The organism is Pseudomonas sp. MYb118 (assembly GCF_040947875.1).
Taxonomy (GTDB): domain Bacteria; phylum Pseudomonadota; class Gammaproteobacteria; order Pseudomonadales; family Pseudomonadaceae; genus Aquipseudomonas.
In genome coordinates this window covers 2,448,085-2,505,755 of record NZ_JBFRXN010000002.1, presented here as the reverse complement: position 1 = coordinate 2,505,755, position 57,671 = coordinate 2,448,085, and the positions used below count along the sequence as shown (strand labels likewise).

Genomic DNA, 57,671 nt, shown 5'->3' with positions numbered 1-57,671 from the left:
GCGCCTCCTCGACTGCCGCCCGGTAATCGGCGAAGGTCGGGTAAACGAAGGCGGTGGCGCTGCCGAGCAGGTTCATCGGGTCCGGCGGGTCGCCCTTGAGGCTCACCGGCGAGGCGCTGATGCCGCAGTTGCCGACGATCACCGTGGTCACGCCCTGGCTGAGCTTGGGCAGCATCTGCGGCTGACGGATCACCACCGTGTCGTCGTGGGTGTGCACGTCGATGAAGCCCGGTGCCAGCACCCGGCCAGCGGCGTCGACTTCCTCATGGGCGCGGGCATCGGGCAAGTGGCCGATGCGCTCGATGCGGCCCTCGACAATCGCCACGTCGGCGGTGAACCCCGGCGCGTTGCTGCCGTCGATGACCAGGGCGTTGCGGATCAGCGTGTCGTACATCATGTCAGTCTCCCAGCGGCAAGTGATCGTCGCCGCCGCGGTAGTCGTCCAGGGCGAGCTTGATCCGCCGCAGACGCTCTTGGTTGTCTTCAGGATTGGCCAGCGCCAGCTCGGTGGCAAGCACGTCGATGGCCAGCAGCATGCCGTAGCGCGCCGCCGTGGGTTTGTAGATGAACGAGGTTTCCACCCCTTGCAGCGGCAGCAGCACATCGGCCAGTTGCGCCAGCGGCGAATCGGCACGGGTGATGGCCAGGACCCGCGCGCCATAGCTGCGCGCAAGCTCCACGGCTTCGAGCAGTTCGGGGGTGATGCCGGTCAGCGAACAGGCGATCACCACGTGCCCTTCATCCAGACCCGCAGCGGTGATGCGCATCATCACCGGGTCATGACACACCGCCACCGGGTAACCGAAGCGCACCAGGCGCACTTGCAGTTCATCGCTGCACAGGGTCGAGCAGCCGCCCATGCCAAAGGCGTGGATCATCCGCGCCTTGCCCAACAGCTTCACCGCATCGGCAAAGCGCGTTTCATCGAAGGCCGACAGGTGCTGATGCAGGGTCGACTCGATGTCGCCGACGATCTGCCGGTAAAACGCCGATTGTTCAGGCGTGCCGGCCGGGTCGAGAAAGCGGCTGCCAACGCCGCTGGCCTGGGCCAGTTGCAGGCGCAGATCGCGCAGGTCACGACAGCCCACCGTGCGAGCGAAACGCGACAGGGTCGCGGTGCTGACGTCCGCCCTCTGCGCCAGCTCGTCGAGGCTGGCGGCAGAAGCAAATCCTACGTCGTCGAGCATCAGGCGAGCGATTCGTCCTTCGCCTGCGCTGAAGGAATCCTGACGGGCGCGGATCTGGTAGAGGATGTCCATGGCAAGTGGCTCCGGTTAAATCAGGTAGGAAAGACCCACGGTCAGGCCGAAGGCGACCAGCGAAATGATGGTCTCCAGTACGGTCCAGGTCTTGAAGGTCTGGGCAACGCTCATGTTGAAGTATTCCTTGATCAACCAGAAGCCGCCGTCGTTGACGTGGGAAAAGATCACCGAGCCGGCACCGGTGGCCAGCACCAGCAGTTCCGGGTGTGGATAACCCAGGCCAATGGCCACCGGCGCGACCACGCCCGAGGCGGTGGTCATGGCCACGGTGGCGGAACCGGTGGCGATGCGCATCAAGGCGGCGAACAGCCAGCCCATGATCAACGGCGACAGGTGAAATTCGTGGGCCAGGCTGACGATCTGGTCGGTGACGCCGGCGTCCACCAGGATCCGGTTCAGGCCACCGCCGGCGCCGACCAGCAAGGTGATGCTGGCCGTTGGCGCCAGGCATTCGCTGGTGAACTTGAGGATCGACTCGCGGCTGAAGCCCTGAGCGATGCCCAGGGTCCAGAAGCTCAGCAAGGTGGCCACCAGCAGCGCGATCACCGAGTTGCCGATGAACAACAGGAACTGGTTGAAGCCGCTGCCCGGAGTGGACAACAGGTTGGCCCAGCCACCGATCAGCATCAGCACCACCGGCAACAGGATGGTGGCCATGGTGATGCCGAACCCTGGCAGCCGGGCGCGCGGTTCGCGGTCGAGGAACTGGCGCTCCAGCGGGTTCTCGGCGGGCAATTGAATGTGCGGCACGATGAACCGGGCATACACGGGGCCGGCGATGATCGCCGTGGGAATGCCGATGGCAATCGCGTAGAGCAGGGTCTGCCCCACCGACGCCTGATAGGCCTGCACCGCCAGCATCGCCGCCGGGTGTGGCGGCACCAGCGCATGCACCACCGACAACCCGGCGACCATCGGCAGGCCGACCATCAGGATCGACACACCGACCCGCCGCGCCACGGTGAAGGCAATCGGCACCAGCAAGACAAAACCGACCTCGAAGAACAGCGGCAAGCCGACCAGGAACGCGATGCACACCATCGCCCAATGCGCATTGCGCTCGCCGAAGCGCTCGATCAACGTGCGGGCCACCTGCTCGGCGCCGCCGGACTCGGCCATCATCTTGCCGAGCATCGTGCCCAGCGCCACCACCAGGGCGATGTGCCCCAGGGTCTTGCCCACACCAGCCTCGTAGGCGCCCACCACACCGGACGCCGGCATGCCCGCCACCAGCGCCAGGCCAATGGACACCAGGGTGATGACAATGAAGGGGTTGAGCCGATAACGGGCGATCAGCACGATCAGCGCAATGATGGCGACGGCGGCATACACCAGCAGCCAATAGCCGAAGGAAAGGGTCATGCGGTACTCCTCGAAAGGGTCACGTCGATTGTTTTGTGAAACTCTTAAAACATTTCGATTGGTGATTTTCAAACGAGGTGAAAGTAATTTACGTGCGCAGGTATGGGGTGTCGTGCAGGGATATGCGTAATCAAGGTTTATGAAAATCAGGTGGGCGTATTTTCATCGCCCCAACGCTGATCGTTCCCACGCTCTGCGTGGGAACGCAGCCCGGGACGCTCCGCGTCCCTTCAAAGCCGAACGCAGAGCGTCCGTAGAGGCATTCCCACGCGGAGCGTGGGAACGATCAGATGGAGAGAATCAGTCGTGAGTGACCCGCGCCCGCTTGAGCAGCTTCTTGCAGCGCTCCGACAAATGCAGCACCCGCAGGTGCTTGCCCGCCTTGGCATAGCGCTCGCGCAGGGTTTTCAGCGCGGCGATGGCCGAGTAGTCGACGAAGCTCAGGTGGCGGCAGTCGATCGTCACCACGGCCGGGTCATTGGCCGGGTCGAACTGGTTGAGAAACGGCGTGGTCGAGGCGAAGAACAGCGTGCCGTGCATCAGGTACAGCTTGCTGCCGTCGGCCTCAAGATGACTGTCGGCGTACAACTCGCGTGCCTGCTGCCAGGCGAAATTCAGCGCGGCGATGATGATCCCGCACAGCACCGCCGTGGCCAGGTCCGTGAACACGGTGATCACGGTCACCGCGATGATCACCAGCACGTCGTTCAACGGCACCTTGTTCACCACCCGCAACGAGGCCCAGGCGAAGGTCTGTTGCGACACCACGAACATCACCCCCACCAGTGCCGCCAATGGGATGCGCTCGATCAACGGCGACAGGAACAGGATGAACAACAGGATCAGCACGCCGGCCACCACGCCGGACAGGCGACCGCGGCCACCGGAGCTGAGGTTGATCACGGTCTGGCCGATCATCGCGCAGCCACCCATGCCGCCAAACACGCCGGAGACCATGTTCGCCGCACCGAGCGCCACGCACTCACGATCCGGGAAGCCGCGGGTCTCAGTGATTTCATCGGTGAGGTTCAAGGTCAGCAGGGTTTCCAGCAGGCCGACCAGCGCCATCAGGATCGCGTACGGGGCGATGATGCGCAGGGTCTCGAGCGTCCAGGGGATGTCCGGCAGCGCCAGCGTCGGCAGGCTGCCGGCGATGTGCGCCATGTCACCGAGGGTGCGCGTCGGCAGGCCCAGCAGGTACACCGCCAGCCCCACGCCGAGAATCGCCACCAGCGCCGGCGGCACGGCACGGGTCAGGCGCGGCAGCACGTAGACAATCGCCATGGTCAGCGCCACCAGCCCGACCATCAGGTACAGCGGTGAGCCGCTGAGCCACGCCTCACCGTTCTTGAAATGTTCGAGCTGGGCCAGGGCGATGATGATCGCCAAGCCATTGACGAAGCCGAGCATCACCGGGTGCGGCACCATCCGCACCAGTTTGCCCAGCCTCAACAAGCCGAACGCCAGCATGACCAGGCCACCGAGCAGCACGGTCGCCAGCAGGTATTGCACGCCGTGCTGCACCACCAGCGCGACGATCACCACCGCCATCGACCCGGCCGCACCGGAGACCATCCCCGGCCGGCCGCCGAACAGCGCGGTCAGGGTGCAGATGATGAAGGCGCCGTACAGGCCCATCAGCGGGTTGAGGTGGGCCACCAGCGCAAAGGCGATGCATTCGGGCAGCAAGGCAAAAGACGTGGTGAGCCCGGCCAGGACGTCGGCGCGGAGGTTTTTTGGTTTCATGGGGAGGGACCGCAGGGCAAGTGTCGCGAAAATAATGTGCGGATGTTACGGATTTGCGCCTGGCCCGGCCAGCTTTGGTGCCTTTGAGAAAGCCATCGCGGGCAAGCCCGCTCCCACATTAGAGCGAGTTCGTCTGAACAACGCGGTCAACTGTGGGAGCGGGCTTGCCCGCGATGAACGATAACTCGGTCTACAGCGAACTCAGACCATCTCCCCCCGAATCCACTCCACCACCGAAGTCCGCTTCGGCACCCACCCCAGCACTTCCCGCGCCTTCTTGCCCCGCACCCGGCTGTTGGAGCCCAGGCCATAGTTGGCCATTTCATAACCCCACTCGGCCTCGGCGTCCTTGAGTGGCCAGTCCTGCGGTTGCCCCAGGTTCAGCGCCTCGGCCATGGCCGTGGTCATGTCGATGAACGACGCTTCACCGCTTTCCACGAAGTAGAAGGTGCCCGGCACGTTCTTGGTGAGCGCCAGCAAGTACAGCGCCACCACGTCTTCGATGTGCACATTGGACCAGATGTTGCCGCCCGTACCGACATGGCGCACCACCCCGCTCTTGCGCGCCTGTTTCAGCAGACGTGGCAGCTGCACGCTGTCGCGGTTCACACCGAGGCTGTGGCCGTAGATCAGGGTGTTGCAGATCACCGCCGAATTCACCCCGTCCTTGGCGGCTGCAAGGATCAGGTTGTCGATGGCCACGCGTGCAGCCTTGTCGACGGTCGGCGCAGGCAGCGCGTCTTCGAAGTAGATGGCGTCACTGGCCAGGCCGCCCGACGCATCGCCGACGATGCTCGAACCACTGGTGTGCAGGAACACCTTGTTGGAGCCGCGCAAGGCATCGAGCAACACCTCGACCGCACCACGATGGTCGCTGCTGGCGGCGTTGATCACCGCGTCGGCCGCACGGGCCTGTTCGGCCAGGAGGGCAGTGTCGTCCAGGGTGCCGATCACCGGAGTGATGCCCAGCGCGCGCAACTCGCTGGCTTGTTCGTTGCTGCGCACCAGACCGGTAACGCTGTGGCCGGCGCGAACCAGGCCGGTGGCGATGGAGCCGCCGATAAAACCGGCAGCGCCGGTGACGAATACGTTCATGGGGAATCTCCCTGCGTGGGTAAGTGATGGGCTCAGTATCCAGCCGCCGTTACTGACGAAAAATACCCATCGACCCAATTCAATCTTGCGCAGGGGTCAAGAATCAGTCCTTGAAGTTTGAGCTCGCGTACAGCGCCAACTTGCCCTGGATGAAATCCAGGAAGCATTGAATACGCAGGGCCAGTTGCGAGTTGCGGTAGTACACCGCGTTGATCGGCTGGCGGTAACCGCTGTTGAAATCGGCCAGCAGCACCTTCAGGCGCCCGGCGCGAATGTCCTCGATGGTCATGTAGTGCGACAGGCTGGCGATGCCCTGGCCTTCGAGCGCCAGGTGGCGGATGGTCTCGCCGCTGGACGCACTGATCGACGCCTGGATCGGCCAGCGGTCACCGTGCACATAACGCAGCGGCCACTGGTTGAGGCCCTCGTTATGGGTAAAGCCGAGCAGCGCGTGCTGGCTCAGGTCCTCGACCACCATGGGGGTGCCGTGGCGTTCGAGATAGGCGGGGCTGGCGACGATGTGCAGCGGGCTGCAACCCAGGGAACGGGCATGCAGGGTCGAATCGGCAAGGGTGCCGATGCGGATGGCGATGTCGGTGCTTTGTTCCAGCAGATCAATAATCAGATCGTTGCTGTTGAGTTCCAGCTGGATGTCGGGATAGAGCCTGCGGAACTCATCGACGTACGGCACGATGGCGTGCAGCATGAACGGCGAGGCGGCGTTGATGCGCAAACGCCCCGACGGGGTCTGCTGACGCGAGGTCAGGCGCTCTTCGAGTTCATCCATCTGATCGAGGATCAGCTTGGCGTGTTCGAAGAAGTACTTGCCCTCCTCGGTCAGGTCCATGCGCCGCGTGGTGCGGTTGATCAGGGTGGTGTCGAGCTTGGCTTCCAGCCGCGACAAGGTACGGCTGACGGCCGACGGCGTCTGCCCGACCTGCTCGGCCGCCGCCGAAATCGACCCGCACTCGATCACGCAGACGAAAATCTGCAACTCATCGGATCTGGCTTTCACAAATGCCCCTCAAACGAAACTGGCTTGATAGTAGCTGGATAAGGGGCAAAAGGAACCTCAAGCCTTGAGACCGAACACCTCGGTCAAATGCTGCTCGTAGCGTGCGATATCGCCTTCGATGTTCGGGCGCTTCATCACGTCAACGGCGAGGAAGGTCGGCAAGCCGCTCATGCCCAGGAACTGGTTGGCCTTGTGGAAAGGGAAGTACACGGCGTCCACGCCTTTGCCTTCGAAGAAGTCGGTCGGGTCGTCGAAGGCTTGCTGCGGCGCGTTCCAGGTCAGCGACAACATGTATTGCTTGCCGTGGATCAGGCCACCGCTGCCGTACTTCTGCGAAGCGTCGGAACGGGTGCGGCCGTCACTGGCGTAGAGGCTGCCGTGGCCTTCGGTGAAGACTTCGTCGATGTACTTTTTCACGGTCCAGGGGGCGCCCATCCACCAGCCTGGCATCTGATAGATGACCACGTCGGCCCAGAGGAACTTGGCGACCTCTTCGGCGATGTCGTAACCCTCGTCGATGAAGGTGGTCTTCACATCCAGACCACCGCGGTCCAGTACGGCCAGCGCCGCTTCGTGCAGGGTGGTGTTGTAGCGGCCATCGGAGTGGGCGAACTTTTTGCCGCCATTGAGCAACAGGACTTTTTTCATGGGTGATCTCGCAAAGGGTCAGAAATTGGAATGGCGGCAGATTAACGATCCGCCTCGCGCGGAATAAGCCTTGGGCTCACAAAACTCATTTGACCTATACGCACGAATCAACCACGCATTGTTGCCATAGACTGGCGCCCATTCTGAACTTGAGGAGACGTTTGATGAGTGACATGCAAGGCTTCATCCTGCACGCCAAGACCCGTCCGGAAAAAGCCGACGCTTTCGAAGCATTCTTCCGGGGCTATGTGGAAGCCAGTCGCGCCGAACCTGGCTGCATCGAGTACCACATGCTGCGCGACAAGCAGGACCCGACGCTGTTCATCTTCTACGAGATCTGGCAGTCCCAGGCGCACCTCGACGTGCATTCCAACCTGCCGCACATGAAGGAATTTCTGGCCAAGCGCGAGGAATACCTGGAGCGCGATTTCGACATCCGCGCCATCGACATGCTCAGCCCGTCGTCCGCTACCCGCTGATCAGCAGGTGGCCACCGAGTACGCCCAGGCCGATGAAGAACACCCGCTTGAACAGTGGCGCGCTGATTCGCTGGCGCAGCCACTGCCCGAGCAACATGCCCAGCACCGCCGGGATCAGCGCCAGCACTGACGCCCCCAACTCGCCGCCGCCCAGCGCATCACGCCACAACAGGCCGGCGGCGAGGGCCAGGGTCGACACGGTGAACGACAGGCCCAGCGCCTGCACCAGTTCGTCCTTGTTCAAGCCTAACGCTTGCAGGTAGGGCACCGCCGGGATCACGAACACGCCGGTGGCCGAGGTGATCACGCCGGTGATGACCCCGCACAGCGGGCCGAGCCAGCGTTCGGTCGGACCGCCGACACGCAGGGTCGGCAGGAACAGTCCGCTCAACGCGTAGAGCAGCAACGCCGCGCCCAGCCCACGCACCACCCAATGCCCGCCCGCCATGCCGATCCACAGGGTGCCGACGCCGGTGCCGAGGAAGATCGCCAGCAGCATCGGCCACAACCGCTTGACCAGTGCCGGCAGATGCCCACCGAACGCCAGTTGCCAGACGTTGGTCAGCGTCGCCGGGATGATCAGCAGCGCCGCAGCCTGCGATGGCGCCATAGCCAGGCCGAGCAAGCCCATGGCGATGGTGGGCAGGCCGAGGCCGATGACGCCCTTGATCATGCCGGCCAGCAGGAAGGTGGCGATGACCATCAGGGACAGGGCCAGGCCGAGGTTCTGGTAGTACGCGAGGAGTGTGTTCATGGGGCTATCCTGAGCCTGGATTGGCTGGATGGAAATCTGCCATATACTGAGGGTGCCTCTTGTTTTGGTAGAGGCTCTGGAATTTCAGCGGTGCTGATTGCCTCATCGCGAGCAAGCTCGCTCCTACAGGGGCCGGTGGCGATCTCTGTGGGAGCGGGCTTGCCCGCGATGAGGCCCGCCCAAACAACACATCACCCCGGGCTACCCCCATGCACTTCGACCTAACCGACCTGCGCCTCTACCTGAACATCCTCGACACCGGCAACATCACCGCCGGCGCCGTGCGCAGTCATTTGTCGCTGGCCGCTGCCAGTGCGCGAATCCGCGCCATGGAATCCTCGCTGGGCATCGACTTCCTCGAACGCGGCCGCCGCGGTGTCACGCCGACGCCAGCGGGCAAGGCCCTGGCGCATCACGCCCGCCTGCTGCTGCAACACGCCGAACGCATGCAACAGGACCTGGCCGAATACGCCAAGGGCGTCAAAGGCCAGGTGCGCCTGTTGTGCAACACCGCGGCGATCACCGAACACCTGCCGGAAGTGCTGGCGGATTTTCTCTGCCACCACCCCAACCTCGACATCGACCTGCAGGAGATGCCCAGCCTGCGCATCATCCATGCCCTGCGCCAGGGCGCGGCGGACCTTGGCATCGTCTCCGACGCGGTCGACACCCATGGCCTGGACACCCTGGCGTTTCGCGATGACCCGCTGGTGCTGATCATGCCGCTGGACCATCCGCTGGCGCACGCCGCATCGCCCACCTTCAGCGACACCCTGCCCCACGATTACGTCGGCCTGAGCGCCAACAGCGCCTTGGCGGTGTACCTCGAAGAACAGGCGTTGCATGCCGGAGCGCGGCTGTCGCTGCGCATTCGCGCCGAAGGGTTTGACGGAGTGATGCGCATGGTCGCGCGCGGTGCGGGCCTGGCCATCGTGCCGCAGGTGGCCATCGAACGCCGAGGCATCGACCTGCCGTTCAAGCGTGTCGCCCTCAAGGAAGACTGGGCACAACGCAAACTGTTGCTCTGCGCCCGCTCGTTCGACGGCCTGCCCGGTTACGCCAAGGCCTTGCTCGAAGCATTGCGCAGCACAAACCTTGCACCCTGATCAGTATTACAAACAGGCTACGAGGGGTAATATCTGCGCTTTCAAATCAGGCCTGGCCACAACAACCAGAAGGGAACGCGATGGCGGATGAAATTTTGCAACAGGCAACGCTGAAGCGGGGGTTGAAGAATCGACACATTCAACTGATCGCATTGGGCGGTGCGATTGGCACGGGGCTGTTCCTGGGCTCTGCCGGCGTACTCAAGTCCGCCGGGCCGTCGATGATCCTCGGCTATGCGATTGCCGGTTTCATTGCGTTCCTGATCATGCGCCAACTGGGCGAAATGATCGTCGAAGAGCCAGTGGCCGGCTCGTTCAGCCACTTCGCCCACAACTACTGGGGCGGCTTTGCCGGCTTTCTGTCCGGCTGGAACTACTGGGTGCTGTACGTGCTGGTGGGCATGGCCGAGCTGACGGCTGTCGGCAAGTACGTGCAATTCTGGTGGCCGGAAGTGCCGACCTGGGTCAGCGCGGCGGTGTTCTTCGTGCTGGTCAACCTGATCAACTGCATGAACGTCAAAGTCTTCGGCGAGATGGAGTTCTGGTTCGCCATCATCAAGGTGGTGGCCATCATCGGCATGATCGCCCTGGGCTGCTACATGCTGTTCAGCGGCACCGGCGGCCCGCAAGCGTCGGTGAGCAACCTGTGGAGCCATGGCGGCTTCTTCCCCAACGGCACCAACGGTCTGTTGATGGCGATGGCCTTCATCATGTTCTCGTTCGGTGGCTTGGAGCTGGTCGGCATTACCGCCGCCGAGGCCAGCGAACCACGCAAAGTGATTCCCAAGGCGATCAACCAGGTGGTGTATCGGGTGCTGATCTTCTACGTCGGCGCCCTCACCGTGCTGCTGTCGCTGTACCCGTGGGACCAATTGCTGGAAACCCTGGGCGCCTCGGGCGATGCCTACAGCGGCAGCCCGTTCGTGCAGATCTTCGCCCTGATCGGCAGCGACACCGCCGCGCACATCCTCAACTTCGTGGTGCTCACCGCCGCGCTGTCGGTGTACAACAGCGGCGTGTACTGCAACAGCCGCATGCTCTACGGCCTGGCCGAACAGGGTGATGCGCCCAAAAAGCTGATGAAGCTGAACAAGCAAGGCGTGCCGCTGCTGGCGCTGGGCGTGTCGGCGCTGATCACCATGCTCGCCGTGCTGGTCAACTACGTGGCGCCCCATGAAGCGCTGGAACTGCTGTTCGCCCTGGTGGTTGCCTCGTTGATGATCAACTGGGCGCTGATCAGCCTGACGCACCTGAAATTCCGCAAGGCCATGACCCAGCGCGGCGTGGTCCCGGGCTTCAAGGCGTTCTGGTCGCCGTACACCAACTACCTGTGCCTGGCCTTCATGGCCGTGATCATCTGCGTCATCTGGATGATCCCGCCGGTACGTGCCTCGGTGTACGCGATCCCGGTGTGGGTGGGGCTGATCTACGTCTGCTACCGGTTGCGCATGGCGCGACACGTGCCTGTCGCCCAGTAACCCAACAGAAAATGGCCCCGGCATTCCCAGAATGCCGGGGCTTTTTTATGCATGCGCCCCCTGCGATTTCCTGTGGGAGCGAGCCTGCTCGCGATGATCGCCAACGATGACGCTGGACACCTGAAACCCCGCAGTGCCTGGGCCTCCATCGCGAGCAGGCTCGCTCCTACAGTTGCCCGCATTCCCCCCTGTAGGAGCGAGCTTGCTCGCGATGGTCGTCAACGATGACGCGGGACACCTGACATCCCGCGGCGCCTGGGCCTCCATCGCGAGCAAGCTCGCTCCTACAGTTGATCACACTCCCCTGTGGGATCATGCGCACGCGAGCGTTTCTGGACATTCCAATGTCGAGCACAGACAACTCGGCCCACGTCGGGCCCGGCAGGATGCGTCTTCAGCTCTGATCACCTGCCTGGAGTCATCATGACCGCAAACGCACCGATTACCGTTCTTCGCGACACCCACCCGCTGCCCGTGCTGGACGCCTGCAAATGGGAAAAACTCGAAGGCGACCCGCACACTGTCAACCTCAATGCCTACACCAGCGAAGACGGCAGCAAGATCATGGGCACCTGGATCTGCACACCCGGCAAGTGGTACGTGGAATACGTGAAGTGGGAATACTGCGACTTCCGCGAGGGTTACTGCATCATCACCCCGGAAGGCAAGGAGCCGATCCACCTGCGTGCCGGTGATATTTTTGTCATCGAACCAGGCATGAAAGGCACCTGGGAAGTGGTGGAGACCGTACGCAAGTATTTCGTGTTTGCCTGATGCAAAAAAACCGGGAGATCACGCGATGTGATTTCCCGGTAAATAACAATTCAATGTGCAATTGAATTGGAGGAGTGCGTCAGCCACACAGCATCATTGCGGCTTGCGATAGCTGTTGATGATCGCCGAGAAGTCCTTGCCCCCTTCCCCGCGCTGGCTCATCGCCTGGTACATCTGCTGCGCCACCGCACCGAGCACCACCGGCTGATGCGCCTGACGCGCCGCTTCCGTGGCCAGCCCCAGGTCCTTGAGCATCAACTCAGCCCCAAAACCACCGGTGTAACCGCGCGACGCCGGCGCCGTTTCGACGATGCCCGGCCACGGGTTGTACATTTCCGAACTCCAGCAGCGCCCGGTGGAGCTGTTGATGATGCCGGCCAGCACACCGGTGTCGATCCCCAACGCATCGCCCAGTGCCATGGCTTCGCTGACGCCGACCATGGAAATCCCCAGCAGCAGGTTGTTGCAGATCTTGGCGATCTGGCCGGTGCCGACTTCGCCGCAATGCACGATGTTGCGGCCCATCTGCGCCAGCACCGGTTGCAGGGTGGCGAACAGTTCTGCCGTCGCGCCAACCATGAAGGTCAACGTGCCCGCCACTGCGCCGCCCGTACCGCCGGAGACCGGCGCGTCTGCCATGGCCACACCCTGCTTGGCCGCCGCCGCTGCCACATCGCGAGCCGTCTGCGGATTGATGGTGCTGCAATCCACCGCCGGTACGCCCTGGCCGATCCCGGCCAGCACGCCGTCTTCGCCCAGCCACACGCTGCGCACATGCACGGCGGCGGGCAGCATGGTGATCACCAGTTCTGCGCCCTGCGCCGCTTCACGGGCCGTCGCGCTGATGCTGCCGCCCAGTTGTTCAAGCTCGGCCAGCACGGCCTTGTTCAGGTCGACCAGACGCAGCGAATGCCCCGCCTTGATCAGGTTGCGCGCCATTGGCGCGCCCATGTTGCCCAAGCCGATAAAAGCAATTTTCATGTCCGGCTCCTTAACGCAGGTTGATGGTGGTGTTCACGCCATCATTGACGCTGTCGTCATCGAACCAGCGGCTGGTGACGGTCTTGGTCTGAGTGTAGAACTGCACCACCTGCTTGCCATACGGGCCGAGGTCACCGAGCTTGGAACCACGGGAGCCGGTGAAGCTGAAGAACGGCACCGGCACTGGAATCGGGATGTTGATCCCCACCTGGCCGACATCAATTTCGCTCTGGAATTTGCGCGCCGCCGCACCGCTCTGGGTGAACAGGCCGGTGCCGTTGCCGAATGGGTTGGCGTTGACCAGCGCAATGGCCTGGTCGAGGGTGTCAACTTCCAGCACCGCCAGCACCGGGCCGAAGATTTCCTGGGTGTAGATCTGCATGTCGGTGGTCACGCCCGAGAACAGGGTCGGGCCGACAAAGTTGCCCTGCTCGAAACCCGGAACGCTGATGTCGCGACCGTCCAGCTCCAGCTTGGCGCCTTCCTTGATGCCGCTTTCGATCAGGTCGAGAATCCGCGCCTTGGCCTTCTTCGAGATCACCGGGCCGACGTCAGTGCCCGGCTCGCTGCCGGCATTGACCTTGAGTTTCTGCGCCAGCGCCTTGAGGTCCGGCAGCCATTGCTTGGCCGCACCCACCAGCACCACCACCGAGGTGGCCATGCAGCGTTGCCCGGCCGCGCCGAAACCGGCACCGACCAGCGCATTGAGCGCTTGCTCGCGGTTGGCATCCGGCAGCACCACCGCGTGGTTCTTCGCGCCCATCATCGACTGCACGCGCTTGCCATGTTTGCCGGCCAGGTCGTACACATGGGTGCCGACGGCGGTCGAACCGACGAAGGAAACCGCCTTGATGTCCTTGTGGGTGCACAGCGCGTCGACCACGTCCTTGCCACCGTGCACCACGTTGAGCACGCCGGCCGGGACGCCGGCCTCGATGGCCAGTTCCACCAGCAGCATGGTCGACAGCGGGTCCTGCTCCGACGGCTTGAGCACGAAGGTGTTGCCGCAGGCGATGGCCATCGGGAACATCCATAGCGGAATCATCGCCGGGAAGTTGAACGGGGTGATGCCGGCGCACACGCCGATTGGCTGGCGCAGGGTGTAGGTGTCGACGCCACCGGCGACGTTTTCGGCGAACTCGCCCATTTGCAGGGTGCCGATCGAGCAGGCATGTTCGACCACTTCCAGGCCACGGAAAATATCGCCTTCAGCGTCGGCGATGGTCTTGCCCTGTTCGTTGCTGAGCACCACGGCGATGCGCTTGGAGTGCTCGCGGATCAGCGCTTGCAGCTTGAGCATGATGCGCATGCGGGCGCCGATGGGCGTCAGTTTCCAGGTCTGGAAGGCGCGATGGGCGGCGCTGATGGCGGCATCGACTTCCTGCGCCGTGGCGAACGGCACCTTGGCCAGTACTTGTTGGGTCGCCGGGTTGACGATGTCGTGCCACTCGGTGGACTGGGACTCGACCCATTCGCCGTCGATCAACAGCTTGACCTTGTGCACCGTGGTTTCGTTGGGCGTGAGCGATACGTTCATGCTGGTCTCCGGGATTGTTTTTGTCGAGAGAGCGAGCCTTGGCGAAAAAGTCGCCTTGGGATCAGGCGCGTGTCGCGATGTGGTGATCGGACTGTTTCTGGAGTATAGATGTGCAAACTTCTAATAAGAACGCACATAAAAGCCGGTCCAACATGCAAAAAAACATCACGTCGCTGAGTTCGCTGAACTGGGACGACCTCAAGTTTTTCCTCGAAGTCGCCCGCACCCGCAAAGCCAGCACCGCCGCCAAGCGCCTGGCGGTGGACTACACCACCGTGTCTCGGCGCATCAGCTCGCTGGAAACCGCCCTGGGCACCTTGCTGTTCGAAAAGTCGCGGACCAGCGGCTTCGTCCTCACCAACGAAGGCCAGCGCCTGCTCGCCTATGCCGAGGCCATCGAAAGCACCCTGCACATGGCCTGCGAGCAGGTGTCGGGCTCAGGCGTGGCGCTGTCCGGGCATGTGCGCATGGGCTGCACCGAAGGGTTCGGCAGCTTTTTCATCACCCCGCAGCTGAGCCACTTCGTCGACGCCTACCCGGCCATCTCGGTGGACATCCTGCCGCTGCCGCACTTCATCAGCCTGTCCAAGCGCGAGGCCGACATCGTCATCGCCCTGGAACGCCCGGAACACGGGCCGTACGTGTGCTGCAAACTGTGCGACTACAAGTTGCAGCTGTACGCCACCCAGGACTACCTGGACAAACACCCGCCCATCCGCCGCCCGGCCGACCTGGGCAAGCACTCGTTCATCAGTTACGTCGACGACCTGGCGTTCAGCTCCGAGCTTCTGTACCTGGCCAACGTACTGCCCAACGCCAGCGCCAACCTGCGCAGCACCAGCGTCATCGCGCAATTCGTCGCCGCACAGCAAGGGCGCTCGCTGGCGATATTGCCCTGCTTTCTGGCCGCACAGGACCCGCGCCTGCTTCCGGTGTTATCGGAGGAGATCAACATCACACGGCAGTTCTGGATGTACTGCCGCGAGGACCTGAAGAAGCTCAAGCGGATTACCCTGTTGTGGGATTACATCCGCGCAGTCACCGAACAGAATCAGGGACTGCTGATGGGCGAGGTTCGAGAGATGTCGTTCGCCGACTAATCCGCACTGACCACAATCGACACCCGCCGATTCTCGGTCCGCCCCGCCGCGGTGTCGTTGCTGGCCACCGGCTGGCTGCTGCCCAGGCCCTGCAGCTGGATGTTCTGTTCGGGCATGCCGACCGCGGCCAGGACCTTGCTCACGCTTTTTGCCCGGCGCACGGACAGTTGCTGGTTGTAGGCTTCCTTGCCGGAGGCATCGGTGTGGCCGTCGATGCGCACGTGATCAATGCCCACGCCCAGCAGCGCCTTGCCGATGCGTTCGACGATTTCGCTGCTCTGGGGGTTGAGGCTTTCGACATCGCTGCCGAACAGTACCTTGCCGGACAGGCCGAAGGCCCAGCCGTCATCGGTCAATTCGAAACCCTGCTGTTTGAGTACCGCGACCTGGGCGGGGGTCAGGCCTTTTTGCGGGGCGGTCTGGCAACCGGTCAATGCCAGGATCGCCATGAACAATGCGAGGGTCAGAACACGAAGTGAGAACACGGATAGAGCTCCTGATTTAAACGTCGGCGACAGGGTGCTCCGACCCTGACGTGTGCTGGGCACCTCTGGCGAGGCGTTTGGCGTGGTACATGGCGGTATCGGCGGCGTCGAGCAACGCGCCCGGTGTCACGCCATGATCGGGGTAGATGGCGATGCCGATGCTGAGTGAGGTCAATACTTGCGTGGTCCCCGGCAAGGCAATCGGCATTTCCATGCTCTCGAGGATTTTGTCGGCGATGCGCTCGGCGTCCTCGTTCTTGTGCAGCGGCGTCAGCAGGACAGCGAACTCGTCGCCGCCCAGACGCGCCACCAGGTCTTCTTCGCGCAGTTGCCCGCGCACCCGATTGGCCACCGCCACCAGCACCGCATCGCCAGCGGCGTGGCCGAAGTTGTCGTTGATTTCCTTGAACCGGTCGCTGTCGAGAAACAGCACCGCCACCCGCTCGTCGAGCTTGTGCGCATTGCGCAGGGCACGCATCAGCCGGCCTTCGAAAAACGCCCGGTTCGGCAACCCGGTGAGGCTGTCGTGGCTGGCCTGATGGGCCAGGGTTTCGTTCTCGCTTTGCAGGTGGGTCTGCCAGGTTTCCAGTTCATCGAGCAGGGCATTGAAGTCGTTGCCGAGGTTGTCCAGTTCGGCGATCTCGGCCGGCGGCACACGCTGGTCGAACGCCCGCTCGCTGCGTGCGGCGTGGGCCACGGTGGCCAGGTGGCGCAGCGGTCGGGTGATGCCGCGCAGTTGTCGCCGCGCCAGGTACAGGGCGACCCAGGCGCTAATGGCAGTACACAGGACAATACCGACCAGGCCGCTGAGCAGGAAGCGCATCAGGCTGCCGCCGTGGCCGGTGAGCTCGATGCTGCCGATTTCGCGGTCCTGATGGAGGATCGGCAAGTTGATCGGCTTTTCCAGAAACACCTTGGCCATCTGCAGTTCGAGGTCGGTGAAAAAACCGCTTTCCGGTCGCTGCCAATGGGCCAATACCTGGCCGCGGGCGTCCAGCACCCGGGCATCGGCCACTTCCTCGGTGGACGCGATCAGCGCCAGTGCTTCGGTGGCCGCCGGCTTGTCGTTGAACACCACGGCCGCTTCCACGGTGTAGTTGATCGAGCGAGCGATCAGGTGCAGGTTGTGATCGGCATACACCCGCAGCGCCAGCACGCCCAGCAGCGTCAGCGACACACTGGCCATGGCCACCGCCACCAGCGCAACGATCAGGTGACCGCGGCCGAGCACCGAACGCAAGGTCGGGCGAGTGCCGCTTCTGTACAGGCTCATGGCGCCGCCGCCCTGCGCCGGGACAGTTGCAGCACGCTGGGGTGAATGCGCACGCCGCTGCGGGCAACGGAGTCCAGATTGACCTCGAACGACACCTGTTCATCGCCGACCCGCAGGCAGAACAGGCTGCCGACGGTGCAGGGGTCGTCGCTTTCGCTGATGCTCAAGACCGGCCGCCCGGTCAGCGCCGTGAACAGGCGGCTGCGTTCATCACCGGTGAGCTTGCCGATATACAGTGCATCGCACTCGGTGACGATGGACGCGTTGTCGGCCAGCAAGCGGCGCACCGTGACAGGTCGGCCAGTGGCCTGCGTCGTGCCCTTGACCAGGTCGTCGGTGTACTCGGTCGGGCCGACGATGCACAGGCGCAGTTGCGTCGGCTCGACCGGCCAGCGGGCGTAACTGAGGATGCCGAGCACCACTTGCGTCACTGCTTGCGCGCGTTGATCGGCCATGCCGGACGGGGTTTGCGCTTGCGCGAAAACCAGGCCACTGAGCAGACAGAGAAAACCTGCGAACACGATTTGCTGACAAGCAACGATGCGTCCTGTCGTCCTGACAGCCACCTTCATGCAGGGATTCTCTTCGGATGTAACGGGATAGTGCCGCAACGATAGCACAGCCCCGAAACACCCGCGAGGCCAAGCGGGCCGGGCGTTCCAGCCATTTTTTTGGCGCCGGAACGACGTCCTCTCAACCTCCTGATTACACGCGTTCTTCCAGCGCCAGCATCAAACCACTCAAGCGCTTGACCTTGCGTCGCACCGCCTCCTCGAACACGCCCTTGTGCGGCTCGATCAGGGTGAACCAGTGCTTGGCACGGGTGATGCCGGTGTAGATCAGTTCCTTGGTCAGCACCGGGTTGAGTGCGTCCGGCAGGATCAATGCAGTGTGGGCAAATTCCGAGCCCTGGGATTTGTGCACGGTCATGGCGTACACGGTTTCCACATCATTCAAACGACTCGGCAGAACAAATCGCACACCGCCCTGGCCGTCGTTACGCGGAAAAGCCACGCGCAGCACCTGACGCCCGGCGTCCGGCCCCTCACGTTCTGGCAGTTTGAGGGCGATGCCGATGTCGCCATTCATCAGGCCCAGGCCATAGTCGTTGCGGGTCATCAACACCGGTCGGCCTTCGTACCATTGTTGATCGCTGTCGATCAGCCGGGCCTTGAGCAGCGCGTCGGTGATCCGCTGATTCAGGCCCTCGACACCCCAAGGGCCCTTGCGCACGGCACACAGCAACTGGAACGCGTCGAACGCTTGCAGTACATCCCGCGCCCACTCGGTCCAGCAGTCGTCATCGAAACGGCTGTCGAGCGCCGGTCGACGCTCGCGAAGCAGGCTCAGGTAATGCCGATAGCCCTGTGGGCCCTCGCCATGGCCATCGAGCAACAAACGCTCGAGCGCCCGGTCATGCTCGCCTTTGAGCGGCAGCGAAAACACATCGGCGTGGCTGCGCTGCGCCAGCAACTTGCGAGCCTCTTCCGGTTGCTGCTGGTTGACCCAGCGCGCCAGCAAACCGATGCCGCTGCCCTCGTGAAACCGACGCGAATGCCGCAGCATCACCACTTGCTGGGCCAGCGGGTGCAGGCCTTGGGTGTCTTCCTGCAAGCCGCTCGATTCAAGCTGTTCACCGCTGACCGCTTGCAGCCACTGGCGCGTCTGCGGGCTGTACCAGCCGGCCTCGGCGTCGCGGCACAAATCACCCAGCACCGCACCGGCTTCCACCGATGCCAGTTGGTCCTTGTCACCCAGCAGCACCAAGCGGGCGTGGTCCGGCATCGCATCGAGCAGATTGGCCATCATCTCCAGGTCGATCATCGACGCTTCGTCCACCACCAGCACATCCAGCGGCAGACGATTACCGGCATGGTGTCGGAAATGTCGGGTACCAGGGCGACTGCCCAGCAGGCGGTGCACGGTAGTAACGTCCGACGGGATTTTTTCCCGCACCGCCTCGGGGACTTTCAACGAAAGGACCTGCTGGCTGATGGACTCCGTCAACCGTGCCGCCGCTTTACCGGTGGGCGCGGCAAGACGAATGCGCAACGGCTTGCCCGCCTCCACGGCCGGTGCCTGGAGCAACGCCAGCAAGCGCACCACCGTGGTGGTCTTGCCGGTCCCGGGGCCGCCGGTGACGATGCTGAAGGCACTTCGGGTAGCCAGGGCACAGGCGAGTTTCTGCCAGTCGATGGGCTCGCCGGCTTTCGCCTCGCCGAACAGGCCGGTGAGGCGCTGCGCCAAGTCAGCGGGGGTCGTTTCGTGTTGCGCCAGACGCACACGCAGGGCATTGTCGATCCGTCGCTCGTAGGCCCAGTAACGCCGCAGGTACAGGCGCTTTCCGGACAGCACCAGTGGCCGTTGCTGCGCCAGGTCACTTTCATCCGCCGCCAAAGCCACCAGCCGACTGGCCGCGAGGACCTTGCACCAATGGGCGCCGTCCAGTGTCTGGAGCAACTGCGAAGGCAGCAGCATCGCGCCACTGCTCAGATCGCCCTCGGGAGGCAAGGACAAGGCGAAGTCCGGCTCCTTGAGCGTTTCGAACAGGTCCAGGCACACGTGACCATGGCCCAGTTGATGGCTGGTCAAGGCCGCCGCGAGCAGCACCAGCGGGTCGGCCTCCGGGGCCAGTTCCGCGAGGAAGGCGACAAAGGCCTTGTCCAGTGCACGCAGCCAGCCGCGCTCGACCCAGCGCGTGAGCAACAGCAGCAAATCATCGACACGACTCAGCGGTGCCAGGCTCGCCAGGCTTTCGGCGGCCAGGGGCGTGGGCAGCAGATCGGCGAAAGTGCGACTCATAGCAGTTCTCCCTGCACCCAGGCCGGTTCGGCCTTGGGTTGCGGTTTGCCCTGGAACAAGCTGTCCAGACGCTCGATCAAGGTTTTCGGCGGACGGGCGAAATACACGCCCCGGGAAGCCGCCCGGGTGCCGCGCAGGAACAGGTACAGCGCCCCGCCGACGTGCCGGTCGTAATCGTAATCGGCCAACCGCGCCTTGAGCTGACGATGCAGCGCCAGCAGGTACAGCACGTATTGCAGGTCGTAGCGATTGTCGAGGATCGACTGCTCCATGGCCTGCTCGGTGTAGGCCGCGTCATCGACGCCCAGCCAGTTGGATTTGTAATCGGCGACGTAGTAACGGCCCTGGTGTTCGAACGTCAGGTCGATGAAACCCTTGAACATGCCATTGAGCAGCACCGGCTCCGCGGCGACCCGGGCCACGCCGTTGTGGGTGTGCTGGCGCACCAGTTCATCGAGTTTGAGCACATCGACCCGGTGGCTGGCGAACCAGAATTCCATCTCGACCCGGTACTGCTGCAACTGCGCAAGCATCACCGGCGGCTGGCCCTCGCCCACCGGCAAGGGCGAGTTGATCAAGTGCTGCAACCAGTCACTCAGGGCGCTGATCCAGCCCTCCCAGCCACGGCGATTGCAACGCCGGGCGATCGCATCTTCCAGCGCCTGCGGGGTGGCGGCGAAGCCTTCGTCACCGGCCCACTCGAGCAAGCCATGCAGGAACGTGCCGGGGTTGGGGCCGCGCGGGAAACGATGGATATCGGCGCCGCCCGTCACGGTTTCGCGCGGTGCTTCGGGGTCGAGACGCTCGTCGTCGAACAGCTTTTGCGCCTGCGGGTTCTCCGGGGCTTCATCGCTGCCCACGCTCAGGGTGTCGCCGATGCGCAGGGCGCTGTAGGAGGCGATCCACCAGTTCTCGCTGGCCTTGCGCGTGGGGATCAGTGCCGCGAGCAACGCGGCCTGATTGAGCGGCGGTTGATAGTGCTCGTCGGTTTTTTCCGGCATCTCGCTGTAGGTCAATGCCGGACAGTCCTGCTGCAAGTCTTCCAGCCAGCGCTTCAGGCCCGCGGGCTCCGCCAGGGCCGCACCGCCACCCAGCAGGTAACCGAGTGCCGAGAGGTGCAACACCGAACTGTTGTTATTGCCGCGCTTGAGGTCGGTAACGCCGAGCCAGCAAGCGTGCTGTGCGCGCGTCAGGGCAACGTAGAGCAGGCGCAGGTCCTCGGCCAGGCGCTCGTCGTCCGCCTGGGCGATCAACTCCGGCGTGGGCTTCAGAGTCACCTGGGCATGGCCGGATTCGTCGTGGTAATGCAGCGGCAGGCGGCTGCCGTCCACCGGCTTGGCCGAGCACACGAACGGCAGGAACACCAACGGATACTCCAGCCCCTTGGACTTGTGGATGGTCACCACCTTGACCAGTTGCTCGTCGCTTTCCAGGCGCAGGATCTGTTCTTCGCCGGCCTGGCCGGACAGTGCCAGGTGCTCGGACAGGTGACGGATCAGCGCCTGCTCGCCATCGAGCTCGGCGGCGGCCTGTTGCAGCAATTCGGACAGGTGCAGCAGGTTGGTCAGCACCCGCTCGCCGTCGTTGCGTGCGATCAACGCCTGGGGCAACTGGAAGTCGTGCAACAGGCGCCGCAGCATCGGCAGCACACCCTGCTTGCGCCACAGTTCACGATAACTGCGGAACTGCATGACCCGCGCTTCCCAGGCCAGCTCATCCTGATTCAGGCGCTCAAGCTCGGCCAGCGACAGGTTCAGCGTGATGCTGGCCAGGGCGGCGCGCAGCGGGCGCTCGGCATCCGGCTCGGCACAGGCCTTGAGCCAGGTGAGCAGGTCGTGGGCCTCCTGGGCAGCGAACACCGAGTCCTTGTCGGACAGATAAACGCTGCGCACGCCACGGGCAGTAAGCTCGGCGCGCACGGCCTGGGCCTCGTTGCCGTCGCGCACCAGGATCGCGATGTCCGCCGGCAGCAGGCCTTTGAAGTCCTTGCCGTCCCGGACGAACCCGGCCCTGCCCTGTTGCCCGCCATTGAGCAACGCGGTGATCTGGCTGGCGCAGGTGGCAGCCAGTTGCTGGCGATAGACCGCGCCGGACAACGGCTGCTCGGCCGACAGGTGCCAGATGTTCAGCGCCGGGACTTCCTGGCCATCGAGGCTGAATACCTCCTTGCGGCCCTGGGACGACACGTTCAGGAACGGCACCGGATTTTCACCATTCTGTTCACGAAACAGAAACGCACCGCGCCCGGTCTCACGCGATTCGGCGCGGGCGAACACATGGTTGGCCGCCTCGACCATGCCATGGCTGGAGCGGAAGTTGGTGCCCAGGGTGTGCAGCCGCCCCGCCGTGGCCTGGCGCGCGCGCAGGTAGGTGAAGATGTCGGCGCCACGGAAGGCGTAGATCGCCTGCTTGGGGTCGCCGATCAGGAACAGGCCGCACTCCGGGTTGTTGTCTTCGATGCGATAGATACTCTCGAAGATGCGGTACTGCACCGGGTCGGTGTCCTGGAACTCGTCGATCAACGCCACTGGGAACTGCTCACGGATCAGGGTCGCCAGACGTTCGCCACCCTCGGCTTGCAGCGCGGCATCGAGGCGCAGCAGCATGTCGTCGAAACCCATTTCCGCACGGCGGCGCTTTTCCGCTTCGAACCGCGCACTCACCCAATGGGCGGCGTGTTGCAGGACGGCGGCGTCTGGTGTGGGCAAGGCGTCGAGACTGGCCTTGAGACCCGGCATCGCATCCAGTCCGGGATGGCTGGGCACCTCCCCCTTTTTCCAGGCCTCGGCCATGCCGTCAGGCGTCAGACGGGTGAAGCCGGTGCCGAGGTCCAGTTGCTCCAGCGACTCGTCTTCGGCCCAGGCTTTGAGCTTCTCGAACCAGGGCTCAAAGTAGCGCGCCTGCATCTTGCGACCATCGACGTTTTTGCTGGCAACACCTGCGTGGCAGATCGCAAGCAGTTCGTCCGCCCACTCGCGCCAGGGGCGCTTCAGATCAACCAGGGCCGCCCGCCGTTCTTGCAGGCATTCGACGATCAGCTCGGCAGGCGCCTTGCCGTCGTCACTGTTGCGGGCGCTGGCGAACAAGCCACGGACCCTTGGCAACAGCGCCGCAGGACCGCCCCAATTGTTGCGCACCCAATTCAATGCGTCGTCCTGCATCGGGTAGCAGAACAGGCGCCAGTAATCGCGCAGAACCTCGCCGAGCAAATCGCTGTGGTCGGTTTCCAGGCTCTGGGTGAACAGGCTGCCGCTGTCGAAAGCGTGCTCGCGCAGCATGCGCTGACACCAACTGTGGATGGTCGAGACCGCGGCTTCATCCATCCACTGCGCGGCGATGTCGAGACGGTTGGCGCAGCCGGGCCACTGCTCGGGCGGATACCCATCGCGCAACTCGGCGATCAGCGCATCCGGCGCCGGGGTCTCGTCGCGGAAAAACCGCGCCGCTTCGGCAAGGCGCGTACGAATACGTTCGCGCAGTTCCTTGGTCGCTGCATCGGTGAAGGTCACCACGAGGATTTGCGGCGGCAACAATTCCCGACCAAAGCCATTCGCCTCACCGCCATGTCCCAGAACCAGGCGCAGGTACAGCGCGGAAATGGTGAAGGTCTTGCCGGTGCCCGCGCTGGCCTCGATCAGTTGGCTGCCACGCAGCGGGAAGGCCAGGGCCAGGGGTGTTTGCGTGGTCATGAGCGCGCCTCCTCGCTGTTCAATGAGCGCCAGGCAGCGTCAACCATTGGTTTGTACAAAGCGTTGCACCAATCCGGGAAGGTCTCGTCGGCAATCAGCGCGTCGTAGTCGGCGAACTGCCGGGCCAGCGCCGGGCTTTCGCGCCGCTCGCCGTCCGTGGTCAGGCCGTCACCTTCGTAGGCTTTGCGGGCCGCGGCGTCGGCCTTGGCCGGATCGGTCTGGCCGAGCCAGGCAAACGCGGTCTTCACCGCGACCGGCAGCGGCTGGCGCATGCCGGCCTGCCAGGCTTGCAGCAGATCACCGAGGATTTGCGACGCGGTTTGCTCTTCCATCGGTGGCAATAGCAGGCTGTCGTCACTGGCCACCAGCGCCGTGGTCATCGCCATGCCGCTGGCGCAGGCCACCAGGTGATTGACCCACGGACGGGTGAGGCGGTGCCACTTGCGTGACTTGATGCCACCGATGCTGTTGGGGATCGTGGTGACCGACAGCAACCCGCCGTCCGCGCGTTGATGCAGGCCGCTGAGCCAGCCTTCGACCTGCAACCCATGGGATTGCAGACTGATCGGCAACGCGCTGGCAAGCGGAGTCGGCCATAACGCCAGGAGCTGTTGATAACGCTGCAACAGATCCGGCAGCGGTTCGATCAGCTCACGTTGCAGGCATTCGCCAAACCCGGCCATGGGCAACAGCCCACTGTTTTGCAGGCGTCTGGCCTGGGATTCCAGCACCTCATCGGCCGCCTCGATCCGGGCCAGTGCGGCGCCCAGCAGATTGTCGCTGAGGGTGTAACGTTGTAAGGCGTCGAGGACGAAAGGTTCTTCGTCAGCCAGGGGGACTTCTGCAGCCTCGAAGAACACTTTCAGCCGCTGGCTGAAGAAGTGTCGTACCGGGTTACGCAGAAAATCCTGAAGCTGGCCGAGACTCAACGGCTCTTCCTGCACGTAGGCCGGCAACGGCTGATTGTCGGCTACGCGCTCATTCGCCTGGTGCAGCGCCTGCCACTCACTGGCGTAACTGAACAGCTCATCACCCTCATGAAAGTAGCGGGCGCTGAACGGTTGCAGTGGATGTTCCTGGGTGGTGGCGTGCAGCAGGTCTTCATCGGCCGCGTGCAACCGCCAGCCGCTGGCGAGGTGATCACGCAGTTGCCCGATCAATACCGACGCCGGACGCTCGCTGTTGTCGCGAATGCTGCGGCCCACCCAACTGACATAGAGTTGATCACGGGCGGACAGCAAAGCCTCCAGCAGCAGGTAGCGGTCATCTTCACGGCGAGAACGGTCACCAGGACGGTAGTCGCTGCCCATCAGGTCGAAGTCCAGCGGCGGTTGCGCGCGCGGGTAATCGCCGTCGTTCATGCCCAGCAGGCACACCAGTTTGAAGGGGATCGCACGCATCGGCATCAAGGTGCAGAAGTTCACCGCACCGGCCAGGAAGCGCTGGGACAGCCGCCCTTGATCGAGACCGGCGAGCCAGGCTTCGCGGACCACGGTCAACGGCAAGCTGTCATGCAGGCCGACCGACTCGCAGGTTTCCAGCCAGGTTTCGCGCAACTCTTCGAGTTGGCCCAGCAGGTAGTCGTCATGCTCGTTGCTGGCCTGGAAAAACAACTGCACCAGCGCTTGCAGGCGCTGCCCCCACTGCTGGGGTGGTGCCGGCTCGGACAATTCCTGATGGGCGATTTCCAGGGCATCGAGCAGGGCCACCAACGGGCCGATGAGCGCCGCGTCCAGCCCGCCGATTTCGTCGTACGGCTCGATGCCTTCGCAGGCCTCGCCACTGCCCACGGCATAGCCGAGCAGCATACGCCGCAAGCCGAACCGCCAACTGTTCTGCTCCAGCTCCTGCGGCAAGCCCAGGCCAGCCCGTTGCCCGGCGTTCATACCCCAGCGGATGCCCGCTCCTTCGATCCAGCGATGCAGAGTAGGCAGGTCGCGTTCTTCGACGCCGAATCGGGCGCGCAATGCCGGCACGTCCAACAGGTCGAGAATCTCGCTGACCGGGAAGCGGCTGTCGGGCAGCTTGAGCAAATGTTCCACTGCGATCAGCAACGGATCACGACCCCGCTGGCCCTGGTCGGCGAGCGTGAAGGGAATGAAGCGCGGATCGTTGCGATCGAGCTGGCCAAACACGGCACGGATATGCGGTGCGTAGCTGTCGATGTCCGGGACCATCACGATGATGTCGCGGGGTTTCAGATCCTTGTCGGCACTGAAGCGGGCGAGCAACTGATCGTGAAGGATTTCCACTTCGCGCTGGGCACTGTGGGCGACATGAAAACGGATCGACTGATCCTGTTGCAGGTCCACGGCGGGCCAGCGTTCGCGGGTTTCGTTCAGCGGGCGCAGTTCGAGGATGTCGTCCTGCAATTGATTGAGCATGTTCAACGGCTGGTTGTCGCTGAACAGGTCGATGCGCCCGTCACGAAACGCCGAACGATAGCTGTTGGGATCGTCGTAGCTGTCGAGCAGGTTGATGTAGTCCCGGCCCTGCTTGCCCCAGGCGGCCAGGAGCGGATGGGCGTGCTGGTGCAGGGTTTGCGAGTCGAGCACCACCGGCATGCCGCTCTTGCGCGCCTGGCGTTTGTACTGATGGCGCAGCAGGTCCTTGTCGGCGACGATGTCTGCCCAGTGATGGCGGCAGGGGTTGTGCACACACAGCAACACCTGACTGAAACGGGCCAGGCCGGCGAGGGCTTCCAGCGCCTGGGCGGGCAGCGAGGAAATGCCGAACACGATCACCCGCGAAGGCAGCCCGGCGGGCGCGATCTCGAGGGTGTTGATGCGTTCGATGAAGCGCTGGTGCACACCGGCCCGGCTTTGCGCCATGCCTTCTTCACCGACATCCAGCAGCAACGCTCGCCACAACTCGGCCTGCCAGCAGTTGGCCGGGGTCAACGGCTTGGCTTCGCCCCGAACGTTGCGCAATTGATGGCGACCTTCGGCCCAGTCTTCCAACCAGTCAGCGCGGTACACCTGATACTGGTCGAACAGGTCAGCCAGGCGCTCGGCCAGTTGGTAGCGCTTGCGCAGGTCGGTGTCATGGGTGAGGAAGCGTTGCAGCGGCTCAAAGTGCGGCTGGTCGATCAACTGCGGCAGCAGGCGCATCAGGCGCCAGGTCAGCGGGGCTTTATCGAGCAGGGATTTGACCGGGATTTCATCGCGACCCAGCACCATGCGATAGAGCTGCCACATGAAGCTGCCCGGCAATTGTACGTCGATGGCTGCGGCGATACCGCAACCACCCATGTCGTCCTCTTCCGGGTCTTCGGCCAGAGCCAGCTTCAGCCACTGGGCGATGCCGTTGCTCTGTACCAGGGCGATCTCATTTTCCAGGGGTGCCAGCGGATAACGACGCATCCAGCTGACCACCAGGCTGCGCAACTCGTCCAGGCGGTTGCCGTGAACCACCATAAAACCAGCACTGAGGGACGTCGCGTCCGGCATAAAGGCATCCTTGGAAAGAGACAAAAGCCAAGGGCGAACCTTAGCATTCTCGGCAGAGCGTGACAGCCGCAGCCGTGGGCTGTGAGTGGCCAAACTTTTCTGACGGCAAAAACAAAACCCCAACTGCTTTCGCAATTGGGGTTTCGGAATTTAATCTTGACGATGACCTACTCTCACATGGGGAAACCCCACACTACCATCGGCGATGCATCGTTTCACTGCTGAGTTCGGGATGGGATCAGGTGGTTCCAATGCTCTATGGTCGTCAAGAAATTCTTGAGCTGACGTGTCTTTCGACATTCCAGCGAATCGGGTATGTGACGGTGTTTTGTGAGTTGCAAACTTTCGGTTTGTTTCGTCTTCACAACACCGCAATCTGGTCATTCGACTCAAATTGCTTGGGTGTTATATGGTCAAGCCTCACGGGCAATTAGTATTGGTTAGCTCAACGCCTCACAGCGCTTACACACCCAACCTATCAACGTCGTAGTCTTCGACGGCCCTTCAGGGAACTCAAGGTTCCAGTGAGATCTCATCTTGAGGCAAGTTTCCCGCTTAGATGCTTTCAGCGGTTATCTTTTCCGAACATAGCTACCCGGCAATGCCACTGGCGTGACAACCGGAACACCAGAGGTTCGTCCACTCCGGTCCTCTCGTACTAGGAGCAGCCCCTCTCAAATCTCAAACGTCCACGGCAGATAGGGACCGAACTGTCTCACGACGTTCTAAACCCAGCTCGCGTACCACTTTAAATGGCGAACAGCCATACCCTTGGGACCGGCTTCAGCCCCAGGATGTGATGAGCCGACATCGAGGTGCCAAACACCGCCGTCGATATGAACTCTTGGGCGGTATCAGCCTGTTATCCCCGGAGTACCTTTTATCCGTTGAGCGATGGCCCTTCCATACAGAACCACCGGATCACTAAGACCTACTTTCGTACCTGCTCGACGTGTCTGTCTCGCAGTCAAGCGCGCTTTTGCCTTTATACTCTACGACCGATTTCCGACCGGTCTGAGCGCACCTTCGTACTCCTCCGTTACTCTTTAGGAGGAGACCGCCCCAGTCAAACTACCCACCATACACTGTCCTCGATCCGGATAACGGACCTGAGTTAGAACCTCAAAGTTGCCAGGGTGGTATTTCAAGGATGGCTCCACGCAGACTGGCGTCCACGCTTCAAAGCCTCCCACCTATCCTACACAAGCAAATTCAAAGTCCAGTGCAAAGCTATAGTAAAGGTTCACGGGGTCTTTCCGTCTAGCCGCGGATACACTGCATCTTCACAGCGATTTCAATTTCACTGAGTCTCGGGTGGAGACAGCGCCGCCATCGTTACGCCATTCGTGCAGGTCGGAACTTACCCGACAAGGAATTTCGCTACCTTAGGACCGTTATAGTTACGGCCGCCGTTTACCGGGGCTTCGATCAAGAGCTTCGCGTTAGCTAACCCCATCAATTAACCTTCCGGCACCGGGCAGGCGTCACACCCTATACGTCCACTTTCGTGTTTGCAGAGTGCTGTGTTTTTAATAAACAGTCGCAGCGGCCTGGTATCTTCGACCGACGTGGGCTTACGCAGCAAGTGCTTCACCCTCATCGGCGCACCTTCTCCCGAAGTTACGGTGCCATTTTGCCTAGTTCCTTCACCCGAGTTCTCTCAAGCGCCTTGGTATTCTCTACCCAACCACCTGTGTCGGTTTGGGGTACGGTTCCTGGTTATCTGAAGCTTAGAAGCTTTTCTTGGAAGCATGGCATCAACCACTTCGTCACCTGAAAGGTAACTCGTCATCAGCTCTCGGCCTTGAAACCCCGGATTTACCTAAGATTTCAGCCTACCACCTTAAACTTGGACAACCAACGCCAAGCTGGCCTAGCCTTCTCCGTCCCTCCATCGCAATAACCAGAAGTACAGGAATATTAACCTGTTTTCCATCGACTACGCTTTTCAGCCTCGCCTTAGGGACCGACTAACCCTGCGTCGATTAACGTTGCGCAGGAAACCTTGGTCTTTCGGCGTGGGTGTTTTTCACACCCATTGTCGTTACTCATGTCAGCATTCGCACTTCTGATACCTCCAGCAAGCTTCTCAACTCACCTTCACAGGCTTACAGAACGCTCCTCTACCGCATCATCCGAAGATGATACCCGTAGCTTCGGTGTATGGTTTGAGCCCCGTTACATCTTCCGCGCAGGCCGACTCGACTAGTGAGCTATTACGCTTTCTTTAAAGGGTGGCTGCTTCTAAGCCAACCTCCTAGCTGTCTAAGCCTTCCCACATCGTTTCCCACTTAACCATAACTTTGGGACCTTAGCTGACGGTCTGGGTTGTTTCCCTTTTCACGACGGACGTTAGCACCCGCCGTGTGTCTCCCATGCTCGGCACTTGTAGGTATTCGGAGTTTGCATCGGTTTGGTAAGTCGGGATGACCCCCTAGCCGAAACAGTGCTCTACCCCCTACAGTGATACATGAGGCGCTACCTAAATAGCTTTCGAGGAGAACCAGCTATCTCCGAGCTTGATTAGCCTTTCACTCCGATCCACAGGTCATCCGCTAACTTTTCAACGGTAGTCGGTTCGGTCCTCCAGTCAGTGTTACCTAACCTTCAACCTGCCCATGGATAGATCGCCCGGTTTCGGGTCTATACCCAGCGACTAAACGCCCTATTAAGACTCGCTTTCGCTACGCCTCCCCTATTCGGTTAAGCTCGCCACTGAATATAAGTCGCTGACCCATTATACAAAAGGTACGCAGTCACAGAACAAAGTCTGCTCCCACTGCTTGTACGCATACGGTTTCAGGATCTATTTCACTCCCCTCTCCGGGGTTCTTTTCGCCTTTCCCTCACGGTACTAGTTCACTATCGGTCAGTCAGTAGTATTTAGCCTTGGAGGATGGTCCCCCCATATTCAGACAAAGTTTCTCGTGCTCCGTCCTACTCGATTTCATGACTAAGAGACTTTCGCGTACAGGGCTATCACCCACTATGGCCGCACTTTCCAGAGCGTTCCGCTAATCTCAAAGCCACTTAAGGGCTAGTCCCCGTTCGCTCGCCACTACTAAGGGAATCTCGGTTGATTTCTTTTCCTCAGGGTACTTAGATGTTTCAGTTCCCCTGGTTCGCCTCTTAAACCTATGTATTCAGTTTAAGATAACCAGCTTGTGCTGGCTGGGTTCCCCCATTCAGAGATCTCCGGATCAAAGTCTGTTTGCCGACTCCCCGAAGCTTTTCGCAGGCTACCACGTCTTTCATCGCCTCTGACTGCCAAGGCATCCACCGTATGCGCTTCTTCACTTGACCATATAACCCCAAGCAATCTGGTTATACTATGAAGACGACATTCGCCGAAAATTCGCAAAACTCTTAAGAGTCACTCACAAATTTTACCTTAGCCTGATCCGTTACCAGTGAAAGTAACGTTCAGTCTATCTTTCTATCACATACCCAAATTTTTAAAGAACGAACTAGTCAAAGACTAGAAATCAACATTCATCATCGCGGCGATGGAATGCTCATTTCTAAGCTTTACACTTCAGAAGCAGTAGTGGTGGAGCCAAGCGGGATCGAACCGCTGACCTCCTGCGTGCAAGGCAGGCGCTCTCCCAGCTGAGCTATGGCCCCGTATTTCTACAGGCGTTTCCCACACAAAATTGGTGGGTCTGGGCAGATTCGAACTGCCGACCTCACCCTTATCAGGGGTGCGCTCTAACCAACTGAGCTACAGACCCAATTTCGGGCTGCTTCTTTCGTCTTCTTCAATGAATCAAGCAATTCGTGTGGGAGCTCATGGAGCAGCTGCTGTCGTCGATTAAGGAGGTGATCCAGCCGCAGGTTCCCCTACGGCTACCTTGTTACGACTTCACCCCAGTCATGAATCACACCGTGGTAACCGTCCCCCCGAAGGTTAGACTAGCTACTTCTGGTGCAACCCACTCCCATGGTGTGACGGGCGGTGTGTACAAGGCCCGGGAACGTATTCACCGCGACATTCTGATTCGCGATTACTAGCGATTCCGACTTCACGCAGTCGAGTTGCAGACTGCGATCCGGACTACGATCGGTTTTGTGGGATTAGCTCCACCTCGCGGCTTGGCAACCCTCTGTACCGACCATTGTAGCACGTGTGTAGCCCAGGCCGTAAGGGCCATGATGACTTGACGTCATCCCCACCTTCCTCCGGTTTGTCACCGGCAGTCTCCTTAGAGTGCCCACCATAACGTGCTGGTAACTAAGGACAAGGGTTGCGCTCGTTACGGGACTTAACCCAACATCTCACGACACGAGCTGACGACAGCCATGCAGCACCTGTCTCAATGCTCCCGAAGGCACCAATCCATCTCTGGAAAGTTCATTGGATGTCAAGGCCTGGTAAGGTTCTTCGCGTTGCTTCGAATTAAACCACATGCTCCACCGCTTGTGCGGGCCCCCGTCAATTCATTTGAGTTTTAACCTTGCGGCCGTACTCCCCAGGCGGTCAACTTAATGCGTTAGCTGCGCCACTAAAGACTCAAGGTCCCCAACGGCTAGTTGACATCGTTTACGGCGTGGACTACCAGGGTATCTAATCCTGTTTGCTCCCCACGCTTTCGCACCTCAGTGTCAGTATCAGTCCAGGTGGTCGCCTTCGCCACTGGTGTTCCTTCCTATATCTACGCATTTCACCGCTACACAGGAAATTCCACCACCCTCTACCATACTCTAGCTTGTCAGTTTTGAATGCAGTTCCCAGGTTGAGCCCGGGGCTTTCACATCCAACTTAACAAACCACCTACGCGCGCTTTACGCCCAGTAATTCCGATTAACGCTTGCACCCTCTGTATTACCGCGGCTGCTGGCACAGAGTTAGCCGGTGCTTATTCTGTCGGTAACGTCAAAATTGCAGAGTATTAATCTACAACCCTTCCTCCCAACTTAAAGTGCTTTACAATCCGAAGACCTTCTTCACACACGCGGCATGGCTGGATCAGGCTTTCGCCCATTGTCCAATATTCCCCACTGCTGCCTCCCGTAGGAGTCTGGACCGTGTCTCAGTTCCAGTGTGACTGATCATCCTCTCAGACCAGTTACGGATCGTCGCCTTGGTGAGCCATTACCTCACCAACTAGCTAATCCGACCTAGGCTCATCTGATAGCGCAAGGCCCGAAGGTCCCCTGCTTTCTCCCGTAGGACGTATGCGGTATTAGCGTCCGTTTCCGGACGTTATCCCCCACTACCAGGCAGATTCCTAGGCATTACTCACCCGTCCGCCGCTCTCAAGAAAAGCAAGCTTTTCTCTACCGCTCGACTTGCATGTGTTAGGCCTGCCGCCAGCGTTCAATCTGAGCCATGATCAAACTCTTCAGTTCAAACATCTTTGGGTTTTGAGAAAACCCTAAACTTGGCTCAGCAATCGTTGGTTACATCTTTGATTTCTCGCGGAGTAACTTGTGATGCTGATAATCTGTTGACTAGCAGTCTGACTCCACAAGCACCCACACGAATTGCTTGATTCAGTTGTTAAAGAGCGGTTGGTTAAGATCTTTCGCCTCAACCGAGGCGCGCATTCTACAGCGTCCCCCGTGTCTGTCAAGCGGTTATTTTCAGAAGTTTTCAAAATTTCTTTTTCAACTTCAACCACTTGCGCTTCCGATCTCTCGTTAGCGGGAGGCGAATTCTACAGCGTTGCTCGCTGCTGTCAACACCTCTTTTTCTCCGCTTTCGATCGAGAAGACCGAACCGCCAATCAAGCGACAACTTGCCGCCTGACCGACTCCTTCCAGGCTTCGATAACTTGAAGCTGAACACTGTCGAAATTCGCGTAACTCGTTGTTTGCCAAGGAGTTCTCCGTTTCGACTGCGCCGGAAGTGGGGCGAATTATAGACCTCCAGAATCTGCCGTCAACACCTATTTTCATATTTCTGTCATATGAGTCAAAAAAGCCCGAAAACACGAAGGCCGAGCCCCAAGGGGCTCGGCCTTCTTCCCTTCTACTTATTACAAGCTGGGGAAAGCGAACTGCGAAGCTTCATGGCTCGCGCGCTGTGGCCAGCGCTGGGTGATGGCCTTGCGCCGGGTGTAGAAACGCACACCATCCGGACCATAGGCATGCAGATCGCCAAACAGCGAACGCTTCCAGCCACCGAAGCTGTGATAAGCCACCGGCACCGGCAGCGGTACGTTGACACCGACCATGCCGACTTCAATCTCGTCACAGAACAACCGCGCCGCTTCACCGTCACGGGTGAAGATGCAGGTGCCGTTGCCATACTCGTGATCGTTGATCAGTTGCATGGCCTCTTCCAGGCTGTTCACACGAACGATGCAGAGCACCGGGCCGAAGATCTCTTCTTTATAGATGCGCATCTCTGGGGTGACGTTATCGAACAGGCAGCCACCCAGGAAGAAACCTTCCTCATGACCGGCAACGCTCAGACCACGACCGTCCACCACCAGCTTCGCACCTGCGGCAACACCGTCTTCGACATAGCCGCTGACCTTGTCGCGAGCCTGGCCAGTCACCAGAGGCCCCATGTCCAGGCCGCAGGAAGTGCCGGCACCGATTTTCAGCGCCTTGATCTGCGGCACCAGCTTGGCCACCAGCGCATCCGCCACCTGGTCACCGACGCAGACAGCCACCGAGATCGCCATGCAACGCTCGCCGCAGGAACCGTATGCCGCGCCCATCAGTGCGCTGACGGCGTTATCCAGGTCGGCATCCGGCATCAGCACCGCGTGGTTCTTCGCCCCGCCCAGTGCCTGCACGCGTTTGCCGCGCTTGGTGCCTTCGGCATAGATGTACTCGGCAATCGGCGTCGAACCGACAAAGCTCAGCGCCTTGACCTCCGGCGCTTCGATCAGCGCATCCACGGCGGCCTTGTCGCCATGCACCACGCTCAGCACGCCTTTAGGCAGACCCGCTTCCAGCAGCAGTTGTGCAATCAGCAACGTCGAGCTTGGATCACGCTCGGAAGGTTTGAGGATGAAGCAGTTGCCGCAGACGATGGCCAGCGGGTACATCCACAGCGGCACCATCGCCGGGAAGTTGAACGGGGTGATACCGGCCACCACGCCCAGCGGCTGGAAATCCGACCAGGCATCAATGTTCGGGCCGACGTTACGGCTGTACTCGCCCTTGAGGATTTCCGGCGCAGCGCAGGCGAACTCGACGTTCTCGATACCGCGCTTGAGCTCACCAGCGGCGTCTTCCAGGGTCTTGCCGTGCTCTTCGCTGATCAGTTGGGCGATACGCGCTTCGTTCTGCTCCAGCAGTTGCTTGAAGCGGAACATCACCTGGGCACGCTTGGCCGGTGGGGTATTGCGCCAGGCCGGGAACGCAGCCTTGCCCGCGTCGATGGCCTTTTGAATGGTTTCGCGGCTGGCCAGTGGCAACTTGTGGATTGCCTTGCCGGTGGACGGGTTGAACACGTCGGTCGAACGACCTTCTTCGGTGACCAGTTCGCCGTTGATCAAATGCGGAATAACGCTCATGCGGGGCTCCTGAAAAGTTGTCCACAGGCGCCCTGTCGTAGGGCGCCTCTTATATAGAAGAAACTGTAGGAGCGAGCTTGCTCGCGAACATGATGGTAGTGGCGCCTTATCCATCCAGGCAGTCCTCGTCATCGTTGACGACCATCGCGAGCAAGGCTCGCTCCTACAGGTAAAAGGAAAATCAGTCGATCTTGTTCAGCACTTCGCCGACCGCGTCGAACAGGCGATCGAGGTCTTGTGGCTGGCTGTTGAAGGTTGGGCCGAACTGCAGGGTGTCGCCGCCGAAGCGCACGTAGAAGCCAGCTTTCCACAGCGCCATGCCCGCTTCGAACGGACGCACGATGGCGTCGCCATCACGCGGCGCGATCTGGATCGCACCGGCCAGGCCGTAGTTACGGATGTCGATGATATTTTTCGCACCCTTCACGCCGTGCAGGGCTTTTTCGAAATGCGGCGCGACGTCGGCCACGCTCTGCACCAGGTTTTCCTTTTGCAGCAGGTCGAGGGCTGCCAGGCCAGCGGCGCATGCCACCGGGTGCGCCGAGTAGGTGTAGCCGTGGGGGAATTCCACCGCGTACTCAGGCGTCGCCTGGTTCATGAAGGTCTGGTAGATCTCGGTGCTGGCAATCACGGCGCCCATCGGGATCGCGCCGTTGGTGACCTGCTTGGCGATGCACATCAGGTCCGGGGTCACGCCGAAGGTGGTCGCACCGAACATGGTGCCGGTACGGCCGAAACCGGTGATCACTTCGTCGAACACCAGCAGGATGTTGTGCTGGTCGCAGATTTCGCGCAGGCGCTTGAGGTAGCCCTCTGGCGGAACCAGCACGCCAGCGGAACCGGCCAATGGCTCGACGAACACCGCGGCGATGTTCGACGCGTCGTGCAGTTCGATCAGCTTGAGCAGTTCATCCGCCAGGGCGATGCCACCTTCTTTCGGCATGCCACGGGAATAGGCATTGCTCGCCAGCAGGGTATGCGGCAGGTGGTCGACGTCCATCATCGCCTGGCCGAACAGCTTGCGGTTGCCGTTCACGCCGCCAAGGCTGGTGCCGGCGATGTTCACGCCGTGATAACCACGGGCACGACCGATCATTTTGGTCTTGGTCGACTGGCCCTTGAGGCGCCAGTAGGCGCGAACCATCTTCACCGCCGTATCGGCGCACTCGGAACCCGAGTCAGTGAAGAACACGTGGTTGAGGTTGCCCGGGGTCAGGTCGGTGATTTTCTCGGCCAGCTGGAACGACAGCGGGTGGCCGTACTGGAAGCCTGGCGAGTAATCGAGGGTGCCCAGTTGCTTGGTCACCGCGTCCTGGATTTCCTTGCGGGTGTGCCCGGCGCCGCAAGTCCACAGGCCGGACAGCGAGTCGTAGACCTTGCGGCCCTTGTCATCCACCAGCCAGCTGCCTTCTGCCGCCACGATGATTCGCGGGTCACGCTGGAAATTGCGGTTGGCGGTGTAAGGCATCCAGTGAGCATCGAGCTTGAGCTGGCTGGCCAGGGAAGTCGGTGCGTTTTCAGGCAGATTCATGGGCAAAACCTCGCAGAGCGATAAGCGGCGTTGAGATGAAAAGCGTTGTTGCAGCTAAATTGCCACGGCGATAAAGTCGGTGAAATGCAACTTTTGTAATGTTCAGTCTGCCTACTACTAAACTTTGAGAGATCCACCCATGAGCAGCCGCCGTCCCGATCCGCTGGCCCAGGTCAGTGACTTTGATATCCGCCTGTTGCGCATCTTTCGCAGCGTGGTGGAATGCGGCGGTTTTTCCGCCGCCGAATCGGTGCTCGGCATCGGGCGCTCGGCGATCAGCCAGCAGATGAGCGACCTGGAACAGCGCCTTGGCCTGCGCCTGTGCCAGCGTGGTCGCGCCGGTTTCTCGCTGACCGAGGAAGGTCGCGAGGTCTACCAGTCGGCCCTGCAATTGTTGAGCGCGCTGGAAAGTTTCCGCACCGAGGTCAATGGCCTGCACCAGCACTTGCGCGGCGAATTGACCATCGGCCTGACCGACAACCTGGTCACCCTCCCCCACATGCGCATCACCCATGCCCTGGCCCAATTGAAGGAGCGCGGGCCGGACGTGCAGATCCAGATTCGCATGATCGCGCCCAACGAAGTCGAACAAGGTGTGCTCGACGGGCGCTTGCACGTGGGCGTGGTGCCACAGGCCAGTGCGCTGTCCGGGCTTGAGTATCAGCCGCTCTACAGTGAGCGCTCGCTGTTGTATTGCGCGGTGGGTCATCCGCTGTTCTACGTCGATGACCGGCAACTGGACGATGAGCGCCTCAACAGCCAGGACGCCATCGCCCCGACGTTTCGTTTGCCGGCGGACATCCAGGCGCATTACCAGGCACTCAATTGCACCGCCAGCGCCTCCGACCGTGAAGGCATGGCGTTCCTGATCCTGACCGGGCGCTACATCGGCTATCTGCCGGACCATTACGCCAGCCTGTGGGTGCAGCAAGGTCGGTTGCGTGCGTTGAAAGCCAAGACGCGCTTTTATGACCTGAGCCTGGCGTCGGTCACCCGCAAGGGCCGCCGGGCGCATCTGGTGCTGGAGAGTTTTCTGGAGAGTCTGGCCGCGACGCGTTAGACCGTCATGAGGTTTTATTGCCACGGGACTTGTCGGATCCCCTGTCGGTGCGCTATCAACGCACTGCTTGCACCCACCCACCTGTCCGGAAGTGCCCATGACCTTTGAAGTTCCCGCTCACGGCGGCAAACCTGCCAGCCGTATTCGCCAGAAGAACGAAGAGACCATCATCAAAGCCGCCGAAGACGAGTTCGCCCGTCACGGGTTCAAAGGCACGAGCATGAACACCATCGCTCTGAATGCCGGATTGCCCAAGGCCAACCTGCATTACTACTTCACCAATAAGCTGGGGTTGTACGTGGCGGTGCTGAGCAACATCCTGCAATTGTGGGACGACACCTTCAACAGCCTCAGCGCCGAGGACGATCCCGCCGAGGCACTGACCCGCTACATCCGCGCCAAAATGGAGTTTTCCCGCCGCCAGCCGCAAGCCTCGCGCATCTTCGCCATGGAAGTCATCAGCGGCGGCGAATGCCTGACCGAGTACTTCAACCAGGATTACCGCACCTGGTTCCAGGGCCGCGCGGCGGTGTTCCAGGCGTGGATCGACGCGGGCAAAATGGACCCGGTGGATCCGGTCAACCTGATCTTCCTGCTGTGGGGCAGCACCCAGCATTACGCGGATTTCGCCACGCAGATCTGCCGGGTCAGCGGTCGCACCAAGTTGACCAAACAGGACATGGAAGAGGCCGGCGATAACCTGATCCGCATCATTCTCAAGGGCTGCGGCCTGACTCCGACTATTTAAGACACCTATGCCTTTTACCCTCAGCGACTTTTGCGAATACCGCGAAGAGATTCGCAAAAGCCGCTTCATCACCTTCGCCGCGCCCATCGGCAGCCCTGCCGAAGCCCACGCGTTCATCGAGCAGCACAGCGACCTGGATGCCACGCACAACTGCTGGGCCTGGAAGCTCGGCGATCAATACCGCAGCACCGATGACGGCGAACCCGGCGGCACCGCGGGTCGGCCGATCCTGGCCGCCATCGAAGCGCAGGATTACGACCAGGTGGTGGTGCTGGTGATCCGCTGGTATGGCGGCATTCAACTGGGCACCGGCGGCCTCGCCCGGGCGTATGGGGGCGGCGCCAACAAATGCTTGCAGGCAGCGGCGAAAGTCGAGCTGATCAGCCGCGTGCCCGTGCAGTGTGCCTGCGGATTCGCCGAGCTGACGCTGGTGAAACTGCGCGTGGCGGAACTGGGTGGCCTGGTGGTGGAGGAAACCTTCACCGCCAATGGCGTGGAGTTGCAACTGGCGATAGGCGAGGCGCAGATCGAAACCCTGCAAAGGCAGCTCGCGGATTTGAGTCGCGGGCGTATTTTGCTGCAGCGCTGATTGCGACTTGCTTAGAACCAGAACATTGCCCACATCTACTGTGCACCCGGCTGTGGATAACCTGAGCACATACCGCTGTAACCCTTCTGTCATGCGGCTTTGCGGGCATTGATCACTTTTCGTTCAATTTTTTATTGATTGATAAAAATTCGCTGTAAAACAATCAGTTAGCACGGTTTATCACCTTTAGAAGAAAGCCGACGGGTGCTTATGCCCGAGTTTTGCGATTGCGCACAAATACTGTGGAGCAATCTGTGGATAACCCGTTCATGGCTCGTCCGGCTCTATGCCCGGCATGGGTTGCTTGGGGTTGGTTGTTTTTTGATCAAGTTCTTTCGGTGCCTGTTCCGGCGCCATCGCGGGCAAGCCCGCTCCTACAGGTATTGCGGCGTCAACAGGGCCCCTGTGGGAGCGAGCCTGCTCGCGATTTGTCCGAACAGGCAACACCTGCATCACACCCCACACCACCTCAAAAAACAGGAACACCACCAACAGCGAACTGGCCCCGTGCACCAGGGCATACAACTGCCAGCTCGCAAACAGGAACCTCCCTGCCGCGTCATACCGCCCGAACACCACCCGCGGATCACGAATACGCAACACCGCCCACACGCATACGATCGACCCCAGCAAATTGGCCATCAGCAGGTGCAGCGGTGCGAACGCCGGCAAGTCACCGGGCAGTTCGAGGGCCTGGCTGATAGTTATCAACAGGCCATGCAACGCGGCGAAACTCCACGGTGTGGCAAACGCCGCCGTCACGATCAGGTCGTACCAGGCGCTGGTGCGCACCAGCTGGCGATATTGAGTTGCAGTCCACATGTTTATTGCTCCATCAATTTGCAGGAGCAATAAGGCTAAAGCCTGGAGTATGCTCCAGGGTCAAGCCTCTCTCGAGACGTCAGGATGCGCATCGGTGAATTAGCCCAGGCCAGCGCGGTCAGTCGCGACACGCTGCGCTTCTACGAGCAACGCGGATTGATCGCGGCGCAACGCAGCGCCAACGGTTACCGCGATTACCCGGCAGAAATGGTGCAACTGGTGCTGTACATCAAGACTGCGCAACGGCTGGGGTTTACTCTGGGCGAGATTGGCAGCAGCGTCGCCGCGCTGTGGCAGTCGCCCGATCCGGACAGCGCGGTCACGCAACTGCTGCAGGACAAGCTCAAACTGATTGAAACCCGAATGGACGAGCTCGCGGCCTTGCGCAGCGAGTTGCAACAACGGCTCGGCCAGCGTTGTCCATTAAATCCGTGAATGTCACTTTTCAAGGAACCCACGTATGTCCAAGGTCAAAACCGCACTCATCATCGGCGCCTCCCGGGGCCTGGGTCTGGGCCTGGTGAAAACCCTGCTGGCCGATGGCTGGCAAGTCACTGCCACCGTACGTAATCCACAGGCCGCCGACGCGCTCAATGCGCTGGGCAAGGTGCGGATCGAAAAACTCGACATGGATGATCAACAGGCCGTGATTGCCTTGAGCCAGCAGCTCAAGGGCGAGGTGTTCGACCTGCTGTTCGTCAACGCCGGAGTCAAGGGCCCGGAAGTGCAAACGCCGGGTGGCGCGACGCTGGCGGAGGTGGGCCAGTTGTTCTTCACCAACGCAGTGGCGCCGATCAACCTGGCGCAGCGCTTCGTCGGGCAGATCCGCCCCGACACCGGCGTACTGGCCTTCATGAGTTCGGTACTGGGCAGCGTGACCATGCCGGACGCGCCCGAGCTGGCGCTGTACAAGGCGAGCAAGGCCGCCCTGAACTCCATGACCAACAGCTTCGTCACGCAATTGGGCGAGCAGAAAATGACCGTGCTGTCGCTGCACCCGGGCTGGGTGAAAACCGACATGGGCGGCGAAGGCGCCGACCTGGATGTCGAGACCAGCACGCGGGGGCTGGTTGATCAGGTCAATGCGTATGTGGGCAAGGGTGGGCATCACTTCGTGAATTACCGGGGTGATGTTATTCCCTGGTAAGCATCAGGGCCCTGCCCTAACAAATGTGGGAGCGAGCCTGCTCGCGATGACTGAGTGTCAGTAGGCATTTGAGCTAGCTGACACTCCGCCATCGCGAGCAGGCTCGCTCCCACAGTGTTTTGGCGATTCCAGTTCGAAGGAATGCCGGCCGGTCGATCGAGACTTGCCCACCACGCGCTTTTGTCTGAAACTGCGCACTTCGCCCCCGCGGCGTCCCTGGATCAGCAGACAGGGTAATCACTGAGCTGGCTAACCTGAACCCACTTTCAGAGGAGCCGGCCAACATGCCTGCGACCCGTACCTGGTTAAAAAATCCCCTTTCGATCTTCACTGCCAATGGCCTCGATGCCCGTGGCGGCCTGGTCGTGCAAGACGGTGTGATCGTCGAAGTGCTCGCCGCTGGCCAGCAGCCGGCCGCACCCTGTGGACAAGTGTTCGATGCCCGCGAGCATGTGATCCTCCCCGGCCTGATCAACACCCATCACCATTTCTATCAAACCCTCACCCGCGCCTGGGCGCCGGTGGTCAACCAGCCATTGTTTCCGTGGCTGAAAACCCTGTACCCGGTGTGGGCACGCCTCACCCCGGAAAAACTCGCCCTCGCCACCAAAGTCGCGCTGGCCGAGCTGCTGCTGTCCGGCTGCACCACGGCCGCCGATCACCACTACCTGTTTCCGGATGGCCTGGAAAATGCCATCGACGTGCAGGTCCAGAGCGTGCGCGAACTCGGCATGCGCGCCATGTTGACGCGCGGTTCCATGAGCCTGGGCGAGAAGGACGGCGGCCTGCCCCCGCAGCAGACCGTGCAGGAAGGCCAGGTGATTCTCGATGACAGCCAGCGCCTGATTGCCGAGTACCACGAACGTGGCGACGGCGCGCAGATCCAGATCGCCCTGGCGCCCTGCTCGCCGTTCTCGGTGACCCAGGACATCATGTCGGCCAGTGCGGAGCTGGCGAACAAGCTCGATGTGCGCCTGCACACGCACCTGGCGGAAACCCTCGATGAAGAAGACTTCTGCCTGCAACGCTTTGGCCTGCGCACGGTGGATTACCTTGACAGCGTCGGCTGGCTCGGCCCGCGTACCTGGCTGGCCCACGGCATCCATTTCAACGCCGATGAAATCGCGCGCCTGGGCGCCGCCGGCACCGGTATTTGCCACTGCCCGAGTTCGAACATGCGCCTGGCGTCCGGCATCTGCCCGAGCATCGAACTGACCGACGCCGGGGCGCCGCTGGGCCTGGGCGTGGATGGCTCGGCGTCCAACGATTCGTCGAACATGATCCTCGAAGCGCGGCAGGCGCTGTACATCCAGCGCCTGCGCTACGGCGCCGAGAAGATCACCCCGGAGCGCGTCCTGGGCTGGGCGACCAAGGGCTCGGCGCAGTTGCTCGGGCGCAGCGACATTGGCGAACTGGCGGTGGGCAAACAGGCTGACCTGGCGCTGTTCAAGCTCGATGAGCTGCGTTTCTCCGGCAGTCATGATCCGGTGTCGGCGCTGCTGTTGTGCGGCGCGGACCGGGCGGATCGGGTGATGGTCGGCGGTCAGTGGCGAGTGATCGACGGGCAGGTCGAGGGGCTGGACCTCAAAGGCTTGATCGCCGATCACAGCCAGGCGGCACGGCAGTTGATCGCTGGTTGATCTGCCCCCTGTAGGAGCGAGCTTGCTCGCGATGCGGTGTAACAGGCACATTCATTGTGGCTGACACACCGCTATCGCGAGCAAGCTCGCTCCTACAGGTTTTGTGCGGCGGGGTCAGAACCCCGCCGACACACTCGCCACCACCGATGCCGGCTCACCTGCATAGTTTCCGGCGCTGGCAACGGTTTCGATGTAGTCGCGATCGAAGATGTTTCGCGCATTGAGTGACAACCGCACATTTTTGTTCAGGTCGTAGAACACCGTCAGGTCGGTCCGCGCATAGCCGCTGGCGCTGTAGCTGTTGGCCAGATCCCCGTAGCGTTTCCCGGCGAAAAACACGCCGCCGCCAAAACCCAGTCCGCGCAGGTCACCTTCCTGAAGTTGATAGGTCGACCACAGCGAGCCACTGACGATGGGCACACCTTCCAGCCGCGCCCCCTCTTCCAGCCGGCTGTCCTTGACCAGTTTGGCATCGAGCAACGCGATGTTGCCGATGACGTTCCAGCCCTCCCGGATGTTCCCGCTCACGTCCAGCTCCACACCGCGCACCCGCTGCTGGCCGGTCTGGATCGAATAACTGGTGTCGAACGGATCGCTGGTCGCGAGGTTGTCCCGGGTGATTTCGAACGCCGACAGCGTGCCGGTGAGTTGATCGGGGATGAGGTCGTACTTCATGCCGATTTCATACTGTTCGCCCGTTTCCGGATCGAGCACCGTGCCATCGCGGGTGAGTTTGTTCTGCGGCGAAAACGACGTGCTGTAACTGGCGTAGAGCGACAGGTTCGGCGTGGGTTGGTAGACGACACCGGCCCGAGGCGAAGTGTCCGAAGGATCAATGTCGATGTCGCTGTAGGAACCCGTCGCCGTGTAGTTGCGATTACGTTGATCAACCTTGTCCCAGCGAACGCCCAGCAGCAGTTTCCATTGTTCGTTCAGATCAATCTGATCTTGCAGGTAAACCCCGTAGCTCGACTGCTCGAAGCGCGAATCCTCGCCAAAGCCAAAGGGGCCCGGCTGCGCACCCGTCACCGGGCGGTAGTAATCAATCGGCGCCAGGTTGGCCCGCAGCATGGTCACGCTGCGTTTGCCGTTGACCGCCTCCACGCCCACCAGCGCCTGGTGTTGCAAGCCGCCGGTGGAGAAACGCATCAGGGCTTCGTACTGGCTACTCAGGGAATACTGCTTTTCGTCAAAATCGGTGGCACGCCGTGTGATGGTGCGGCCATCGGCCTGGAGCGTGCGTTGCGAAACGTTGAGCATATCCTTGGTGGAGTGATCCCAGCGTGTCACCTGGCGCAAGGTCAACCAGTCGTTCGCGTCGTGCTCGACCTTGAACCAGGTGGCCTCCTTGGTGCTGCTGGCATGGGACCATGGCTCATCGAGGAACACCCGGTGACGGCTGTCGATACGCCCGTCGACTACTTGCAGGCCACGGTCATAGGGGCTGTCGGTCTCGGTGTACTCAATGCCCATTTCAACCCGGGTGGCGTCCGTCGGCGCCCAGAACAGCGTCGGCGCCACATGCCGGCGATGAGTATCGCGGTAATGCTCGCGGAAGCTGCCCTTGGTCTGATAGGCCATGGCCAGGCTGCCGGCCAGGCCGAAGTCCTCACTCAACGGTCCGCTGACCCAGGCCTGGCCGCGCTGATAATCGTAGGAGCCGGCCTGGAGCTTGACCTGTCCCTCGGGAACGAAAGACGGGCGGCGGGTGACGACGTTGATCAGGCCGCCGGGGTTGCCCCGCCCGTACAACACGGAGGCCGGGCCCTTGAGCACCTCGACCCGCTCGACGTTGACCAGATCCGTCAGGATCTCCGGTCGTACCACCAATGAGTTGGTCAACACGCCATCGACCGCGTAGGTCGTCGCCTGAAACCCGCGGATGAAGAAGCTTTCCACGGTGCCTCCGTGGGTGTTGCCGCGCTGGATACTGCTGACGTTACTGACCGCATCCGCCAGGCTGGTCGCTTGCTGATCTTCCAGGACTTGTCGCGGCACGACCTGGATCGACTGCGGAATGTCACGCAGGGCCGTTTCGGTCTTGGTGCCCACGGCACTGCGCGAGACCCGGTAACCCTCGGTGAGGCCGACGGCCAAGGATTGCTCCTGATGCAGGCCGTTGATCTGCACACTGTCCAGTTGCAGCGCGGAACCCGTCGGCCGGCGTTTCAGGATCCACGTGCCATTGCCGTGGCGGACCGCTTCCAGGCCACTGCCGCGCAACAACTGCTCGAAACCTTGCGCGGTGCTCCACTCCCCTTCGAGACCGGGGCTCGAAAGCCCCTCGGTCAGGGCGGTATCGACTGGCAGCGTGACACCGGCCCCTGCCGCGAACTCGCCCAGCACCTCAGCCAGGGGACCCGCCGCGACGCTGTAGCGTTTGCTCTGCTCGGCGAAAGTTTCCGGCGCGCAAAGGGCGCCCGCGCCAGCCAGCATCGGCGTACCCAGGGCACGGGCGAGCCGGACGACATGAAGAGGGGATGGCGAAAATAATCGGCGAGTCATGGGAACGGTCCTGATTACAAATTGAAGGGAATCAGGAAGAGGTCACCCGACCACGGCAAAACCGGACAATTTTTTTCAGGCGGGTACAACGGTCACCCAATAGTTCGTCACATAGCGCACCTGCACGGGGAAGCTCAACGCCAGGGCGGACAGGGCGGCATCAATGTCATTGAGTTGGAAGGCGCCCGAAATCTGCAGGTCGGCCACCTCGTCGGCACAGCGCAACCAGCCGGAACGGTAGCGTCCAAGCTCCTTGATGACATCGGCAAGGCGCATGCGGTTGACCCGCAGCACGCCGTTCACCCAATCGACTGACGGTGCTGCGCTCAGTGGCACGACACTCGTCCCGCTCACCCGCGCCTGGCCACCGGCGGCAACCAGCAGATGGATGTCCGCAGCCCCCTGCACGGCGGCAATCACGCTGCCCTGCGCGATTTGCAACAGATCGTGGTCATCGAACTGGCGGACAGAGAACCGCGTGCCTTGGGGCGTAAATGTTCCAAAGGACGAGTCGACGACCATGGGCCGCTGATCGCTCGCCGTCGCGACGAACAGTTCGCCCTTGCGCAAGATCAAACGGCGCTGGGTGTCGCTGTACTGGATATCGACTGCACTGTCGGTGTTCAGGCTGATCACGCTGCCATCGGCCAGTTTGATGTGCCGCACCTCACCGACGCCGGTGCGCAGGTCTGCGGTCAACGCGCCGTAGGTTTGAGTACGAGGCAACCCCAGGCCCAGGGAACCCAGGACGATCAGCGACGACAGCGCTCCAAGCGCTGTGCGTCGGCTGACCATGGCTGGCCGTTGCAACACGTCGCGCGACAGGCTGCGCGGCAGCGTCTTGAGTTGATGGGTGACTTGCGCCGCGAGCAACCAGGCGCGTTCGTTTTCCTCGCTCGCGGCTCGCCACTGTTCGAAAGCCCGGCGCTCTTCTTCGCTCGGCTGCGCATATTGCAAGCGAAGGAACCACTGTGCGGCGATCCGGGCGACAGGACGTGACACCGATGGGCTATTCATACGAGCTCCCGCGAGGCCATGACAATACATTCCTCCAGCGCCCGTGACAGATAACGATGCACCGAACGCACCGTGACGCCCATGACTTCGGCGATCTGCTCCTGGGTGTAGCCTTCCAGTTGCGCCAGCAGAAAGGCGCGCCGGACCTTTTCGGGCAAACCGCACAGCAACGCATCCACCGCGTTCAAGGCTTCCAGCACCGCCGCATGGTGCTCCGCAGAGGGCACCTCTTCCGGCGGGACGGTGGCCAACGCCTCAAGGTACGCGCGCTCCAGGGAACGTCGGCGGTAAAGGTTGAGCATCAGGCGTCGGGCGATGGTCGACAGGTAGGCACGGGGCTCACGCAAATCCTGAGCCGCGACACTGCCGGTCAACAAACGCAGGAAGGTTTCCTGGCTGAGGTCGGCCGCATCGCAGCGACTCTGGACCTGACGGAACAGCCAACCCACCAGCCATGAGTGATGGCTGCGGTAGAGCTGTTGCACATCTGGCGAATCAGGCATCGGCGATCAGTCGGAGGATAATTTGAGAATAATTCTCATTTTATGCAAAAGCCTGCCCCGTAGGCAATTACAAACATTCGCGGCGCCAACGCTCTAGCTCGAGGTTTTCCCCAACAATTTGCCGACGGTGTTCACCACCAGCGCAGCGACCATGCCGACCAGGGCACCGACAACGCAGTGAATGCCCAGCTCGGCGAGGGTTTTCCAGCCGCCGGCGCCCTCCACCAGTCCGTCGACGAAATGCACCAGCGGCGTGATGCCCTCGGTGACGAAGGCACCGCCGACCAGGAACATGGCCAGCGTGCCGATCCACGACAATGCTTTCATCAGCCATGGCGCGGCCGAGACCAGCCCGCTGCCGAGCTTGCGCACAAAAGTCCCCCAGGCGCCCGTGGACGCGGACCTGGCCAGCACCAGCCCGGCATCGTCCATCCGCACGATCGCGGCGACCAGTCCATACACCCCAACAGTCATGACGATTGCAATGACCACCAGCGTGAGGATCTGCTGCATCAAGGGCGCCTGAGCCACGATGTTCAAGGTGATGACGATGATCTCGGCGCTCAGGATGAAATCGGTGCGGATTGCCCCGGCGACCTTGCGCTTTTCATGGGCGGCCATTTCTTCGGGGCTTCGGGGTTTGTTTTTCCTCGGGCGGCCATCGGCATTCTGTGGCTCGCGGCCAAGCTTCTCGCGTATTGCCTCGAAGCCTTCGTAGCACAGGTACGCACCACCGGCCATGAGCAACCAATGCACCGCCGCCGGTAGTAATGCATTGAGCATCAGCGCGCAGGGCACCAGGATCGCCTTGTTCTTCAAGGAACCCTTGAACACCGCCCACACCACCGGCAACTCGCGATCCGCCTTCATGCCGATGACTTGCTCGGCGTTGACGGCCAGGTCATCACTGAGGACTGTCGCCGATTTTTTCGCGGCCACCTTGCTCATCAGGGAAATGTCGTCCAGCAAGGTGGCGATATCATCCAATAAGGCAAACAGGCTGCTACCGGCCATGGGGATTCCTTCTGGGGGGGCGAATGCAATGAGCTACTGACTGCGCCAGGCGGTTAACGTTTCGTCGGGCAGCGAAGCCTGTCGGCGAAAGCATGAGGCGGTTGAATGAACCACCCGGTCAGGTTTTGCCGATTTATTCCGCGAGCATCTGTAGAATGCCAGCATTGCACCTGATGAGATTTCAACAATGTACGATTGGCTGAACGCCCTGCCCAAGGCAGAACTCCACCTGCACCTCGAAGGTTCGCTGGAGCCTGAGCTGCTGTTCGCCCTGGCCGAACGCAACAAGATCGCGCTGCCGTGGAGCGACGTCGACACCCTGCGCAAGGCCTATGCCTTCAACAACCTGCAAGAATTCCTCGACCTGTACTACCAGGGCGCCGACGTGTTGCGCACCTCGCAGGACTTCTACGACCTGACCTGGGCGTACCTGCTGCGCTGCAAGGCACAGAACGTGATTCACACCGAACCGTTCTTCGACCCGCAGACCCACACCGACCGTGGCATCCCTTTCGAGGTGGTCCTCAACGGCATTGCTGCCGCGCTGAAAGATGGCGAACAGCAACTGGGCATCACCAGTGGCCTGATCCTGAGTTTCCTGCGCCACCTGAGCGAAGACGAAGCACAGAAAACCCTCGACCAGGCGCTGCCGTTTCGCGATGCATTCGTCGCCGTCGGCCTCGACAGTTCGGAAATGGGCCACCCGCCGAGCAAGTTCAAGCGCGTGTTCGACCGTGCCCGTGACGAAGGTTTCCTGACCGTCGCCCACGCTGGCGAGGAAGGCCCGCCGGAGTACATCTGGGAAGCCCTCGACCTGCTGAAAATCCAGCGGATCGACCATGGCGTACGCGCCATCGAAGACGAGCGCCTGATGCAGCGGATCATCGACGAGCAAATCCCGCTGACCGTCTGCCCGCTGTCCAACACCAAGCTGTGCGTGTTCGACCATATGTCACAACACAACATCCTCGACATGCTCGAGCGTGGCGTGAAGGTCACCGTGAACTCCGATGACCCGGCCTACTTCGGTGGCTATGTGACGGAGAACTTCCACGCGCTGTACACCGATCTGGGCATGACCCAGGACCAGGCCAAACGCCTGGCGCAAAACAGCCTGGATGCAAGGTTGGTCAAGCCGTAACCTCGCCGACATGATCGTTCCCACGCTCGGCGTGGGAACGATCAGCATCTACGCCATCTCCAGCTCGGCATCCTTGGCGAAGCGATGGATTTCACGCTGACCGGTCGCGGTGATGTGCAGGGCGCGTGAATCATTCGGCAGGCTCAGCCAGCCGGACTGCATGAACAACTGCAACAGCGCCGCACCGAGCGAGCCACCCATGTGCGGTCGTCTTTCACTCCAGTCGGGACACGCACAGGCCGCCTTGCTGGTGCTGTGCGCCAATGCCTGGACGAACACACCGCGGTTCGCCAGTTCGGTGGCGCCCTTGTGCGTGATCGACACCCGATGATCGAACTGCTCGATCCAGCCCGCGTCCAGCAGGCGCTGGTAGAGGTCCGCGGCCAGCGTGCCGCCCAGGTGATCGTCACACAGGCGTGCACGCAACAACGACGAAGGCGCAGTCTGGCGAATCGGGACAGGCGCGGTGTTGCGCTTGAACACTTCGGGAATGTCCCGCGGGGTACTGGCGATCGTCGCACTGGCCAGCGCCTCTATCGCCGCGCCGACCTCGGGTGCGGCCAGGCGGAAGAATCGCTTGCGACCACGGGTCTCGACCTTCAACAGTCCCCCGGCGGACAAACGCCCAAGGTGCGCACTGGCCGAGGACGGCGACAGCCGGGCCAGCAGGGCCAGTTCTTCGGTCTGCCGCGCCGCGCCGTCCATCAAGGCCCACATCATTGCGCTGCGCTTAGGGTCAGACAGCAATGTGGCAATCTGGCTGATGCAAGGTGCATGTTCCATGTATTCACTCCCTGTTGAATCGTTTCGTCTACTGCTCAGAGATATCTTGACCAGTAATGTGTCGTCGGCCAAGACGCGGAAACCGCCATAAACCGGGCAAAGCCATCCACTCACCCAAGCACTGCTTCGTCGACCTTGCATAAGGCAGGGGATTGACCGCAGAGCCTGACCGCCTCGAACGCGGACTCGCCACGCGAACTCGACGGTGCGCACATGAGGCGGGCGCTAGTATAAGCGGGTTGATCCGCTGTTCCTGCCCCCCGGAAACCATTGGTGGTGATTGATCCTGAGAGAAATTTCGCTATTTTCCTGCGACTAATGATCAGCCCCTGCCAAGCCGGGAAATTGACCGCCCAAACGAGTACATCGGCTGGCAAGCATTTCCCGTAAAAGGTTCACCGGCTTACTCAACTGTGCGCGATGGGCGCACAGCAAATTCAGCGGTGCACGTTCACCGAGCAACTCGGGCATCAACACTTTCAAGCGTCCGGCCAGCACATCGGCGGCGACATCGAGCCAGGACTTGTAGGCAATCCCGGCACCCGACACCGCCCACAAGCGCACCACATCGGCGTCGTCACTGAAGCGGTCGCCACTGACGGTCAGGCTGACTTCGCGCTTGCCGTCGTGGAAACTCCAGTGGTCGTGAACCCGGCTGCCGAGCATGTACAAAAGGCAATTGTGCTGCGCCAGTTGTTCGAGCTGGCGCGGCTCGCCGTGCCTGGCCAGGTAACCCGGCGCGGCGCACAACACCCGACGGTTCTGTGCGGCGATGGGCAGCGCCACCAGGCTGGAGTCCTCCGGCTCGCCATATCGCAGGGCGATGTCCACCGGCTGGCGGAACAGGTCGGCGATGCGGTCGCCCAGCAGCAGCCGTACGGTCAGTTGCGGATGCTCGCGCTGGAACTCGTCCAGCCAGGGCAACAACAGGTTGCGGCCAAAATCCGAGGGCGCCGACAGTTGCAACACACCGCTGACCTGATCCTGACCACGGGCCAGCAAGCGGCGGCCTTCGTCGAGATTGCTCAGTGCCGCCCGGGCATACTCGAGAAACCCCTCGCCTTCGGCGGTCAAGCGCAGGCTGCGCGTCGAACGTGCGAGCAGCCGGGCGCCCAGCTGCTGCTCGATGCGCTTCAATGCCGCGCTGGCCACCGCTGCGGACATGTCCATACCCCGCGCGGCCGCCGACAGACTGCCCAGGTCCGCCGCCCGGACAAACAGCTGCAAGTCATCAAAACGCATCATTGCGCAGCCCCATTATCAAAAAAATATTGAAAGAGACTGCTCTTTTAGCGGGTTTTATCTTGCAGAGAAATAGCCAATCATCTGTCCCATCGCAATCACTTCACTTCTGGAGTCGACCATGTCCCAGCCTTTCACCGCCATTGCCACACTGATCGCCAAAGCCGGCCAGCAGGACGCCCTCGAGCAGCACCTGCGTGCACTGCTGGAGCCGACCCGCGCCGAAGCCGGCTGCGGCCAATACGATCTGCATCAAGACCTGGCCAACCCGCTGGCCTTCTACATGATCGAACAGTGGAGCAGCGATGAAGCGTTGCAGGCCCACGACGCCAGCGCACACATCCAGCACTTTCGCGCCACGGCCGGCGAGCTGATCGAACACTTCGATCTCAAGCGCCTGCGCGCACTGGTTTGATCCCTTCTTTACATGACTCAGGAATCCACAATGAAAGCCATTGCCTATTACGCGTCTTTGCCGATCAGCGACGAAAAATCCCTGCAGGACATCGAACTGCCAGAGCCGGTCGCCGGCCCGCGTGACCTGCTGGTGGAAGTCAAAGCCATCTCGGTCAATCCGGTGGACACCAAGGTGCGCCAGAACGTCCAGCCTGAAGGTGGCGCGGCCAAGGTGCTGGGCTGGGACGTCGCCGGCGTGGTCAAGGCGGTCGGCAGTGAAGTGACATTGTTCAAGGCCGGCGACAAGGTGTTCTATGCCGGCTCCATCGCCCGCGCCGGCGGCAACAGCGAGCTGCACGTGGTGGACGAGCGCATCGTTGGCCACATGCCCAAGACCCTGGGTTTCGCCGAAGCCGCCGCCCTGCCGCTGACCGCCATCACCGCGTGGGAACTGCTGTTCGAACGCCTGCAGATTCGCGAAGGTAAAACCGATGAAGGCCAGAGCCTGCTGATCGTCGGCGCGGCGGGTGGCGTGGGGTCGATCCTGACCCAACTGGCCAGCCAGTTGACCGGCCTCAAGGTCATCGGCACCGCTTCTCGTCCACAAACCCAGGACTGGGTACGTGAACTGGGCGCCGACCTGGTGGTCGATCACAGCCAGCCATTGAGCGAAGCCCTGAAACGCGCAGACGTTGCGCAGGTGACCCACGTCGCCAGCCTGACCCAGACCGATCACCACCTGGATCAGTTGGTCGAGGCCCTGGCGCCACAAGGCAAGCTCGCGCTGATCGACGATCCGAAAGCGCTGGACGTGACCAAGCTCAAGCGCAAGAGCCTGTCGCTGCACTGGGAGTTCATGTACACCCGTTCGCTGTTCGAAACGCCAGACATGCTCGAGCAACACAAACTGCTCAACCGGGTCGCCGGACTGATCGACGCCGGGACGCTGAAAACCACCGTCGGCGAGCACTTCGGAACGATCAATGCCGCGAACCTGCGCCGTGCCCATGCACTGCTCGAAAGCGGCAAAGCCAAGGGCAAGATCGTGCTGGAAGGCTTCTGAAACACGTTGAAACAAGCGTCGCCCGCAGGGGCGACGCCGTCAGTCTGAACGTTGATCGTCGTCATGGTTTTGCTTGCATGGGGGTCTACAATCGTGGTCTCTGCGATGCAATCTTTTAACCGAGGAGGTCAGCAATGAAGATCCTGATAAAAGAATTGTCCAAGTCCCAGTGGCAAGTCCGCCTGGACCAAACTGCGGTGACGTTCCGCAGTGAAGCCGAAGCCCGCGCGTTTACTCGCACCCTTGAAGCACGCTTGCACGCCCCTCACCCAATGCCTGTCCTCCAGCAGCATCGCGCTGCTGGCTGACGCCCTCAGACCTGGGCTTGCGCCAGCGCCCGGGCATTTTGCAGGCGCCGGGTGAGCATCGCCGCACTCACCACCAGAATTGCACACAGGCTGATGACCATGGCCATCGGCATGGCGCTGCCGTCATACAGAATTCCCACCAGCGACGCCGCTCCGGCGGCGACGCTGAATTGCAGGCACCCGAGCAAAGCTGACGCGCTACCGGCACGCGCGCCCTGGCCGGTCATGGCACAGGCCGAGGCGTTGGGCAGGATGCAGCCGAGGCTGGAAATGCAGATGAATAGCGGCACCAGCAACGGCCACAGTTGCTCGGTGTGCAATGCACTGACGGCCAGCAGGGCCAGGGCCGCCGCCAGATAAATCCACACGGTACGCGCCAGCAGGAATGCCGGACCCCGCTTGGCCAGCAGCCGCGCATTGACCTGCGCCACCAGGATGAAACCCGCCGCGTTGGTGCCGAACAACCAGCCGAAGTGTTCGGCCGGCACGCCATACAGCTTGATGAATACGTAAGGGGAACCGGCGATGTAAGCGAACATCCCGGCGATGGCGATGCCACCGGTCAGGGCATGGCCGAGGTAAATCGGGTCTTTCAGCAAGCGGCCGTACTGGCGCAGCGCACCCGACAGCGGTTGACGCGGCAGATGCGCCGGCATGCTTTCCGGCAATCCCAGTGCCACGGCCAGGCCCGCGAGCGCGCTGAACCCGGTCAGTGCGAGAAAGATCGACTGCCAGCCCGTGGTGTTGACCAGCAAGCCACCCAGCATCGGCGCGAGAATCGGCGCCAGGCCCATGACCAGCATCAGTTGCGAAAAGACCTTGGCTGAACCCACCGCGTCGCACTTGTCACTGACCACCGCCCGCGAGATCACCATCCCCGCGCAGCCACCGAGGGCCTGGACGAAACGTGCCGCCATCAGCCATTCCAGGCTCGGTGCATAGGCGCACGCCAGGGACGCGAGGGTGAACAGGCCGACGCCGGTCAACAACGGGATACGCCGACCGAAACGATCCGCCACCGGACCGTAGGCCAGCTGACCGATGGACAGGCCGAGGAAATAGGCCGCCAGCGTCAGCTGGACATGTTGCTCATCGGTGCCGAATGCCAGCGCCATCGCCGGGAAGGCCGGCAGGTAGAAGTCGATCGCGAGCGGCCCGAAAGCGCTCAGGGCGCCAAGAATCAGAATGGTACGGAGGTTCATCAGGCATCCAGTGCGGCTGAGGTCTGCGGCCCCCTATTCTAGCTGCGCGGGGGCGCCTTGAATATTCCGATAGTTGGCTAACGATCAAAAACGCTCGGATCAATGATCTCAAGCAACTTTCACTTCATACCCTTCTTCACTGATCGCCGCGATCACCTGTTCGGCGGTCAGGTTACTCTCGACCCCCACTTCCTTCGCCGCCAGATCGACCCGAACACTGGCCGCCGGATCCACCGCCTGCAACGCCTGGGTAATGGCTTTGACACAGTGACCGCAGGACATGCCCTGAACATTGAAGACTTGCATGGAACAGCTCCTTTGAGTGAGGTTGCGGACAGTTTCGACCTTTCCACCATGGCAAGGTCAAGTTCTGACATTCGCTGCCGGGCTGGCAATCGTCGCCGCGCTCGGCCAAGCTACGCCCATCAATGAATCGAATCGTGGAGATTCAGCCATGCGCTGGTCAGCTTTCAGCCTGTTTGGCTTGCTCAGTCTTTTCGCCGCCGTGCCCTCGGCCAATGCCGCCGGTGAGGACTACGGTGTCCTGATCATTTCCCGCGAGCGCCTGGAAGTCGCGACCAGTTGCGAAATCGGCGTGTACATCCAGGATCAGCTGTCGGCCCGGCTGTTCCAGGAGCAGAGCACTTCGTTCAACCTGCCACCGGGCAATGTCTCGCTGCGGCTCAAGCTGCTGCCGGGTCAGGTGCCGGGCTGCAACCCAGGCATGCTCGCGCCGGGTTCGCAGGACATCACGCTCAAGGCCGGGGACGTGCAGAAGTACCGCATCGCGATGACCCGCGAAGGCATGTACCTCAAGCGTGCAGCCCTGGATTACTGACAGCGGGATTGATCTGCGACATGGCGCTTGACCTTGCCCGCATGGCAAGGTTGATCCTGTAGGCATCTTCTACAGGGAGCGCGACCGATGTCCGAATCCACTACTTTCGATCTGCCGATTGCCGGCATGACCTGCGCCAGTTGCGCCGGGCGTGTCGAGCGTGCCTTGAGCAAAGTCATCGGCGCCTCGGCCGTCAGTGTCAACCTGGCCACCGAACAGGCGCGGGTCCAGGCCCCCAGCGACAGCCTGCCAGCGTTGATGGCGGCGGTCGCGCAAGCCGGCTACAGCGTGCCGCAACACAGCCTGGAACTGAGCATCGACGGCATGACTTGCGCCTCCTGCGTCGGGCGGGTCGAACGGGCGCTGAGCAAAGTGCCGGGGGTGAAAAGCGTCAGCGTCAACCTGGCCAACGAGCGCGCTCACCTCGAATTGCTCGGGCAGATCACTCCACAAACGCTCATCGACGCCGTGAGCAAGGCCGGCTACAGCGCCAGCGTCTGGCAGGCCGAACACCCGCAGCTCGACACGCAACAGCAGCGCCTGCACCGTGAGCGCTGGGCGCTGATCCTGGCCATCGCCCTCGCCTTGCCGCTGGTGCTGCCGATGCTGCTGCAACCTTTCGGTGTGCACTGGATGCTGCCAGCTTGGGCGCAGTTTGCCCTGGCCACCCCGGTGCAATTCATTTTCGGTGCGCGCTTTTATGTGGCGGCGTGGAAAGCCGTGCGCGCCGGGGCCGGCAACATGGACCTGCTGGTCGCTCTCGGCACCAGCGCCGGCTACGGCTTGAGCCTCTACGAATGGGCCACCGCCGACGGGGGCATGCCGCATCTGTATTTCGAAGCGTCGGCGGTGGTGATCGCGCTGGTGCTGCTGGGCAAATACCTGGAAAGCCGCGCCAAACGCCAGACCGCCAGCGCCATTCGCGCCCTGGAAGCGTTGCGCCCGGAACGCGCGACCCAGGTGATCGACGGCCGCGAGCAGGACGTCGCCATCAGCGCCTTGCGCCTCGATGACCTGGTGCTGGTCAAACCCGGCGAGCGTTTTCCGGTGGACGGTGAAGTGGTCGAAGGCCAGAGCCACGCCGACGAAGCGCTGATCAGCGGCGAGAGCCTGCCGGTGCCCAAACAACCGGGCGACAAGGTCACCGGTGGCGCGATCAATGGCGAAGGCCGCTTGCTGGTGCGCACCCAGGCCCTGGGCGCGGAAACCGTGCTGGCGCGCATCATCCGCCTGGTCGAGGACGCCCAGGCGGCGAAAGCACCGATCCAGAAGCTGGTGGATAAAGTCAGCCAAGTGTTCGTGCCGACGGTCCTGCTGATTGCCTTGGCCACCCTGATCGGCTGGTGGCTGTATGGCGCGCCGATGGAGACCGCGCTGATCAATGCCGTCGCGGTACTGGTGATCGCCTGCCCCTGCGCCCTCGGCCTGGCCACACCGACCGCGATCATGGCGGGCACCGGCGTGGCGGCGCGTCACGGGATTCTGATCAAGGACGCCGAAGCGCTGGAGCGCGCCCATGAAGTCAGCGCGGTGGTGTTCGACAAGACCGGCACGCTGACGTCGGGCGCGCCACGCATCGCCCACTTGAGCGCCGTCGACGGGGACGAAGGCCGCCTGCTGCAGATGGCCGGCGCCTTGCAACGGGGCAGTGAACACCCGCTGGCCAAGGCCGTACTGGACGCCTGCGCCGAACGCGGCCTGAACGTGGCGGACGTCAGCGACAGCCAATCGCTGACCGGCCGCGGCATCGCCGGCACCCTCGACGGCCGGCGCCTGGCGCTGGGCAATCGGCGCCTGCTGGAAGAAAGCGGGCTGGCTGCCGGCGACTTGGCTGATCGCGCCAGCGCCTGGGAAACCGAAGGCCGCACCCTGTCCTGGCTCATCGCACTCACACCACAACCGCAGGTGCTGGGCCTGTTCGCGTTCGGCGACACCCTCAAGCCCGGTGCGTTGCAAACGGTGCAACAACTGGGCAGTCAGCAGATCAGCAGCCACCTGCTGACCGGCGACAATCGCGGCAGCGCCAAGGTGGTAGCCGAGGCGCTCGGCATCGCCGATGTCCACGCCGAGGTCCTGCCCGCCGATAAAGCCGCCACTGTCGCGGCGCTGAAAAAATCCGCGGTGGTGGCGATGGTCGGCGACGGCATCAACGATGCTCCCGCCCTGGCCGCCGCCGACATCGGTATCGCCATGGGCGGCGGCACCGACGTCGCCATGCATGCCGCCGGGATCACCCTGATGCGCGGCGACCCGCGCCTGGTGCCGGCCGCCCTGGAAATCAGCCGCAAGACCTACGCGAAGATCCGCCAGAACCTGTTCTGGGCTTTCGTCTACAACCTCATCGGCATTCCGCTGGCGGCGCTGGGCTTTCTCAACCCGGTGCTGGCCGGGGCGGCGATGGCGTTGTCGAGCGTCAGCGTAGTGAGCAATGCGTTACTGTTGAAAACCTGGAAACCCAAGGACCTGGAGGACAACCGATGAACATCGGCCAAGCAGCCCGGCAGAGCGGCCTGAGCGCGAAGATGATTCGTTACTACGAGTCCATCGGGCTGCTCAAGGCGGCCCATCGCACCGACAGCGGCTACCGCGTTTATGGCGATGACGACTTGCACACCCTGGCGTTCATCAAGCGCTCGCGGGACCTGGGGTTTTCCCTGGAAGAGGTCGGCAAGCTATTGGCCCTGTGGCAGGACCGCCAGCGCGCCAGTGCCGATGTGAAAGCATTGGCGCGCCAGCACATCGAGGAGCTGGAGCAGAAGATCCGCGAACTGGGGCAGTTGCGCGATACCTTGCAGGACCTGGTGGAACATTGTCAGGGCGATCACCGGCCGGACTGCCCGATCCTGAAGAATCTGGCTTCGGGGTGTTGTGCCTGAAGATTGTTCATTGCCTGGGAGGCCGCCATCGCGGGCAAGCCCGCTCCTACAGGTGCAGCGTGATCCCTGTGGGAGCGGGCTTGCCCGCGATGAGGCCCTGAAAAACACCACCCCACCAAAACCATGCCCACAAAAAACCGGCCGAAGCCGGTTTTTTGATTCAACGCCTCACTGCAACCAAGGCGGTGGCGGCTCTTCGCCCTTGTTCGGTGGCGCATCATCCGCCGCACGGGCGGCCTGTTTGCGCTCTTCGTCGCGGCGCGCCGCTTCGATCTCGCGCATCACCCCACCGACATCGGCCAGTTCCTCGGTATCGGCGAATTCGCCGGTCAGGACGCTGTTGGGCTGCAAGGTGCCGGCTTCGTACAACGCCCACATTTCCTTGGCGTAGCGGGTGTTTTTCAGCTCCGGGGCAAACCGTCCGAAGTAGGACGCCATGTTGCCCACGTCCCGCTCCAGCATGCTGAAGGCGTGGTTGTTACCCGCCGCGTCCACCGCCTGCGGCAGGTCGATGATGACCGGGCCGTTGGGCGTCAGCAGCACGTTGAACTCGGACAAGTCACCGTGCACCAGACCGGTACACAACATCAGCACGATCTGCGAAATGAGGAACGCGTGATACTCGCGCGCCTGTTCCGGCTCCAGCACCACGTCGTTCAGGCGCGGGGCCGCATCGCCGTACTCGTCGGCCACCAGCTCCATCAGCAGCACGCCTTCGAGGAAGTCATACGGCTTGGGC

Annotated in this window: 45 protein-coding genes, 2 tRNA genes, 3 rRNA genes and 1 pseudogene (2 of these 51 only partly in view); 18 read left to right on the top strand and 33 right to left on the bottom strand. The window is 61.8% G+C overall.

The genetic code is table 11. The features are described 5' to 3' along the window. From ABVN20_RS17245 to ABVN20_RS17215, 7 genes are all read right to left on the bottom strand, one after another. Positions 1–397 carry the 5' portion of an amidohydrolase family protein gene (locus tag ABVN20_RS17245; protein WP_368556915.1) on the bottom strand. Its footprint begins 1,061 nt before the window's first position, so only the first 397 of its 1,458 coding nucleotides appear in the window; it begins with the start codon at positions 395–397; its stop codon lies beyond the left edge, outside the window. Position 398: 1 nt separating this feature from the next. Beyond that, positions 399–1,259, bottom strand: a complete 861-nt coding sequence (locus ABVN20_RS17240) for a MurR/RpiR family transcriptional regulator (RefSeq protein ID WP_368556914.1) — start codon at positions 1,257–1,259, stop codon at positions 399–401. A 15-nt stretch (positions 1,260–1,274) separates the two neighbouring features. Then, complete coding sequence (locus ABVN20_RS17235; RefSeq protein WP_368556913.1) at positions 1,275–2,624, bottom strand: gluconate:H+ symporter; 1,350 nt, start codon at positions 2,622–2,624, stop codon at positions 1,275–1,277. A 300-nt stretch (positions 2,625–2,924) separates the two neighbouring features. Next, positions 2,925–4,370: a SulP family inorganic anion transporter gene (locus ABVN20_RS17230; protein ID WP_368556912.1), complete on the bottom strand. Its 1,446-nt coding sequence runs from the start codon at positions 4,368–4,370 to the stop codon at positions 2,925–2,927. A gap of 201 nt (positions 4,371–4,571) precedes the next feature. Continuing rightward, positions 4,572–5,465, bottom strand: coding sequence for an NAD-dependent epimerase/dehydratase family protein (locus tag ABVN20_RS17225; protein WP_368556911.1), 894 nt, complete (start codon positions 5,463–5,465; stop codon positions 4,572–4,574). 103 nt (positions 5,466–5,568) lie between these two features. After that, positions 5,569–6,480, bottom strand: a complete 912-nt coding sequence (locus ABVN20_RS17220; protein WP_368556910.1) for a LysR family transcriptional regulator — start codon at positions 6,478–6,480, stop codon at positions 5,569–5,571. A gap of 57 nt (positions 6,481–6,537) precedes the next feature. Next, a complete protein-coding gene (locus tag ABVN20_RS17215; RefSeq protein WP_368556909.1) occupies positions 6,538–7,128 on the bottom strand; it encodes an NAD(P)H-dependent oxidoreductase in 591 nt (196 codons plus the stop codon). Positions 7,129–7,292: 164 nt separating this feature from the next. Between ABVN20_RS17215 and ABVN20_RS17210 the strand changes: the two genes are divergently transcribed. After that, complete coding sequence (locus ABVN20_RS17210) at positions 7,293–7,607, top strand: putative quinol monooxygenase (RefSeq protein ID WP_368556908.1); 315 nt, start codon at positions 7,293–7,295, stop codon at positions 7,605–7,607. On the opposite strand, the gene ABVN20_RS17205 is transcribed toward ABVN20_RS17210, so the two are convergent. Then, positions 7,597–8,361, bottom strand: a complete 765-nt coding sequence (locus ABVN20_RS17205; RefSeq protein WP_368556907.1) for a sulfite exporter TauE/SafE family protein — start codon at positions 8,359–8,361, stop codon at positions 7,597–7,599. The two genes, ABVN20_RS17210 and ABVN20_RS17205, sit on opposite strands and share 11 nt — an antisense overlap. A gap of 209 nt (positions 8,362–8,570) precedes the next feature. Here ABVN20_RS17205 and ABVN20_RS17200 point away from each other — a divergent pair, with 209 nt between their 5' ends. The 3 genes from ABVN20_RS17200 to ABVN20_RS17190 all read left to right on the top strand — a co-directional run bounded on the left by ABVN20_RS17200 (position 8,571) and on the right by ABVN20_RS17190 (position 11,719). Then, positions 8,571–9,467, top strand: a complete 897-nt coding sequence (locus ABVN20_RS17200) for a LysR family transcriptional regulator (protein WP_368556906.1) — start codon at positions 8,571–8,573, stop codon at positions 9,465–9,467. 80 nt (positions 9,468–9,547) lie between these two features. Further along, on the top strand, positions 9,548–10,945 hold the full coding sequence (locus tag ABVN20_RS17195; protein WP_368556905.1) for an amino acid permease: 1,398 nt from the start codon (positions 9,548–9,550) through the stop codon (positions 10,943–10,945). A gap of 423 nt (positions 10,946–11,368) precedes the next feature. Then, positions 11,369–11,719 (top strand): cupin domain-containing protein, encoded by a 351-nt coding sequence (locus tag ABVN20_RS17190; protein ID WP_077048014.1) that lies wholly within the window; start codon positions 11,369–11,371, stop codon positions 11,717–11,719. A 93-nt stretch (positions 11,720–11,812) separates the two neighbouring features. Here ABVN20_RS17190 and mmsB read toward each other — a convergent pair whose 3' ends face one another. Beyond that, entirely contained in the window at positions 11,813–12,700 is an 888-nt protein-coding gene (gene mmsB / locus ABVN20_RS17185; protein ID WP_368556903.1) for a 3-hydroxyisobutyrate dehydrogenase, read from the bottom strand. 10 nt (positions 12,701–12,710) lie between these two features. Then, positions 12,711–14,237 carry a CoA-acylating methylmalonate-semialdehyde dehydrogenase gene (locus ABVN20_RS17180; RefSeq protein WP_368556902.1) on the bottom strand — a complete coding sequence of 509 codons (1,527 nt, stop codon included), beginning with the start codon at positions 14,235–14,237 and terminating at the stop codon, positions 12,711–12,713. A 152-nt stretch (positions 14,238–14,389) separates the two neighbouring features. Between ABVN20_RS17180 and ABVN20_RS17175 the strand changes: the two genes are divergently transcribed. After that, positions 14,390–15,337: a LysR family transcriptional regulator gene (locus tag ABVN20_RS17175; protein WP_368556901.1), complete on the top strand. Its 948-nt coding sequence runs from the start codon at positions 14,390–14,392 to the stop codon at positions 15,335–15,337. On the opposite strand, the gene ABVN20_RS17170 is transcribed toward ABVN20_RS17175, so the two are convergent. The 13 genes from ABVN20_RS17170 to ABVN20_RS17110 all read right to left on the bottom strand — a co-directional run bounded on the left by ABVN20_RS17170 (position 15,334) and on the right by ABVN20_RS17110 (position 36,038). Further along, on the bottom strand, positions 15,334–15,786 hold the full coding sequence (locus ABVN20_RS17170) for an OmpA family protein (protein WP_368557720.1): 453 nt from the start codon (positions 15,784–15,786) through the stop codon (positions 15,334–15,336). The genes ABVN20_RS17175 and ABVN20_RS17170 overlap by 4 nt on opposite strands. 52 nt (positions 15,787–15,838) lie before the next feature. After that, positions 15,839–17,095 (bottom strand): diguanylate cyclase, encoded by a 1,257-nt coding sequence (locus ABVN20_RS17165; protein WP_368556899.1) that lies wholly within the window; start codon positions 17,093–17,095, stop codon positions 15,839–15,841. Then, a complete protein-coding gene (locus tag ABVN20_RS17160; protein ID WP_368556898.1) occupies positions 17,092–17,667 on the bottom strand; it encodes a YfiR family protein in 576 nt (191 codons plus the stop codon). Before ABVN20_RS17160 ends, ABVN20_RS17165 begins: the two co-directional genes overlap by 4 nt. 133 nt (positions 17,668–17,800) lie before the next feature. Next, complete coding sequence (gene recD, locus ABVN20_RS17155; protein ID WP_368556897.1) at positions 17,801–19,897, bottom strand: exodeoxyribonuclease V subunit alpha; 2,097 nt, start codon at positions 19,895–19,897, stop codon at positions 17,801–17,803. Beyond that, positions 19,894–23,586 (bottom strand): exodeoxyribonuclease V subunit beta, encoded by a 3,693-nt coding sequence (gene recB, locus ABVN20_RS17150; protein ID WP_368556896.1) that lies wholly within the window; start codon positions 23,584–23,586, stop codon positions 19,894–19,896. Before recB ends, recD begins: the two co-directional genes overlap by 4 nt. Beyond that, positions 23,583–27,035: an exodeoxyribonuclease V subunit gamma gene (gene recC / locus ABVN20_RS17145; RefSeq protein ID WP_368556895.1), complete on the bottom strand. Its 3,453-nt coding sequence runs from the start codon at positions 27,033–27,035 to the stop codon at positions 23,583–23,585. Before recC ends, recB begins: the two co-directional genes overlap by 4 nt. 154 nt (positions 27,036–27,189) lie before the next feature. After that, positions 27,190–27,305, bottom strand: a 5S ribosomal RNA gene (gene rrf / locus ABVN20_RS17140). Positions 27,306–27,444: 139 nt separating this feature from the next. Further along, positions 27,445–30,338: ribosomal RNA gene (locus ABVN20_RS17135) — 23S ribosomal RNA — on the bottom strand. Positions 30,339–30,583: 245 nt separating this feature from the next. Then, a tRNA-Ala gene (locus tag ABVN20_RS17130) sits at positions 30,584–30,659 on the bottom strand. Positions 30,660–30,689: 30 nt separating this feature from the next. Next, positions 30,690–30,766 (bottom strand) — tRNA-Ile (locus ABVN20_RS17125). Between the two features lie 81 nt (positions 30,767–30,847). Next, positions 30,848–32,384: ribosomal RNA gene (locus ABVN20_RS17120) — 16S ribosomal RNA — on the bottom strand. The 16S, 23S and 5S rRNA genes sit together here with 2 tRNA genes alongside, the layout of an rRNA operon. 629 nt (positions 32,385–33,013) lie before the next feature. After that, on the bottom strand, positions 33,014–34,507 hold the full coding sequence (locus tag ABVN20_RS17115; RefSeq protein WP_368556894.1) for a CoA-acylating methylmalonate-semialdehyde dehydrogenase: 1,494 nt from the start codon (positions 34,505–34,507) through the stop codon (positions 33,014–33,016). A gap of 181 nt (positions 34,508–34,688) precedes the next feature. Further along, positions 34,689–36,038, bottom strand: coding sequence for an aspartate aminotransferase family protein (locus ABVN20_RS17110; RefSeq protein WP_368556893.1), 1,350 nt, complete (start codon positions 36,036–36,038; stop codon positions 34,689–34,691). 139 nt (positions 36,039–36,177) lie between these two features. Between ABVN20_RS17110 and ABVN20_RS17105 the strand changes: the two genes are divergently transcribed. The 3 genes from ABVN20_RS17105 to ABVN20_RS17095 all read left to right on the top strand — a co-directional run bounded on the left by ABVN20_RS17105 (position 36,178) and on the right by ABVN20_RS17095 (position 38,435). Then, complete coding sequence (locus tag ABVN20_RS17105) at positions 36,178–37,098, top strand: LysR family transcriptional regulator (protein ID WP_368556892.1); 921 nt, start codon at positions 36,178–36,180, stop codon at positions 37,096–37,098. A 97-nt stretch (positions 37,099–37,195) separates the two neighbouring features. Then, positions 37,196–37,846, top strand: a complete 651-nt coding sequence (locus tag ABVN20_RS17100) for a TetR/AcrR family transcriptional regulator (protein ID WP_368556891.1) — start codon at positions 37,196–37,198, stop codon at positions 37,844–37,846. Between the two features lie 7 nt (positions 37,847–37,853). After that, positions 37,854–38,435, top strand: coding sequence for a YigZ family protein (locus tag ABVN20_RS17095; RefSeq protein WP_368556890.1), 582 nt, complete (start codon positions 37,854–37,856; stop codon positions 38,433–38,435). Positions 38,436–38,826: 391 nt separating this feature from the next. Here ABVN20_RS17095 and ABVN20_RS17090 read toward each other — a convergent pair. Beyond that, a pseudogene (locus ABVN20_RS17090) lies at positions 38,827–39,257 on the bottom strand (hypothetical protein). A gap of 84 nt (positions 39,258–39,341) precedes the next feature. On the opposite strand from ABVN20_RS17090, the gene ABVN20_RS17085 reads away from it, so the two are divergent. The 3 genes from ABVN20_RS17085 to ABVN20_RS17075 all read left to right on the top strand — a co-directional run bounded on the left by ABVN20_RS17085 (position 39,342) and on the right by ABVN20_RS17075 (position 42,044). Further along, positions 39,342–39,692, top strand: a complete 351-nt coding sequence (locus ABVN20_RS17085) for a MerR family transcriptional regulator (protein ID WP_368556889.1) — start codon at positions 39,342–39,344, stop codon at positions 39,690–39,692. Positions 39,693–39,717: 25 nt separating this feature from the next. Next, complete coding sequence (locus ABVN20_RS17080; RefSeq protein WP_368556888.1) at positions 39,718–40,404, top strand: SDR family oxidoreductase; 687 nt, start codon at positions 39,718–39,720, stop codon at positions 40,402–40,404. A gap of 284 nt (positions 40,405–40,688) precedes the next feature. Continuing rightward, positions 40,689–42,044, top strand: a complete 1,356-nt coding sequence (locus tag ABVN20_RS17075; protein ID WP_368556887.1) for an 8-oxoguanine deaminase — start codon at positions 40,689–40,691, stop codon at positions 42,042–42,044. A 114-nt stretch (positions 42,045–42,158) separates the two neighbouring features. On the opposite strand, the gene ABVN20_RS17070 is transcribed toward ABVN20_RS17075, so the two are convergent. The 4 genes from ABVN20_RS17070 to ABVN20_RS17055 all read right to left on the bottom strand — a co-directional run bounded on the left by ABVN20_RS17070 (position 42,159) and on the right by ABVN20_RS17055 (position 47,083). After that, entirely contained in the window at positions 42,159–44,549 is a 2,391-nt protein-coding gene (locus ABVN20_RS17070; protein ID WP_368556886.1) for a TonB-dependent siderophore receptor, read from the bottom strand. Positions 44,550–44,624: 75 nt separating this feature from the next. Beyond that, positions 44,625–45,566, bottom strand: coding sequence for a FecR domain-containing protein (locus ABVN20_RS17065; RefSeq protein WP_368556885.1), 942 nt, complete (start codon positions 45,564–45,566; stop codon positions 44,625–44,627). Continuing rightward, entirely contained in the window at positions 45,563–46,069 is a 507-nt protein-coding gene (locus ABVN20_RS17060) for a sigma-70 family RNA polymerase sigma factor (RefSeq protein WP_368556884.1), read from the bottom strand. The genes ABVN20_RS17065 and ABVN20_RS17060 overlap by 4 nt, the downstream gene beginning before the upstream one ends. Before the next feature lie 93 nt (positions 46,070–46,162). Then, positions 46,163–47,083, bottom strand: coding sequence for a DUF808 domain-containing protein (locus ABVN20_RS17055; RefSeq protein WP_368556883.1), 921 nt, complete (start codon positions 47,081–47,083; stop codon positions 46,163–46,165). A gap of 187 nt (positions 47,084–47,270) precedes the next feature. Between ABVN20_RS17055 and ABVN20_RS17050 the strand changes: the two genes are divergently transcribed. Next, positions 47,271–48,224, top strand: coding sequence for an adenosine deaminase (locus ABVN20_RS17050; RefSeq protein WP_368556882.1), 954 nt, complete (start codon positions 47,271–47,273; stop codon positions 48,222–48,224). Between the two features lie 48 nt (positions 48,225–48,272). On the opposite strand, the gene ABVN20_RS17045 is transcribed toward ABVN20_RS17050, so the two are convergent. Together ABVN20_RS17045 and ABVN20_RS17040 are read right to left on the bottom strand one after the other, a co-directional pair. Beyond that, the gene (locus ABVN20_RS17045) at positions 48,273–49,007 is read right to left on the bottom strand and encodes an ArsR/SmtB family transcription factor (protein WP_368556881.1); all 735 of its coding nucleotides are present in this window, start codon (positions 49,005–49,007) and stop codon (positions 48,273–48,275) included. A gap of 315 nt (positions 49,008–49,322) precedes the next feature. Continuing rightward, complete coding sequence (locus tag ABVN20_RS17040; protein WP_368556880.1) at positions 49,323–50,252, bottom strand: LysR family transcriptional regulator; 930 nt, start codon at positions 50,250–50,252, stop codon at positions 49,323–49,325. Between the two features lie 118 nt (positions 50,253–50,370). Between ABVN20_RS17040 and ABVN20_RS17035 the strand changes: the two genes are divergently transcribed. From ABVN20_RS17035 to ABVN20_RS17025, 3 genes are all read left to right on the top strand, one after another. Next, positions 50,371–50,664 (top strand): putative quinol monooxygenase, encoded by a 294-nt coding sequence (locus tag ABVN20_RS17035; RefSeq protein ID WP_368556879.1) that lies wholly within the window; start codon positions 50,371–50,373, stop codon positions 50,662–50,664. A gap of 30 nt (positions 50,665–50,694) precedes the next feature. Beyond that, on the top strand, positions 50,695–51,708 hold the full coding sequence (locus tag ABVN20_RS17030) for a zinc-binding alcohol dehydrogenase family protein (RefSeq protein WP_368556878.1): 1,014 nt from the start codon (positions 50,695–50,697) through the stop codon (positions 51,706–51,708). A 134-nt stretch (positions 51,709–51,842) separates the two neighbouring features. Further along, positions 51,843–52,016, top strand: coding sequence for a hypothetical protein (locus ABVN20_RS17025; protein ID WP_368556877.1), 174 nt, complete (start codon positions 51,843–51,845; stop codon positions 52,014–52,016). 5 nt (positions 52,017–52,021) lie between these two features. Here the strand turns inward: ABVN20_RS17025 and ABVN20_RS17020 are convergent, their stop codons facing one another. After that, a complete protein-coding gene (locus ABVN20_RS17020) occupies positions 52,022–53,218 on the bottom strand; it encodes a multidrug effflux MFS transporter (protein ID WP_368556876.1) in 1,197 nt (398 codons plus the stop codon). 108 nt (positions 53,219–53,326) lie between these two features. Continuing rightward, on the bottom strand, positions 53,327–53,524 hold the full coding sequence (locus tag ABVN20_RS17015; RefSeq protein ID WP_368556875.1) for a heavy-metal-associated domain-containing protein: 198 nt from the start codon (positions 53,522–53,524) through the stop codon (positions 53,327–53,329). Between the two features lie 148 nt (positions 53,525–53,672). Here ABVN20_RS17015 and ABVN20_RS17010 point away from each other — a divergent pair, with 148 nt between their 5' ends. The 3 genes from ABVN20_RS17010 (at position 53,673) to cueR (ending at position 56,932) form a co-directional block, all read left to right on the top strand. Beyond that, positions 53,673–54,056 carry a hypothetical protein gene (locus ABVN20_RS17010; RefSeq protein ID WP_368556874.1) on the top strand — a complete coding sequence of 128 codons (384 nt, stop codon included), beginning with the start codon at positions 53,673–53,675 and terminating at the stop codon, positions 54,054–54,056. An 87-nt stretch (positions 54,057–54,143) separates the two neighbouring features. Next, positions 54,144–56,537, top strand: coding sequence for a heavy metal translocating P-type ATPase (locus ABVN20_RS17005; protein WP_368556873.1), 2,394 nt, complete (start codon positions 54,144–54,146; stop codon positions 56,535–56,537). Then, positions 56,534–56,932, top strand: coding sequence for a Cu(I)-responsive transcriptional regulator (gene cueR, locus ABVN20_RS17000; protein ID WP_368556872.1), 399 nt, complete (start codon positions 56,534–56,536; stop codon positions 56,930–56,932). The genes ABVN20_RS17005 and cueR overlap by 4 nt, the downstream gene beginning before the upstream one ends. Before the next feature lie 168 nt (positions 56,933–57,100). Here the strand turns inward: cueR and ABVN20_RS16995 are convergent, their stop codons facing one another. Continuing rightward, positions 57,101–57,671, bottom strand: the 3' portion of a protein-coding gene (locus ABVN20_RS16995; protein ID WP_368556871.1) for a PA4780 family RIO1-like protein kinase. The gene runs 323 nt beyond the window's last position; the window shows 571 of its 894 coding nt (coding positions 324–894); its start codon lies beyond the right edge, outside the window; the stop codon is at positions 57,101–57,103.

Excerpts from the sequence above, each read along its gene's own strand:
- ABVN20_RS17240 (WP_368556914.1), bottom strand. The coding sequence starts at position 1,259 with ATGGACATCCTCTACCAGATCCGCGCCCGTCAGGATTCCTTCAGCGCA.
- ABVN20_RS17235 (WP_368556913.1), bottom strand. The coding sequence starts at position 2,624 with ATGACCCTTTCCTTCGGCTATTGGCTGCTGGTGTATGCCGCCGTCGCC.
- ABVN20_RS17230 (WP_368556912.1), bottom strand. The coding sequence starts at position 4,370 with ATGAAACCAAAAAACCTCCGCGCCGACGTCCTGGCCGGGCTCACCACG.
- ABVN20_RS17225 (WP_368556911.1), bottom strand. The coding sequence starts at position 5,465 with ATGAACGTATTCGTCACCGGCGCTGCCGGTTTTATCGGCGGCTCCATC.
- ABVN20_RS17215 (WP_368556909.1), bottom strand. The coding sequence starts at position 7,128 with ATGAAAAAAGTCCTGTTGCTCAATGGCGGCAAAAAGTTCGCCCACTCC.
- ABVN20_RS17210 (WP_368556908.1), top strand. The coding sequence starts at position 7,293 with ATGAGTGACATGCAAGGCTTCATCCTGCACGCCAAGACCCGTCCGGAA.
- ABVN20_RS17205 (WP_368556907.1), bottom strand. The coding sequence starts at position 8,361 with ATGAACACACTCCTCGCGTACTACCAGAACCTCGGCCTGGCCCTGTCC.
- ABVN20_RS17200 (WP_368556906.1), top strand. The coding sequence starts at position 8,571 with ATGCACTTCGACCTAACCGACCTGCGCCTCTACCTGAACATCCTCGAC.
- ABVN20_RS17195 (WP_368556905.1), top strand. The coding sequence starts at position 9,548 with ATGGCGGATGAAATTTTGCAACAGGCAACGCTGAAGCGGGGGTTGAAG.
- ABVN20_RS17190 (WP_077048014.1), top strand. The coding sequence starts at position 11,369 with ATGACCGCAAACGCACCGATTACCGTTCTTCGCGACACCCACCCGCTG.
- mmsB (WP_368556903.1), bottom strand. The coding sequence starts at position 12,700 with ATGAAAATTGCTTTTATCGGCTTGGGCAACATGGGCGCGCCAATGGCG.
- ABVN20_RS17180 (WP_368556902.1), bottom strand. The coding sequence starts at position 14,237 with ATGAACGTATCGCTCACGCCCAACGAAACCACGGTGCACAAGGTCAAG.
- ABVN20_RS17175 (WP_368556901.1), top strand. The coding sequence starts at position 14,390 with ATGCAAAAAAACATCACGTCGCTGAGTTCGCTGAACTGGGACGACCTC.
- ABVN20_RS17170 (WP_368557720.1), bottom strand. The coding sequence starts at position 15,786 with ATGGCGATCCTGGCATTGACCGGTTGCCAGACCGCCCCGCAAAAAGGC.
- ABVN20_RS17165 (WP_368556899.1), bottom strand. The coding sequence starts at position 17,095 with ATGAGCCTGTACAGAAGCGGCACTCGCCCGACCTTGCGTTCGGTGCTC.
- ABVN20_RS17160 (WP_368556898.1), bottom strand. The coding sequence starts at position 17,667 with ATGAAGGTGGCTGTCAGGACGACAGGACGCATCGTTGCTTGTCAGCAA.
- recD (WP_368556897.1), bottom strand. The coding sequence starts at position 19,897 with ATGAGTCGCACTTTCGCCGATCTGCTGCCCACGCCCCTGGCCGCCGAA.
- recB (WP_368556896.1), bottom strand. The coding sequence starts at position 23,586 with ATGACCACGCAAACACCCCTGGCCCTGGCCTTCCCGCTGCGTGGCAGC.
- recC (WP_368556895.1), bottom strand. The coding sequence starts at position 27,035 with ATGCCGGACGCGACGTCCCTCAGTGCTGGTTTTATGGTGGTTCACGGC.
- ABVN20_RS17115 (WP_368556894.1), bottom strand. The coding sequence starts at position 34,507 with ATGAGCGTTATTCCGCATTTGATCAACGGCGAACTGGTCACCGAAGAA.
- ABVN20_RS17110 (WP_368556893.1), bottom strand. The coding sequence starts at position 36,038 with ATGAATCTGCCTGAAAACGCACCGACTTCCCTGGCCAGCCAGCTCAAG.
- ABVN20_RS17105 (WP_368556892.1), top strand. The coding sequence starts at position 36,178 with ATGAGCAGCCGCCGTCCCGATCCGCTGGCCCAGGTCAGTGACTTTGAT.
- ABVN20_RS17100 (WP_368556891.1), top strand. The coding sequence starts at position 37,196 with ATGACCTTTGAAGTTCCCGCTCACGGCGGCAAACCTGCCAGCCGTATT.
- ABVN20_RS17095 (WP_368556890.1), top strand. The coding sequence starts at position 37,854 with ATGCCTTTTACCCTCAGCGACTTTTGCGAATACCGCGAAGAGATTCGC.
- ABVN20_RS17085 (WP_368556889.1), top strand. The coding sequence starts at position 39,342 with ATGCGCATCGGTGAATTAGCCCAGGCCAGCGCGGTCAGTCGCGACACG.
- ABVN20_RS17080 (WP_368556888.1), top strand. The coding sequence starts at position 39,718 with ATGTCCAAGGTCAAAACCGCACTCATCATCGGCGCCTCCCGGGGCCTG.
- ABVN20_RS17075 (WP_368556887.1), top strand. The coding sequence starts at position 40,689 with ATGCCTGCGACCCGTACCTGGTTAAAAAATCCCCTTTCGATCTTCACT.
- ABVN20_RS17070 (WP_368556886.1), bottom strand. The coding sequence starts at position 44,549 with ATGACTCGCCGATTATTTTCGCCATCCCCTCTTCATGTCGTCCGGCTC.
- ABVN20_RS17065 (WP_368556885.1), bottom strand. The coding sequence starts at position 45,566 with ATGAATAGCCCATCGGTGTCACGTCCTGTCGCCCGGATCGCCGCACAG.
- ABVN20_RS17060 (WP_368556884.1), bottom strand. The coding sequence starts at position 46,069 with ATGCCTGATTCGCCAGATGTGCAACAGCTCTACCGCAGCCATCACTCA.
- ABVN20_RS17055 (WP_368556883.1), bottom strand. The coding sequence starts at position 47,083 with ATGGCCGGTAGCAGCCTGTTTGCCTTATTGGATGATATCGCCACCTTG.
- ABVN20_RS17050 (WP_368556882.1), top strand. The coding sequence starts at position 47,271 with ATGTACGATTGGCTGAACGCCCTGCCCAAGGCAGAACTCCACCTGCAC.
- ABVN20_RS17045 (WP_368556881.1), bottom strand. The coding sequence starts at position 49,007 with ATGGAACATGCACCTTGCATCAGCCAGATTGCCACATTGCTGTCTGAC.
- ABVN20_RS17040 (WP_368556880.1), bottom strand. The coding sequence starts at position 50,252 with ATGATGCGTTTTGATGACTTGCAGCTGTTTGTCCGGGCGGCGGACCTG.
- ABVN20_RS17035 (WP_368556879.1), top strand. The coding sequence starts at position 50,371 with ATGTCCCAGCCTTTCACCGCCATTGCCACACTGATCGCCAAAGCCGGC.
- ABVN20_RS17030 (WP_368556878.1), top strand. The coding sequence starts at position 50,695 with ATGAAAGCCATTGCCTATTACGCGTCTTTGCCGATCAGCGACGAAAAA.
- ABVN20_RS17025 (WP_368556877.1), top strand. The coding sequence starts at position 51,843 with ATGAAGATCCTGATAAAAGAATTGTCCAAGTCCCAGTGGCAAGTCCGC.
- ABVN20_RS17020 (WP_368556876.1), bottom strand. The coding sequence starts at position 53,218 with ATGAACCTCCGTACCATTCTGATTCTTGGCGCCCTGAGCGCTTTCGGG.
- ABVN20_RS17015 (WP_368556875.1), bottom strand. The coding sequence starts at position 53,524 with ATGCAAGTCTTCAATGTTCAGGGCATGTCCTGCGGTCACTGTGTCAAA.
- ABVN20_RS17010 (WP_368556874.1), top strand. The coding sequence starts at position 53,673 with ATGCGCTGGTCAGCTTTCAGCCTGTTTGGCTTGCTCAGTCTTTTCGCC.
- ABVN20_RS17005 (WP_368556873.1), top strand. The coding sequence starts at position 54,144 with ATGTCCGAATCCACTACTTTCGATCTGCCGATTGCCGGCATGACCTGC.
- cueR (WP_368556872.1), top strand. The coding sequence starts at position 56,534 with ATGAACATCGGCCAAGCAGCCCGGCAGAGCGGCCTGAGCGCGAAGATG.